The organism is Marinoscillum sp. HNIBRBA16962, assembly GCF_057801515.1.
The window spans coordinates 1580517-1638187 of record NZ_CM173603.1 but is presented as its reverse complement, the minus strand read 5'-3'; the positions used below and the strand labels follow the sequence as shown (position 1 = coordinate 1638187).

The following is a 57671-nucleotide window of genomic DNA, read 5'->3' as shown; positions in this document are numbered from 1 at the left end:
ACGTTAATAACAATCCGAATACCCCAGTCTATCCATTTTTTGGAAATATTTTTTCACTTATGTAGCTAACTACGTAAATTATTTTTACTTTTATGTAGTCAACTACGTATTATGAAAGATTTCGCTAAAGAATTGGGGTGTTTGGGCTTCACCATGCGATTAAAGCGCTTGAGTGATGTCCTCATACATGATGGCCGAAAGATGTATAAGTCACTGGGACTTGACATAGAGCCTAACTGGTATGTGATCTTCCGGCTCCTAAAGCAGGAAGGTGAGCTATCGGTTACTGAAATCGCTGAGCGAATAAAGCTGGCACACCCCTCGGTAATTGCCTTAACCAATAAAATGATCAAAGCCGGCTACCTCACCACCTCCCCTTGCGAGGTGGACAATCGCAGACGCGTCCTCAACTTAACCCAAAAAGCAAACGAAAAGCTACCTGAGTTTGAGCGCATCTGGAATGCCGGAGAGCGTGGTGTGATCCAGGCGCTGGAAGGGACCAATGCCATGGAAATACTGGAAACACTGGAAGCCCGATTTGGAGAAAAAGGATTTAAAGACCGAACGATCGAAGAACTAAATAAATAGCTATGAATGCAACACCTAAAACTGACCTTTCTGTAGCTATCGTAGACTTTGAGGAGCGATATGCCGCAGATTTTGCCAGACTCAACTACGAGTGGCTGGAGATGTATTTTGAAATAGAAGATCATGACCGGAAGATGCTCGATGACCCTATCAACTATATCATCAGGCCCGGGGGCAAAATATTTTTTGCCAGGGCAGGCCAGGAAATTGTGGGGACTGCGGCCTTGATAGTAGCTGATGGAGATACCTATGAGCTGGCCAAAATGGGAGTTACACCCAGGTATAAAGGGTTGAAGATTGGCAAAAAACTCATGGAACATGCTATCGACACAGCCAGGGAAGATGGGAAAAAGAGGCTATTCCTGGAATCCAACACCAAGCTAACCCCTGCTATCAATCTGTACATCAGCAGCGGTTTCAGGCCGGTACCCCAGGAGTGTTCGCCTTATGCCCGATGTAACATCCGTATGGAGCTCAGATTATGATCACAGAAGCAATCGGATATCTGGCACTTGGGTTTGGGATTATCGCTATGGGCATGAAAAAGCTCGTGATCCTCCGGATCATACATGCCTTTTCAGCTTTGACTTACATTATATATGGCAGTCTCATAGACGCTGTACCCATCATTATCGGAGGTTCACTTTTTTTACTGATCCATGCTTATCACCTGATTTTTATTTTTAAAAAAGCTCATGCCAATGAATAAACTTTTAGTCATCTTTTCCTTTATCGCCATCTACTTTATCTGGGGTACTACCTACCTGGCCATTGTTATTGGTTTGGAAGGGTTCCAGCCATTCTTTATGGCCTCACTGCGATTTGTAATTGCCGGAGTGATGCTGGTGGGCTTTTCTTTATTAAAAGGAGAGAAGTTTCCATCCGGATCTTCGCTACTAAAAAATACATTTATTGGCATTGTGGTGTTGTGCGGTGGCCAGGGACTGCTTATTTGGTCAGAGCAATACATCGCTTCAGGCTATGCCTCCGTACTGGTGGCCACTTTACCTATCTGGTTTGTGGTGATGGACCGTAAGCACTGGAAGACTTATTTCACAAATCCGTATATCATAGTGGGTGTGGTTTTGGGGTTCATTGGGATAATGATCCTTTTCAGCGATCAGTTAAATGCACCTCTACTTGATGAAAACATTCGGCTGCAATTACTGGCGTCTGTTCTTGTGCTGATCGGTGCTATGTGCTGGGTCGTAGGTACTCTTTACCACCGTTCCCGTCCCGCTCCAGGCAGTTTGTTTCATAACCTGGGCTGGCAGTTGCTGACAAGCTCAGGCGTTTGCTTATTGATCAGCTTATTCCTGGGCGAGTGGGATACTTCCCCCATTCGGGAAATTTCACTGAATGCGTGGTCAGCAGTAGTCTATTTATCAGTAGCCGGCTCCATCCTGGCATTTGCAACATACACCTGGCTGCTTAAGGAAATGCCCTCTGCCATTGTGGGGACCTATGCCTATGTGAATCCGGTAGTAGCCGTTTTTCTCGGCTGGCTCCTGGCGGAAGAGGTCATCACCACCACACAATTGATCGGTATGCTGATAATCCTGATCAGTGCTGTGCTGGTGAATTTGAACCGAAACAGAATATCCCTGAAACGAAAAATGTGATTTCTTTTTCGAAAGAAATCACATTTTTTCACAGTTTGGTAAATTGCAACATGACCTGTCCGGCTTTCAAACATATATTTTCTGGCATAAAGCTGATTATCACTCCTTTGATATTGAGTATTGTGCTCATTTCATGTAGTGATGACGAGGACATAAACCCGGGGATCAAAGCCGAAATATTGGATCATATCAACCGGTTAAGGACAGATGGCTGTAGGTGTGGTTCAGAGGACATGTCCCCTGTTCCGACCGTAACATGGAACACCTATCTGGAAGCAGCAGCCATAAGTCATGTAAACGACATGTATGACCGGGATTATCTCGATCACATATCGCCTGAAGGTGGCTCTCCTGCACAACGAGCAATGGAGGCTGGATATGAAGGGCTCGATGTGGGTGAAAATATCGCAAGGGGGTATCAGACAACCACAGACGTAATCAAAGCCTGGCAAGACAGTGAAGCCCACTGCAAAGCGATGATGAGCGGTCTTTACTCAGAAATAGGGGCCGCCAGGCAAGAAAGTTATTGGGTACTGGTGCTTGGAAATCCGGATTAGGCTGGTCGATTACCTTCCAGTGACCAGGCCTTGTATTCCACTTTTCATCTTGAGGTGGTCAGATATGCTGAAATTCTTCATAAGCATCCAGTAAAGGTCTGACCATAGGATCCTCTTGCAAATTATTTTTCTCAATGATCTGCAAGATAGTCCTGTAACAGTTTGCAGCCTCATCGTTTTTCTGCTGCGCTTTCAACGCACCTGCCAGGCCACCAAGCCGGGTCAGCAGGTCCGGATGACCTACGCCGCTGATGTCCTCAAAGATTGATAAAGACTTTTTGTAAGCCTCCTCAGCGCGGGTAAACTCACCACATGATGCATACACACCTCCCAGTATATCCAGTGTCAAGGCGACATCCAGCCGGATATCTTGCCTGACGTTGACTGAAGAATCACCCGCCGCCAGCTGGTATCGGAGATCCAGTGCCTCCTCAGACAAAGAGACGGCCTCCTCGCATTTGCCCCACGATCTGTAAAAATCAGCCGTAGTGAGCAAGTACTGGGCCAGGTCCGCTCGTCCTGTTTCTGTGTTTACACTGGCGTTTTCACGGGCATGTTTCAGCATGAGCTTGTAATATGGTTCTGCCTTCTCCCATTCCTTCATCACAAAATACACCTGCGCTACATTATTGGCCCGTATGGAAATGTCATCATGATTTTCAGGGTTGCTAAGCTTTACAATTTCCAAAATCCGATTATACAAGCTGGCCACTTGCTCATAATTCACCTTGCTGTAATAATAAAAATTCGCAAGGCTTTCAAGTGGAATCACCATGGCCGGATCCGTCAGTCCGTAAAATTGCTCACAGCTACTGACAGCAGAGACAAAAACCTCTTCCGCCTGATCATACTCCTTTTGCCATCTGTATATTTCAGCCAGAAGCATATATGTCTTCACCAGACGTATATCCTTGACCCTGTGACTATTAATCAATCGCATGGCGTCCATACAGCTTTGCATGGCCTCAGGTAACTCACCACGCTTCATCAGGATCACCGACGACCTGGTGTGGGACTCCCACTCTTCATCATCGAATGTAAGCGGTGAAAACCTCAGAATAAAGAAAGCCAGCGCTGCCATGATCACTAAAGCCATCGTGAGTACCCACAGGTAAACGTTTCTTTTGCTAGGCATAAAATTATTTATTCAGAAAGAATTTATTCGGTTTAATAAAATAAGGGGAAAAGGCTAGTTGCCCGATCCCCTTGAATTTTCAGGCAAAAAGTCTTATCCGTTCCAGTCAGACCGGCCATTACATACAAAACTCTGAGAAGTACCATTGGTATTGGTGATCTCAAAGCCAAACTGGATATTGTTAATTGTTGGGTTACCCCACCAACCTCTGCTCTGAAGCCAGCTCCAGATCGCCTTGTGGTTTACACTCCCTGAGTTGGTATTGCTGGTCCTTACAAACGAAAATACTTCGATGGAGCCATTCCATCCTCTGTAGACATCCCAACTATGTCCGCCGATCCACTGGCTGGAATACCTCCGTGAACCAATTGGTCCTATGGCACCCTGTTTGTTCATCCAAAGCATGATTTCGTACCGGTTGTTATTGGCCCACACATCAAAGGCACTTGTATAAGCCCCGGTGTAAGGACGACTCACCGAAAACCATGTACCACACCATGGCGTATTGTTCACCGATTTATTGAGCCATTTCTCACTGTTGGGATAGGATTTGATACCGCCGCCACTATGGTTGCAGCTCACTCCCCAGTTGTTGCCGTTGTTGGCCCATATGCATTGCCATCCGGCATTGGAGCCCCATACGTTGTTGTACAGTCTGTAGCCATTGTTCCACCAGGTGGCCCACCTGTTACAGCTTGACCAGGCTGCCTCCACTTCACCGGCGACTTCCTCGGTTTCAATTTGCGGTTCTACTTCATTTTGTTCGCAGGCAGCCAGTGCAAACATGACTGCTACCATAGCGAAAATTCGACTAGTGTTCTTCATCTTTTTGATAAGGTTGATTTTTAGAATATCGCATTCTAATGCATTAATTTGGTATTTAAAATGAAATATTTTCAATTAAGACATTACTTACCCACGATAATTACATTAATTACAGTATCTCAGGAAACGAATACGAATTTCACCCTTTGGAAAAAGGAACAAAAGGAGAGGTTTATACCCTGAACCACATGGAAACAAAATAGAGGAGAAACAGGGGATGCCAGATCCAGCGCCGCCAGGAAATAAGGAAATTGGGTTATAGCCCTTATCCCATATACCCGGAGCATTTGATCAATGGCTCCGGGCTCTCTATCAGACACCTCTATTCCTCTGCAATCTCCATGTCTGAAGTAGTGTAGGCTGAAAATATCCCATAGCCGCCTTCAATATTTGAATACATCGGTACGGGCTCTCCTGAAAAGAGATCTGGATACTGATTCCACTCATGAATATAATAAGTGGTCATGTATTCATAATATGATTCTGTAGCTGAGCGAACACCAATCAACAACTTTCTGCCAGAATCATCACTAAAATCAGGCCCAAAATAATAATCTGTCCACACCTCAAGTTCGATACTACTGTTTTCAAAAGAAGCATCGGTAAACGCCAATCCACGATCTGTATAGGTAAGAAAAGATATGGGCGATTCCAGGTAGCTGACTTCATACCTGTAAAAATGTATTTCTCCAGAGTCATCTTCCCAGACTTCTTCGATATACAAAAACACTTCATAATAGTTAGCTTCATTTGGTATATCCCGGAGCGTGAATTTGATGGCCTGATACTCCCATCCGTCCATATCGTATCGGGTTCCTGCAAAAGTCGCATTGGTAAGTAACACTTCTTTGGGGAGGTATGTAGCGCTCCTGGCAGCTGGCAGTCCCGGGGCTTCTACTTCTATTTCATAAGAATCTCCCGGCTGTGGCTGATACTCGCTTACGAAATAGTTGAGAGAAGTGTCATAGACTATATCGGATAAAGGGCTGCCATTTACTTGCAACACTACATCCGCATCTTTCAGAGCTACTCCTGATTCTTCACGAGAATCAATTGCTATGGACTTTGTAACAAGTATCCTTATCAAAGTATCATTTGGATTGATCATCGAGTTAATAACCACCTTGGGCTCATGCTCCGGTAGCTCCACAAATACATCCTGCTCAAAAAAACTCTCACAACCTGAAATAATAGTAAGTGTCGTTAAAAATATAATTAATCTTTGCATGCTTTCTTAAAATTTAAATTCGTAACTAAACGCAGGAATGATCGGGAAAAGAGCTATTTGTTTCAGTCTTCGTCCCTGGTAATTTCCATGCCAGTCATAACTATCAGACCAGTAATAATAAAAAGGATTAGCCCGGTTATAGACATTGTAAAACCCAAGGTTCCAGGTACGTTCTCCCCACTTTTTTTGTTTGGTAAAACGGATGCCAAAATCAGACCGGTGATAAGGTTTCATACGAAAACCATTGCGGCCATTATAGATCTCCACTTCTGAATAATAATGGTAACCCCAGGGATCTACAGTGTTTCCATCCATCAAAGTCGGGATGGAATAGGCCGTAGCTAAGTATCTCCCCTCTCCCAGAGTGATGGCATTACCTGTACCATATACCCAGGTTGCAGAAATATCAATCCGGTCATTGATCTTATACGTCAGGAGTACCCCTACATCATGACGCCTGTCAAAACGATAAGCAAATGATTTACCATCATTTATCTCCTCAAACTGTCTATCCGTTTTAGACAGGGTATAGCCTATCCAGCCGGTAAACCTTCCCTCTTTTTTATGAAGGAAAAGCTCGAGTCCTTTGGAAGTGCCTGTACCGCCTGTTTCTACTTTTTCCTGCCAGTCAGCCGATCCGTCAAGCCAGTTTTCACCCTCGGAATAGGCAATGAGGTTGCTCATCTCTTTGTAATAAATCTCCGCACTTGCTTCAAACCCACCCTTAAGGGTTTGCGAAAAAGCACCGGTCATCTGATAAGATTTTTGAGGTACTACATTTTCTGTGGCCGGGACCCACAGATCTGTCGGGAGACCAACACCGCTAGTTGACAACAAATGAACATTTTGCTGCATGGTGGCATACGAAAGCTTCACCGATGAGTATCTTCCTGTAAGTATTCTTAGTGTAGTTCTGGGCTGTGGAGTTACATAAAAGGCATTACCTACGTTGTAAGTATTTATATGAATCCCGGCATTTAATTTAACCCGATTGCTAATCTCCCACTGGTCTTCCAGGTACCAACTAAGTTCCCGGGCATTGATGTTGAATGAACCAAACGTAGTATCCGTCTTTTCATTTGCATCATTGGACTTGAAGGCATTGACTCCAGGCTTAAAAAAATGCTCGGTATATTGAAGCCCAGATAAGATGTCGTGTTGACTATTCAGGTAATATTCCGCTTCGTACCGGAGTCCGAGATCCTCTATTCCCGAGGTATACCTGTAAAACTGATTGATATCGTCCTGCTTGTCTTCCAGCTCATACCCCAGCAAAAAACGATAACGGGTATAGTTCAGCGTCAGGTTGGTAAATAATTTGTCTGAAAAGAGGTGATTCCATTTCGCAGTGCCTAGCAGGTTTCCCCATTGAAACTTACTTTTCCCATCAAAGTACGGGTCATGAAGCTTGAAGATCCCTTTATCGTCTCCTGAGTACACACTGAGAATGACTTTATCACGGTCTGTGAAATCATAATTAACTTTTCCATTCAGGTCATAAAAAAGATATCCAACAGAAAAATCTCCTCCGGAAGCCGCCAGAGAAATGGGTCGTGTAAACAGGTCTATATATGTTCGTCTCAAACCGACCATATAGGAACCTTCCCCTTTATTGATAGGTCCCTCGGTCATGAGACGTGCTGAAACAAGCCCTATAGCTCCTGCAGTGCTCCTCTTCTCGCGATTCCCATCCTTCACACGCACATTGATCACTGAAGAAAGGCGACCTCCGTACCTGGCAGGGAAACCTCCCTTGATCAGGTTGACATCCGAAACCACATCCGGATTAAAGACCGAGAACAAACCACCCAAATGTGAAACGCTGTAAAGCGGTACTCCATCCAAAAGAATGAGGTTCTGGTCAGGGCCTCCACCCCGCACATAGATCCCCGTAAGGCCTTCTTTGCCGCTTTGTACACCGGGCAAAAGCTGCAGAGCACGCAACAGGTCTATTTCTCCTGCTATAGCTGGTAACTGTAGTAACTGCTTGGAAGGTATGCTGATCGATGACACTTGTGGCTGTAGTTCAATAGCCTCTTCACGGGTAGACTCTACGGTTACAGCTTCCAGCTCTACCGAAGCCTTAAGCGAAATCACCACGCTGGTATCTCCACTGAGCTTAAAAGGGATCGTTTGTGACTGATAGCCAACAAAAGAAAAGGTGATATCCACATCCCTCTCATTCACCGGGAAACTAAAAAACCCGTAAAAATTACTGGTTGTGCCCGTGGTGGTACCCTCTAATAAAACGGTTGCACCAAAAAGCTTTTCGCGGGTAGATGCATCCTCAATATAGCCGCTGATCCTATACTGCGCATACGAAGACAAACTCAAAATAGTCAGGCATAGTGACAAAAGACGGTTATTCATGAAAAAAAACGGTTAGTTTAAGAAAAGTGAAAAGTAAAGTGAAATAACGGTTTTAGACCGGAAACATTTTCTTAGACTCCTAAAAAACTATTATGGTTTGAATACAACCTTTTTTTATTTGTACAAAAAGCCTTTTCCGTTCAATTTTCATATTTGTAGAACTTCTCTTTAATTTGTCCGTATAACTATTCTACAAAAGCGAAACAACTAACATGAAAGGATCTTACCTGGGCGAATTTGAAGAGCTGGTTTTACTATTGGTAGCGGTCATGGCTGAAGATGCTTATGGCCTGGCAATCAAAGAGCAATTTGAAGAACAAACCGGGCGGACAGCCGCTATTGGTGCGGTGCATGCAGCCCTCAACCGACTGGAAGAAAAGGGGTTTCTGGAATCTCAACTCGCTGCAGGGACAGCTGAACGCGGAGGACGCAGAAAGCGGATCTTTTCTGTGACTGCTGCCGGCAAAAAGGCGCTGGAAACCAGTCGTGAACTCAGAAATAATCTCTGGGAAAAAATACCGGAGCTAAGCTGGAAAGGACTCAGGGTTTCAGCGCTATGGATCTGAGCAACAAAAAACCAAAGTGGCCGGACCTGCTGATCAGCTGGTTATGCAAAGAACGATATGCTGAGGAGATACTGGGGGATCTGGAAGAATACTTTTATCACCTGCATGACAGCAAGAAGTCATTCAAGACCTTGCGCTACTGGTACCAATCCTTTCATTTTTTAAGACCATTTGCACTAAAAATACCTTTTAAAAACTCAACTACCGGGACTATGCTTAAAATGAATCTGAAAATTGCCTTTAGAAACCTGGCGCGTCACAAATTTTATTCATTTATTAACATCCTCGGGTTAGCGCTGGGAATAACCACCTGCCTGTTCATTGGGATTTTCATAAGTGATGAAATGAGCTATGACACTCATTGGGAAAATGCTGATCGTATATACAGGGTGGCAGGACACCTGAAATTTGAAGATAACGAATGGAATATGGCCACCTCTCCTGCTCCTATGGCCGCTGCTTTCAAGGAGGATTTCCCTGAGATCAAAAACGCAGGCCGAATGCGCAATACGGGATCAGCCATTTTTGAACTTGACAAACGAATGATCAAAGTAGACGAAACAGCCTATGTAGACCAGGAGATCTTTGATATTTTCTCTTTCAAAATCATAGACGGGCGGGCAGACCTTACCAATCCAAACACCTCTCTGATTTCCGCATCTACCAGTAAAATGCTTTTTGGAACCACAAGCGGAACTGGTAAAACCTTCAAACAAGGGAACACCACTTACGAGGTAGTAGGTGTATACCAGGATATACCAACCAACACCCACTTCCACTATGATGCTATGGCCTCCATGGAAAACTGGTCCAACGCTCAAAGCAAGGAGTGGATGAGCAACAACTTTAGAACATATTTTCTCCTGGAAGAAGGGAAATCGTATAAAGAGCTGGAAGGAAAATTCACATCAGTGTATGAAAAATACTATGGCCCCAGCATTCAGGCGCACGCCGGAGCTACCTGGGAACAATTTCTACAATCCGGATCTATTGTCGATTATTACCTTCAGCCCATTGAAAAGATCCACCTGTTTTCTGACTTATCCTATGAGATTGAGCAAAATGGCAGCTATCAATATATCGTCATCTTTGGAGCAGCCGGCCTCTTCATCCTGATCATCGCCTGCATCAACTTTATGAATATTTCCACCGCCAGATCCTCTGTCAGGGCCAAAGAAGTAGGCATGCGAAAAGTCATGGGCTCAAAAAGGGGCTACCTGATCAACCAGTTTATGCTTGAATCACTGATGAATGCATTCATTGCGGGAGTCATAGCTACCATTTTGATTTACACGCTGCTGCCGTTTTTCAACCACCTCACAGATAAGCATATTTCAAACCCTTATTTTGGCCGTTTGTTCCTTTTTCCATGGGTTTTGATCGGCACAGTTGCGGTAGGGCTGCTCGCAGGCACTTACCCCGCCCTGTATCTTTCCAGGTTTATTCCCATCAAAGTATTAAAAGGCGAGCTCAGATTGGGCCTGAAAAGCGGATGGATGCGTAATGTACTGGTTATCATACAGTTTAGCGCCTCCGTGATCCTCATCTTTGGAGCGATCGTGATCGGCTCGCAACTCGATTATATCCAAAGCAAATCCCTCGGTTTTGAAAAAGATCAGGTGCTGATCCTCCAAAACACATACATGATGGGGGATAAAATTGAAAGCTTCAAAGAGGAACTGTTAAATGATCCTACTATCAAAAACGTAACTGTGACCTCTTACCTTCCCACAGCAGACAGCCGGTCAGACTCGCCTCTTTTGCCATGGGATGCCACCAATATGGAAAATTTTGTGAGTCTCCAAATATGGAAGGTAGATGAGAAGTATATCCCAACTCTGGGTATGGAGCTTAGTGACGGGCGCAATTTCAAAAAAGACATGGCATCCGATTCAAATGCGGTCATACTAAATAAAGCTGCCGCAGATAAATTCGGGTTTCAGGAGCCTGTAGACCAGCGGCTGAAAACAGTTCACTCTTTTGATATCGGCGGAATGAAAGAATTTCACGTGATCGGAGTAGTAGAAAACTTCCATTTCGACAGCTTTAAAAGCAGCATTAGCCCGATGGTTTTGCTAAACATGCGTTCTACAGGAAATGTGGCCTTGAAATTTGAAGCCGGCAAGACCACCCAAGTTATTGAAAAGGTAGACCAGCTTTGGCGGGAGTTCAATCCTACCCTACCCTTCGAGTACACTTTTATGGATCAGCAGTTTGAGGCTAAGTACAGATCCGAACAAAAGTTGGGAACTTTACTGAATATTTTTTCAAGTCTCGCCATTTTTATTGCTTGTTTAGGGTTGTTTGGATTGGCTGCTTTCACTACTGACCAGCGTAAAAAAGAACTGGGTATCCGAAAAGTACTAGGCGCTTCCCTCCCACACCTGATGATCCGTCAGATGTCCGGCTACACGAAATTACTGCTGATTTCAGTGGCCTTATCACTCCCATTAGGTTTTTACCTGATGTCTCAGTGGCTGCAAAATTTTGTCTACCGTACAGAGATCGGGACAATGATGTTCGTGCTTCCTGTTATGATGGTTTTGCTCCTGGCATGGCTCACGGTGAGTATTATCTCCTACCGGGCTGCCACTCAAAATCCGGCCGAAAACCTGAAATACGAATAGAAAAGGCCGGATAAATTATTTTTTATCAAAAACAGAAACAAATAGATCTCCACTCCCGTATCTTATTTTATATTAAAAACAGAAAGATATAATTTTGTCATATGAAAGGATACTTGGGAGAATTTGAGGAGCTGGTACTCCTCACCATTGCCAACCTCAGCGATAGTGCGTACGGAGTAGCCATTTTAGAAGATATCTCAAACCGGGCTAACCGTAAATTAAGCCTTGGTGCTTTGCATTCTACACTTACTCGTTTGGAGGAAAAAGGGTTCATTACCTCTCACCTTGGAGAGCCTACTGCGGAGCGTGGCGGCCGAAGGAAAAGATACTTTGAGCTCACCAACTCAGCCATCGCTGCGCTTAATGACATGAAATCCCTCCGGGATGAGCTATGGACCAATGCCAAAGTAAATCTGTCACTGAAATGAAAAAGAACCAACCTCCCAAGCTGGCACAACGCCTCTTAAGCTGGTACGCCGGTCGTGCCGAAATGGAAGACCTGCAGGGCGATCTGGATGAGGTCTATTTACAACAGCTTGAATTGTCAGGAAAGCTCAAAGCAGACATTATGTACTGGAAACAGGTGCTTTCACTGATGCTTTCCTATGCACTCCAAAAACGAAAGAAAAACGCTTCTTACTCTTCATATTATCAAAAAAACTCAATGGGTATGATTAAAAACTACTTTAAGATCGCCATACGGAATTTTTCCAAACACAGGCTGTTTACCTCACTTAACATTCTCGGACTGGCCCTCGGGATGTCCATTTGCCTGTTGGCGCTTTCCATTGCAGTAGCCATCTACCGGTCAGACGAAGGGCACAAAAACAAGGATCGTATTTACCAGGTAAACACCTATTTCTCAAACGAAAATGAGAGCAAAACCTATGGCTCCACATTCCATGCGGTAGGCGATTATATGCAGGAAAAATATCCTTTCATTGAAGAAGTAGTCAAGATCAAATCCGGATTTAGCCCGGAAATTGATCATCATGGCAACCTGATGAATTTTCACGGGTATTTCGCAGATGAATCCTTCTTCGATGTGTTCAGTTTCAGGATGATCAGTGGGGATCCAGGGAGTGCCTTATCACAACCAAACACGGTTGTTTTGACTCAGAAAGTGGCTGAAACACTTTTCAAAGATGAAGACCCGATAGGACAGCTGCTGGAGACAGACTATGGTCCCCTCAAAGTCACCGGCGTGATGGAAAACCTGAAGCAAACCCATTTCTATTTTCAAATGCTCACCTCCTACTCCACCTATGAGAAATTGCAATCTGAGACTGGACTAAAAAACGACTGGGTCAATTTTCGGGACAATTATGTGTACCTCCTTTTAAAGCCCAACACCAAAAGGGAAGATCTTGCAGGCGCCCTGACACACGTCTCAGCCAGGGCCGGTGAATTCAACCCCAGGCACAAGGTCAAACTGGAGTCCATCAACCTTTCGGGTGTGGTCCCAAGGTGGAATATCAGCAACGCTCTGGGTATTGGATGGGATCAACCCTCGATGCTTTTCTTTTTCTCTGTTGGATTGCTGGTGCTGCTTCCGGCCGTTTTCAACTACACCAACCTCTCGATAGCCCGTGCATTAAAGCGGGCTAAAGAAATAGGCGTCCGAAAAGTGGTAGGAGCAGAAAAAGGCCAGATCCAGGCGCAGTTCATTGTGGAAACTGTTTTGCTGGCCGGGTTGGCACTGCTGGGCTCCATCCTCATCTTCATCCCGATCAAAAGAGAATTTCTCTCCATGGTCCGGGCTGCAGAGGTACTCGACACCTCTATGGGATTCTACCAGATTGCCGTGTTTGTAGTATTTACATTACTGGTCGGCCTATTCGCGGGTATCTTTCCGGCCCGTTTCTTCGCCCGCCTCAACCCCATTCATACGATGAAAGGGGAAGTGAAAAATGGCCGCAATACGGTATCCGGTTTCAAGAAAGGATTATTTGTTTTCCAGTTTTTCCTTTCACTGGTATTCATCATCGGTGTAGGAGCGATTGCGAAACAGTATAGCTACGTGCTCAACCACAATCATGGGTTTGAGTCGGACAATATCCTGGCGGTCCCGTTTCAAAGCATCAACAAACAATTAGCGCTCAATGAACTGGGCAATCATCCGGATGTAAAAGCCATCACTTCTTCGTCCAATTTGCCTGGAGTGATGCTCCCTGCCCCAACCAAAGTGACCCCTAATGACCTGGACACGATGGATGTGAACGAGGTATTTATCGGGGATAACTACATTGAGAACATGCAGATGAAGCTTGTATGGGGAGAAAGCAAGAGCCTGGATAAGTCCAATCAGAATGAAGAGCGGGTACTGGTCAACGAACAGTTTATACGCTCTTCCAAAGTTTTCAATGAACAACGGGACTCACTGACTTTCACCCTTACGGACGGGACCGGGTGCCGCATCGTGGGGATTATGGAAGATTTCAATTTTGAACCGCTCAGCCAACTGATCGCTCCCCTGGTGTTTCGGTACTCTGTGGATGAAAGCAACTACGCATTGCTGACCATTAACTCGACCGACATCAAAAAGACTATCAGTGAACTGGATGGAGTATGGACTGGCATTGATCAGGACATCAACTTCGAGGCGACATTTCTCAACGATGAAATAGAAAACGCTTATTATTTTCTATCCGTTCAGATCAAGTTTTTCAGCTTTTTGAGCGCCCTGGCTATTACCATATCCTGTCTGGGGCTTCTGGGTATGGTCTCTTATACCACGGAAAACCGTACCAAAGAGATCGCGATCAGAAAAATACTCGGTGCAAGTGATCAAAGTCTCTATTACCTGCTGACCAAAGACTTTGTGAAACTCATTATGATCTCGGCATTGATCGCCATCCCCTTCTCCTATTTGTTCTATGACAAGCTCTTTCTCTACTTTCTGATTCGCTATGGAAGTGGCCTTGGGGTGATTGAAGTGATAGCCAGTATCGTATTTCTGTTCCTTGTTGGATTTGTATCCATTTACTGGCAGACAGCAAAGGTCACCAAAGCTAATCCGGCGAGAAATTTAAGGTATGAGTAGCCTGGTAATGAAATGGAGAATTGAAAATGGAGAATTGAAAAAGTCAACGGTCAATGGCCAATGGTCAATAGATAACAAAAAAGGGTTGCTCCAGTGAAGCAACCCTTTTTGTTAAAATATATATGAGTAGTTATTGGATACTTCTTCTGGTTCGGACTTCTGCTTTAGCGTCAAGATCAGGTAAGCCCAAAGCTTCTTTTACGGCGTGGTAATCAGAAAGATCCACACGTCCGCTATCCCAAAAATCCCCGGGAACGATGACCACTCTTACCACCCAACCGTCTGTATCGATTGGCTCCAATAGATCAAATGAATAATCTGGCTGAAGGAAGAGCCGTACATCGTATTTTGAAAAATCAAAATTATAATTGATCATGCCTGAGGGGGTATTTACCAGCTGAGGCAACTGTCTCCATATCTCTACTATCTCTCCGTCATCTGTTTCATAATCACCCCATAAAAAGTACACTAATGCCACATCAGAAGCCAACCCTTCAAAATTGTCCGGATATGGGAGAATGACCTGAAGTTCGGTTTCAGCTTCATTAAATTCAGCAAAATCCACATTTTCCCATTCGAAAATATATCCACTCTCTCCTTGTTCACCTTGTGGACCTTGCTCTCCCTGAGGTCCCTGGTCACCTTCAGGACCACGTTGACCGATGGGACCGGGAGGGCCCTCTGCTGTACATGCTGCAAGTACAATTAAGGCTATGATCTGGAATACTGGTATAAGCTTTTTCATGATCCTTTTATTTGATTCATTAATGCTTAACCAAACATTGTTCCAATTTTTGTATTTGGAAAATTTATTTACGTACCTTTACTCCTATTATCAACAAATTATTTTATTAGTAATGAACACTGGAAAAGTAAAATTCTTTAATGATTCAAAAGGGTATGGATTTATTAAAGAGGATGAATCAGAAAAAGAATACTTCGTACACGTTTCCGGTTTGATTGATGAAATCAGACAGGATGATGCGGTTACCTTCGAGCTGAAAGAAGGTAAAAGAGGATTAAATGCAGTAAATGTGAAACTTTCATAAGTTTTAGTACATAGGAATTTGATCATTGTTGTCCCCCCGATTTGATCTGGGGGATTTTTTTGTCTGATCCTACTTTGTCTAGTTGCGATTAAGCAGTAGCGGAGTATGGGTCTGATGAATTTTCCATAACCCACATCAGCCCCCCTTTAATACTTTCAGGTTAATCCCTCTCTAAAGTCATTCCGCAGGAATCTATGTTCATTTAGTCTTAGAATCCTTTCAGGATAACTTTAAGGGAATGCTATGTCAATGCTGAACTTAATAGCAGCCCCCCTTCTGAAGTGAGATTCAAGGTATTTCTACCCGACTCAAAAATCTCTCATTTAGGCCTGATGATCTCAAAACTGTGGGTCATTTTGGTAGACTCATTGATGGTACCCGCCACTGAGCAATATTTTGTGGTCCCAAGATCAACAAATCGCTTCGCTTCATCTTCAGTAAGGTCGGGTGAAGTGAATGTGTACTTAATATTAATCTCAGTAAATTTCTTGGGGATTTCGTCCCGTCTGATCCCTTCTGCCTCCCCTGAAAAATCAACCAGCGTGCGTCTTCTTTTCTTCACCATCCCCACAATATCCACGGCCGCACATGCAACAAGAGCAGAGAGTAGCAGCTGCATCGGAGATTGCGCCTTCTTCTGATCAGCCGCGAGCATATCTATCTCCACACGGTTGCCCTGCTCATTTACTGCAAAATATTCTTCATCTGCTTTATAACCCAGACTTACTTTTGTTGCTTTCATAGTCCTATTGCTGTTTTGATCGTCGAATTTATGTTCTACCATTTGAAAATTTTAAAATCAGGAGGATTTTATTTCGAAATTTCCTAATCTCCCTTTACAAAACACATCTTTTTAGAAAAGATTCTTGGCTAGAATAATTAGTGGCGTACTTTTGTTGTTTCAATTTTTAATTTCGCAGAGTTATGATTATTCCGAAGGAGCCAAGGTTAACGAAAGAGCAGCTAGAAGAGGTAGTAGGTATAGTGGAGGAATACGGATGTAGAATTCAGCCAATTGAAGGACATCACCGGACAATATATGCTGTTTTAGGTGAGGAAAGGGAGACCATCATGGTCAACCGTATATTGGGACTGGACTATATAGACCGTTTTGATGCTGTTGATTCACCCTTTAAGCTCATGGACATTCATTCTGAGCTCGCACATCATAAAATTACCATAGGCGGCAAGATCGTCGGAGAAGATCCTTTTATCATTGCCGGTCATTGTACGATCGACCCCAAAAATCCTAATCTCTTTATAGAGTCTGCTCATGCAGTGAAGGAAGCGGGCGCCAGCGCTATCAGAGGTGGCGTTTGGAAACCACGTACCATGCCTTACTCATTTCAGGGAGATGACAGTTCGATGAAAATCCTCATTGAGGCAAAAGAGCAAACCGGATTGCCTGTAGACACTGAAGTAATGGACGAGCATCAGCTTTCCATCGCAGTAGAAGCAGGTGTGGACATTTTGCAGATTGGTGCACGAAATGCCCTGAACTATTCACTTTTGAAAAAAGTAGGTCAGGAAACAGCAGATAAAAAGATTGCCGTATTGCTTAAACGAAGTATGGGTATGGGGCCTATCAATGAATTCATTGCAGCCTCAGAGTACATCGCAGCTGGGGGTAATCCGGATGTGATGCTTTGTCCGAGAGGTACAGCACCTACGATGGATGGATACCGAAACTATCCCGATGAATCCATCACTCCCCTACTAAAGGAAAAAACCTGGGCACCCGTAATTGTAGACCCGTCTCACTCAGTAGGTCGTGCTAAATATGTACCATCCGCAGCTATGGCAGCTATGGCCTACGGGGCGGATGGAGTCATCATAGAAACACACAGCGACCCTAAAAAAGGAATCGGTGATGATCCGAAGCAATCAATCACACCGAGCGTATTAAAAAAATTGATCGAGGATATTAACCAGGTCTGGGAGATCCGTAAGCACTATAAGCAAAAGCTGCCACTGGCAGTTTAATAAAAGCGTTTCTAAATTCGGGTACTTGTTGTAGGAACCGTTTTTCGTATACAAAAAACCAGAGGCCGCTCAAAATATTTTTGGACGGCCTCTTTTTTATGCCTCTTAAATCAGAGTATAGGTCAGGCAGGTCCTGAAATTGTTTTGTCGAGTTATATCCAGGGTTCATCTTGAGGGTTTTTGACAGCAGCGATGAAGGTTCTTATATTCACTTCATCACTACCCATCAGACGATCTCAAATGAAAGAACCCTTCAAATTATCCAAAGTAGCTTATCTGCTGGTTACGTTGATCTGCGCTGTAGCCATCCTCAACTATTCCCAGGAGTACATCATTCCCTTTATCATTGCCCTTATTGTCTGGTTCATCATTCACGAGCTGAGAGAAAATCTGCAAATGGTCCCCTATATAAAACGAAAATTCCCCGTTTGGCTCCAAAGTGCCATTGCCTTTATTATTATCAATGCCGTAATGCTTATCATTCTGGAACTGCTCTTGATCAGCGTTTCAGACCTGTCTGAGTCAGCAGCCGTTTATGAAAAAAACCTGGATGTCACTTTGGCCAGGATCAATACACTGGCTGGTATGGATGTGACTTCACAGATCTATGACCTCATAGAAAAAGTAGATCTGACCCAGGTAGTGCCAATGGTGGTAGACTATATCTCGGTCATCCTTGGGGACGGATTTCTTATTCTGATCTATGTGCTTTTTCTGCTGATCGAAGAAAGCGTTTTTCCTCACAAACTAAAAGCCCTTTACCCCTCGGAAAAGAAGCAAAAGAAAACCAATGACCTGCTAAACAAAATGGATCATAACATCAGCAGGTACCTGACACTAAAAACATTTGTCAGTTTATTGACAGGACTCCTGAGTTATTTTGTTCTTCTGCTGTTTCAAATAGATGCCCCCATCTTTTGGGCATTACTGATTTTCGTCCTCAATTATATCCCTACCATCGGCTCACTGATTGCCACACTCTTTCCGGCAGCCTTTGCCATCTTACAGTTTGGAGCCTTTGCTCCATTCATTTACATCGTAGTATCCGTAGGGCTTATCCAGGTTGTGGTGGGTAACATTGTGGAACCGAAAATTATGGGAAACTCCCTCAACATCAGCTCCCTGGTAGTGATCCTGTCCTTAACGATCTGGGGAGCCATCTGGGGGATAGCCGGCATGATCCTCAGCGTACCGATCACGGTTATGATGATCGTAGTGTTTGAGGAGATCCCCAGCTTGCGATTTGTAGCAATCATGCTTTCCGAAAAAGGGCAGCTAAAACCCCTCGAAGAAGATTGATCGTGCGATCGAGCTCCGCTCGATCGCATTCAAACAACCATTTTATTTTTATATTATTTGACCTGCACCACCAGGTAGTTTGTGTTTTTCCAAAAAGCTTTTTTATCAACAATTATAAGTTGACTGGCACCTTCAGACTCAGTTATTTTAAATCCCGAGGTATCATGGTCGGTGATAAGTTTTATGGACTTACCCGCAAAGACCAGGGTATCCGTTTCGTCTTTTTTGATCTGAGAAAAGAGCTTTTGATCATTGTTGGCATTTAGTACTTTTACTCTTCCCAGTCCTATAAATCCTCCCTCTTTATCTATGATCTCATTTTGTGTGAGCGTTTTGGCCGTGCCTGAATAGTAATAGGCCCGATTTAAAATTTCTCCGAGATCCTTTGCCAACTGAAGTTGCTGATCATAAGCCAGCTCTAAATCACCGAAATTCTCCGTTAACTCGGCCAGTTCCAGTTCCTTTTCCAAAAGGTTCTTAGCCTGCAATTTAATCTCGTTATTCAATTTTAACACTTCTTCACTTTGCTCTCCGTATTTTTGCCGAAGTTCTTTCAGGTTCTTATCCATGGTTAAAATCTTGAGGCGAGAGTTGTCCAGTAAGGCTTTTATGGCTTCTACCCTTGCCATGATCTGATCGCGAAGATCGGGTTCTCCTTTCCCGTCTTTTCCCAGTTTTCCCATCATGGTTGTATTTACATCCACAGCCTTTAGGTTTTCGTTGATCTCAGCTAAAAGCTTTTTATAGTTTTCAATGGTGGCTTCCTGTTTTTTAGCCTTAGAACTAAGTGTCTCGTTTTCCTGTTTCAGTTGTACAGTTTGCTCGCGAAGTTTTTCATTCTCCTTTTTGGTTTTTGAATCACATCCGAGCAATCCAAAAAACATGATAATAACCAGATATTTAGTCTTCATTTTATTAAAGGTTGATGTTTATACGGTATAAAAATTAATTAGTTTGTAATCTGAAAAACACCATTATAGCGTATACCTGTAACTACTCTGACCACATTAATATCAAACAAGCACTCATAAGGTAATAAAAGTATAACTATTTAGAGCTCCCTTACCCAAATGTTTCTAAACCTTACCGGATTGCCATGATCCTGCAACTTTATTGGTAGTTTTTCAGGGTGGGCAATGTAATACGGTACTCCTATATAGCAGGTTGGCCCTAACAGCTCCACACCATTTTGCACCAAAACCCCATTGTGAAAGACGGTGACTTTGGCAGGAGAAACCAGGGTGCCTTTATCAGAAAACTTGGGAGCCATAAAAACAATATCGTACTTCTGCCATGTATCGGGCGGTAAAGAAGCATTGACTAATGGGATGTGCTGCTTATATATGGAAGAAGCTTGACCGTTATTATAAGTCTCATTGTCATAAGAGTTCAAAACCTGAACCTCGTAAAGCCCCATCAGAAAAACTCCACTATTGCTGTATCCCTGGCTGCTTTTACCTTCATCTTTAGGTGCCAGCCACTCTATGTGCAATTGAATATCTCCAAAAGCCTGTTTTGTAGCTATGTCTCCCGTTCCAGGCTTTACTTCAAGTTCACCACTTTTAATGCTCCATCCCGCTGGTTCTCCCGTATAGTTAGGATCATACTGTGGGATGACATCCTTCAGCCCCTTCATATTTGATGGGGATCCGAGTTGAGCTTTTTGCCACTGGTCCAGGTTACTCCCGTCAAAGAGGACAATCGCATCAGATGGCGGCTGACCTCCTTCTCCCGGAGTAACTTTTGCCAGGTCTTTATACAACTCGGTTTCTTCCTGGGAAAAGGCTGCCAGAGAAAGTCCGCATAACATGATCATTAAATACTTCTTCATAATGTTATTTTTGATTTTTAGCTAAAGCTAATAAATTGGAAAATATGCTTCCTTAATTATCTGCAAATTCTATGCTGGCATGTGTTTAAGAAATTACCACTCACCACAGAATTTTTGGTTTCACCTGTCCCGGCAGGAGATATTATGGCCTGCGCAAACCCTGCCGATAGTTATCGGCATCCCTAAAGGGAAGCTCACGTCCTATTTTAATATGAATTGCAGGTGTCGGCTGCCAGATTAAAGTCACGGAATTATTTTAAGGATTAGTTCGTTCGTATATTTGCGCTCACTTGTGATTCCTGCCCACTGGCAGAGATGTCTGGGGCCGACCGGAATCGACAGGAAGTGTAAATGATATGCTTGCATGCAGGGTGGTGAGTGTACACCCTCGATCAATTCGCTCAAACTATACTTGGCGAATCTAATTACGCCATGGCAGCCTAATCACTGATTAGTTTCAGTGACTAGATAGGGTTGAGGCCAAAGCCTCCCCCTGCCACATCCCACCAGGCTTCTGTCCTGTAAGCCGGATCATGGGGTGTCGACCTTCAGGACTAGTGTTGGTGATGCTATTAAGCCAATGCGAAACGCTAATAGCTGGCAGGTTCAGTAGGTTGTTATTCACCGGCTGGCCTGTGAGACCAAACGAATAACTAAGCATGTAGAGGGTATATGATTTCCTTTACTGGACGAGGGTTCGAATCCCTCCGGCTCCACAAAATGAAAAGCTCATCCTTTAGGGTGGGCTTTTTATTTTATAAAAGCTGGGTTCGAACCCGAGAAGAATGTCCTCCTTCACAAATTCCCAATACTTTCCTTTTAAACAAACTGGATCGAAATCCTCTTCCGCCTGAGAAAAGTCTATAAGGTTGTGAAGGATTAATTCCCTATCATGTCCATAAGGGTATCGCTGTTCATGCAATTGCAGCATTTGATCCAAATTGTATATATGCAGATCCCAAAAGTCTTTCTTGCGCCCCCCTCTTTGAACAACTCCTATTTTCATAGCCATGACTTCCTCTACTGTCGCCATCCTGATGTTGTCTTCAATGTGAACTGGCCGGATAAATGGATCTGTATAAAAAATATCGAGCTTTAAAGCGTTCTCTGCACTACTTCCAATGAAGTAGGATTTTCCCATTGCGGGAGCCATTTCAGAAAGGTGATCTACATATGGAAAGTTAGCTCCCAAATACTTTTCTATTACGTCGAAGTTGATACTCCCATAATTAGCATCGCTAAACAAATCAATATCAGCAGACTTGCGATGACCTATTTGAAGACTCAGTGCCGTTGCAACCAACTAACCTGAAAGTGTTGAACTCTTCAGCGAACATAAGCGTAAGCAAGCTTTTTCTAAGCAAGGATAATGCAGCATTGCTCGACTATAAAGTAGAAACAGTATATGGTTTTCTGCTTGTCGTGCTTGTAGCTGATTTCACTTTCCCAGCACCGTAAAAACGAAGCATTTCTTTTTTCTACGCTCCATTTCCCCGCTCAAAAATCCTCCTTATGACTGCTTTGTACTGTTTTTCCCAATCAATATCATCAATGTTTGTATCCCAAAACAAAGACTTTCTTAGAATGTAAAGATCCGGTGTTTTTGAGTGACGTTTCCGCCTTTCCATCTGAATGTCATAACAGGTCTTGCTATTCTGTTGATCTGAGTATTCTTCATGTGAGTTCTGCCTTCAAAAAATCCATGGCTATCTGACGCTCTCTGGCTTTACCCACTCTTAGCGCATCTATCATCGCCAGACACTGATACAGTTTGTGATCCAGCTGCACCGCATTGACCACAGATGGGTATAGCGGCACGATGCTCCTTCCCCTTACCGTACCCTTGCCTGATGGCCAGACAAACAGCTCATCAGACTCAATTTCCGTGATCAAAGGTGCTACAGAATGAGCTGTAGGAACACCTCTGACTAATGCCCCCGGTTGGGCAGGAAAAACATATTTAATCCCATATTGAAGGAAATCAAGAAGAGCCAGTGCCATCACCTGATAATCGCCGATGACCAGGCCGGCATTGCGAGATCTTCGCAATGATTTACTTATTTCGGATTGGCTGATGAATAGTCCTTGTGCCAGGGAAACCTGGGAAATTGGCTGCCCCCGATGGATAAGTAGCCGGAGTAGTACCACTATATCCAAAGGATTCATCGAGGGTTGTTTTTGACTAGTCATTGTTCTTTATATTCCATATTCGAATATACAATAATCAATAAAATCGTTCAGTTATTCAATCATTTAGGTAAAAATATTCCATATCGGAATATGGAATAATGTGTTTGATTACCCTACTATGCAGATTTTGGGAGAAAACTCACCTTCAGATTCGAATACCACTCCTTTCAATTCCGGAGAAAACTATAGAAGGTTGCGCTCAATTAGCAAAAGTAGCTGACACAGTCAAATACCCTGCCCTTCGAATTTAGTCCTGAGATAAAACTATTTTTCCTTTAACCGGAGCACCTGAAAATCATCGCTGTTCTTGGCCACAACGAGTCGATCGGCGACTGAATTATGGATCAATTTTACATCTCTGATGTCTCCACGAATCCATACCCCCAGGTCTTCCTGTTCCACAACATCATACCTTCCGTTGCCTTCCCCCTTTAGCAGGGTACCAACGGATGCATCGGACGGACCGTACTGTGCTCTAAATGAATAAAAATTACCGGAAAAGAGTATATCTTTTATCTCATCACCGGTAAAATCCTCAAACACAATTCCCTGGATAGTTGAAAACTGTACTTCCATAGGTAAAGCTTCAAGTGAAAACGAACCCTGTCCATTATTCAGCATCAGTACACTTTCCAGCGTATTGACAGTGTATACTTTGCTCCTTTCCAGCGTTTCCGGGGAAAATATGTCCTCAATAGTAGCTGTAGCATAATCTTCGTATTTGAGAAATTTCTTTTTCAGGATCGGCAGGGCATTCTGGAGCTCATCCAGGGAAGCTATGGGATAGCTTTTACCCTGAACATAACTACAGATGATCGGGGTTATCTCTCCATTGCCATAGTAGTCAATAGCATAGACGGTAAGCGGTTGTTCCGGAGATGCCCCAAACGGCTGATTGGTGCCGACATTACCTACTATAAAATCAATATCCCCATCACCGTCAATATCGGCTTCTTCTATCCTTTGCCACAGCCCGTTACTTTTGTCAGGAATCATTTCCTCAGTCATTTCTACCAGCGCCTTCCCCTGCTCATTGATGAATACACGTATTGGCATCCACTCACCAACCAGAATCAGATCCGGGTAGCCGTCATTGTTAATATCTACCCAGCGGGCATCATTCAGAATGCCTGGCTCTTTCAACTGATCGTTTAACATACTGGTACCCAATGTAAACCTGACTATGCCTTTGTCAGGGTCGCTATCATTAATCAGGATCCCTCCCGGGGAAATCAACGGGAAATTGCCGGGAATACTGCTACCCCCGATAAACAGATCCTCATCGCCATCCTGGTCAATATCACCGGCTGTAACACAGCTTCCATTGGAAAACTCTTCAGGAATTACTCCAGGCTCAGCTAATGAGAACTTTCCCTTTCCATCATTCAGGTATAGCCTGTCCTGAAACTCCCTGGAGTTTGGCGGAAAATCACTCCCTCCACTTACTGCATAGATATCCAGGTCTCCGTCATTGTCCGCATCAAAAAATACGGACCCGGTCGTCTCACAGGTTTTGTTTAATTCAAATGCTGGTTGATTACTTTTTTTATAACCTCCGTCGGCCAGTGAAAGAAATACCACATCAGGTTCACCGGATGCTCCACCAATAAAAAGATCATCAAAGCCATCTCCATTCAGATCACCAGCTGATAGCTGTGGACCTGACCTGGAATATTGCTTCAGCGTCAATCGATCCACCATAAAGTCCACAAAATCATTCTCTACATGGGTATATTGAATGCTACTGCTGGCTGTTACATCCTTCAGGAACCCACTAGAAGCCAGTACTTCACTTTCGCTTACAGAAGAAGGTTGGGCGTCCTTTTGATGATAATGCAGAAGTCTCCCTGATTCAGGGTTTTTATCTAAAGTAACAGTGCCGTCCGGCCATAAGATCTTTAAACGCCTTACAGCTGCGTTGCCCAGCCCAAAATGAAGAACCGGATCCACTGAAGATTGATACCCTCTTGCAGGATAATTTTCGAGCGATTGCGATGAGGAGTCCGTCTCTAACCAGACCCTGGCTCCGATAGCGAAAGTGTTTGGCTCTTTTCCGTGGAGCCTGATACGGACAAAATTATTTTGTGACGTTTGTCGGGATTCATTCCTGTAAATGGCCGCAGGTTCATTTGTAGTGTTTATGACCAGATCAAGGTCGCCATCCAGGTCCAGGTCAGCATAAGCTGCCCCGGTAGACACAGCCAGGTCATCCAGCCCCCACTGTTGAGATACATCTTTAAACTGAAGTTTCCCCTCATTTTTAAAAGCATAATTGCGAACCTTTGAAGACGGCATTTTATTGACAAGTTCAAAGATGGCTTTTTCATTGACCTTCTTGCCTTTTTCGTCAAAAAGTTCCTTTCCCTTTGCTCTTTCCTTTTCTATAGCTTCGTTGATATGGAACTTCACAAAATCCATGTTGGTATAATCGCGCAGATAGCCATTACTTACAAACAGGTCTTTTTTGCCATCATTGTCATAGTCTGCAAGCAAGACAGACCAGCTCCAGTCTGTGGCTGAGATCCCGGAAATCTGTCCGACTTCACTGAACACGGGATTCGATTGATCATCAACACCCTGGTTTAGCTGGAGCATATTTCTCATCTGCTGGTGATGGTAGCCATTTTCAAGCGCTAACTGGTAGCGATCAAATTCATCCGGTCCTTTGAGTAATTTCTGGCGGTAGTTATCTTCCGGCAGCATATCCAGGGTGACCACATCCGCCAGTCCATCATTGTTGATATCTGCAACATCATTTCCCATAGAGAATTTGGAAATATGACCCATTGATGCATGAGCGCGATCTTCAAACTTTCCATTTTTTAAATTGATGTATAAGAAATCCTGCTCATCGTAATCATTGGAAACATAGATGTCCGGATACCCGTCAGCATTGAGATCACCTATAGCTACTCCCAACCCAAAATTCATTCCACTGCCATGGATTCCCGCCTCCAGGCTAACATCCGTGAACACCCTCTTGTCTCCCTGAAGGGTATCATTTTTGTAGAGTCGGTTTCCAAAATAGGGGTGACGGGTGTTTCTCAGCTTTTCACTATTAAAAAATGGTGAGTAGAAGGTTTTGGAATGGTTCAATAAAAACATATCAAGATCGCCATCCAGGTCATAATCAAAGAAGGCGGCCTGGGTACTGAAAGATCCGAGAGCATCTAACCCGAATTCTTTAGCCTGATCGATGAATGTTGGTATGCCCTGTTCATTGTTTCCCTGGTTAATAAACAACTGGTTGGTCCTCACTTCATTACCCCCCGGTCCTGAATAGCACACATAGATGTCCAACAGACCATCGCCATTTACGTCGGCCATACTAACGCCGGTCTTCCAGCCGTCCTTACCTGCAACACCCGACTGGTCAGTAATATCAATGAACTCAAAATCACCTTGATTTAAGTAAAGCTTGTTTTTGACCATGTTGCCGGTAAAATACACATCCGGCAAATTGTCACCATTAAGGTCTCCTATACCTACACCTCCTCCATTGTAGAGGTATTCATACTGCATGACATTTAACTTCTCTGTCTCTACAACCTCGTTATTGAACGTAATCCCGGTATGGTGTTGATCCAGTTTGGTAAACAGCTGTTGGGACGACTCTTCACAGCTCCATAATCCCAATCCTGCAATAATGATAAATAGTCCTTTCCAGCGCATCATAAATTATTCCAACTAGTGATAAATTTCAAAAATGCAGTATACTAAAATGTTACCTAAATAACTGATTAACAGATCATTGTTTCGATGAATAATATTTTTACTATTGAGCACTTAAAAAGTAAGAACTACCCAGCGGTATTTTGCCGGGTAGTTCTTGTGTTTATCTGGTATATTTTATTGATTACCAGCCACTGATCTGCTCCAGGGCCGGACTTTTATCGATTTCACTTTGTTGAATCGGCATCACGTATAGTTTCTGTGGAAAAGTCCGTGTCTCAAATTCAAACCGAGTGTAACCCACACTATCCACTACTCCGTCATCTTCAAAATCGTATGAAGTCATTTGGATTCCCTCCATTGGTCCATTGACCACATTTTCCGCAATTCTCCATCTTCGAATATCATAATAACGATGCTCTTCAAAGACCAATTCTATTCTTCGCTCATTTCTGATACGAGTTCGCATTTCATCCTGGTTTAGCCCCACAGGTAAAGCAGGCATATCTACACTCGGACGGGCACGAATCTGATTGATGGCATCATAAACGGTTCCATCAGGGCCGGTTGCTTCATTTTGAGCTTCAGCATAATTCAACAGCACTTCCGCGTAACGGATAAATAACCAATCCTGATCACCAGCCAAGGTGTAAATTGGGACTTCTTCTCTATGGAATTTACGGGTGTAATACCCAGTAGGTGTGTTTGCACCAGGTAAATCGTGCTTACCACCCGGATACATCTCCATCATTTCGCCCCGAAATTCTGATCCATCATGCACCACCGTGGCATCAAAGCGAGGATCCAGATTATCAAAAGGATTTGCCGGGTCATACAGAGGAGAAACATCCTGTGCCTGACCATCGACCATTTCATAGGCATCCACGAAATTTTGAGTCGGGCAGTTTCCAACCCATCCGGCATCATTTGGTCCTACGAACGACCTGGGAGCATTGTACACATCCCATCCCGCACCGGCAGTACCACCAGCATTACTTTGGTGAGTCTTATCGGGCAATTCAAATTTTTTCAACCATACGACCTCTTCATTATTTTCATCCAGAAAGATATTTTGATAATCCGGATACAAAGCATACTCTCCACTATTGATCACCTCAAGAGATGCAGTTGCGGATTCATCATATCTTTCCGCATAAAGCAGGACCCTTCCTTTCAGCGCGTATGCAGCTCCTACTGTAGCTCTACCATAATCAGCTTCAGATTGTGTAGGTAAGTCAGGAATAGCTGCATCCAGATCACTCACGATAAAATCTACCACATCATCGTAGGTATTACGCTGTGTGAATTCTTCAGGATCATCGCCGGGTGTTAGTGTCCTATCCACAATTGGAACACCTGTTGGCCCTCCACCTGAAGTGTTCAGCCCGTAATATCGCAGGAGATCATGATATAGATACGCTCTTAGAAAACGTGTTTCTGCTTTCAACTGCGTTGCTAATTCTTGATCCTCCAGCTTATCGAGATTTTCCAACGCTTGATTCGCAGCCCGTATTAACCGATAGCAGTCAGGCCAAATGGTCCAAAAAGGGATGTTACCTGTGGGTAGAAAATCTCCCGTATTTAAGAGATCCGCAGAGGTCCAGTCAATCGCATTTTCAGCGTCATCAGATCCTGCATCCAATATATAAAGACCTTTTGCCCATGTTTGATACCTCCGGTCAAAACCGGATGGGACAGCTCCGTAAATCCCAAACACAAACTGACTGGCAGCATTCGGGTCTGACCAAATGATTTCTTCAGTCAACGAGTCTTTGGGTACTTTATCCAGTATATCCTGGCTACAACCTCCTAGCAGAACCAGGAATAATGATAGGTATCCGTATTGTAGTAAATTCTTCATGACATTGTTCATATTACAAGTTCTTAAAATCTTACATTAAACCCTGCATTCCATACCCTCAGTTGCGGATACGTCCAAGACCGGTCATCTGCGTATTCCGGATCCCAGTTTTCGATCCCCGTCCAGGTTGCTATGTTGTTTGCATTCACATACAGTCTTAGCGATTGGATGAATTCAATTCCCTGTACAGGTACATTGTAAGCTATCTCAATGTTTTTAAGTCTTAAATAAGAAGCATCCCTCATCCAAAAACTTGAGAATTCATGGTTCAGGTTATTTGTGGGGTGCGGCAAAATCCTGGGATTGGCTGCATCGGTGTTATCCGGAGTCCAGTAATCCAAATTGGATCTCACAGTAGATGCGTCTCCAAAAAATGGCCAGGTGCCTTCGCAACAGGTATACTGATTTACACTGGTAGCACCCTGAAACAAGAATGTAAATGAGAAGTTCTTGTAATTAATCTGTCCATTAAGACCAAAAATATAATTGGGAACGTTGGAAGACCCACTGGTTACTCCCACCGCTACACGGTCATCCGCATCAACAACACCATCATCGTTAACATCAGCCATTTTGATGTCTCCGGGAGCGGTAGTTCCAGGTTGTTCAGCCCAATTATCCACTTCCTCCTGAGACTGGAAAATGCCTACGGCTTTGTAACCGAAGGCCATTCCCAGAGGATGTCCTATTGCACTCAGGTTCGGATTGATATCCTCAGGTTCCGGGGTATCTACCACCTCATTTTTAGCATAGGTCATATTTCCATTTACTGAGAAAGAAAGATCCTGAGTCAGGTTGTCCTCATAGCCCAAACTGATCTCCACTCCCCGGTTATCTACACGGGTTACATTTTTGATACCCGGTACAATCCCATAAATGTCTGGGATGATAGCCACTTCATCTCCAAGGATGTCAGACCGCTTATCGTAGAAGTAGTCGAAGGTTATAGACAGCCTGCCATCCATAACAAAGGCATCAAACCCAACATCAAATTTTTCCACAGATTCCCAGGTAACATTAGGACTTGCAAGACGTCCTTCCCAGATAGTCGGGTACACATCCCCATCACCAAAAACAGCATTTGGATAACGTCCTTCTCCTACATTATAAGACTGTAAATACAGAAACCTATCATTGGGGTCATCGCTAATCCGATCATTACCCAGCACACCATAAGATGCTCTCAGTTTCAGGAAATCTAGGAAGGTAACATCACTCATAAAAGATTCTTCTGTAATGATATAGGCTCCGGAAACGGATGGGAAAACCCCCCATCGTTGATCAGGAGCAAACTGCTCTGATCCATCCACTCTTACTGAAGTTTCGAAGATATATTTGTTAGCCAACTTTACATTCAGTCGACCCACAACTCCTTGCCGTCCGAAACTTCTTGAATATCCGTTGTTATTTCGATTTTCAGATGCACCGTTAAATAGTTCATCAATTGCAACGGTAAACCCTTCCCGGTGAGCCGAGATGTAATCCAATTCCCTCTCAGTCTGCGTATACAAGATAAGACCCGAAATATCTACATTACCAAATGTTTTATCATAAATCATATGTGTCTGAAGAGTAGTAGAATGGTCATCCATTGAGTTTACGTCCAAGTAGTTGGCCGGAAGATCCTGGGCAATCAGATTACCTGTTCCATCAACTACATAAAAAGGTTCGACCGGATAGTACCAGTTCTTATTACTGGTGATTGTCTTATCATAAGAACCAATCAGCTTAACAGACAGTCCATCGATAAACGGAACTTGCTGATGGATTTCCATTCTGGTTCGAAGTGCTTCCTGTTCTCCGTTTCTGTATCCGTTTTCTGGCAATGCAATATAGGCCGGTCCACTGGCCACACCTCCATTAGAAAATTCTAGTGGTGCTTTATTAGGTTGTGTATTGACCCATCTGAATAATTCATCTGATTTACCCAGCGTTTTTGAACGCTGCTTCCTACCGGACAGGTCGAACGAGAAACGCGTGGTTTCGGTCACATTTGCATCAATGTTCGATCTGAAGTTAAACCGCTTAAAGTTATCAGACGGAGTAATTCCATCCTGAGATAAATAACTTAATGAAGTAGCGTACTGAACCTTCTCACTACCTCCGTTTGCTGAAATATTGTGTTGCTGAATGGGCGCTGTGTCATTCAGCAGATCCAGCCAATTGGTATCAGGGTGAGTATCCGGACTACTTCCATCTTGATACTTTTGGAGATCATCATCTGTATACTCAGCGGGCATTCCGGCGTTTGCCAAAGCTTCATTTCTAAGTGTTGCATATTCATATGAATTCAAAAAATCAGGCTCCCGGGTTCGCTCCTGGATGCCAAAATTGCCATTATATGAGATTTGCATTCTTCCTTCGCGACCTCTCTTAGTCGTAACCAGAATCACCCCATTTCCGGCCCGCATTCCAAAAACAGCTGCACTTGCCGCGTCTTTCAGGACCGAAACAGATTCAATTTCACTGGGGTTCAGTTGGAAAAAGTCGCTTGAAGAACGGACGATCCCGTCGATCACGTACAGGGGATCTGTAACACCAGTCGTTCCCACACCTCTGATTAATACCCTTGCTGCATCACTGCCTGGCGCCCCGGATGGCTGAGTAGCAATAATGCCTGGAGTATTACCAACTAACGAGTTACTCAGATTACCAGATGGATTTTGACTGATCCGCTCTACACTAACAGTGGACACAGAACCAGAGATCTCACTCTTTACCTGCTGTCCATACCCTACCACCACTACTTCAGCTAAACTGGAAAGATCCGGAACGAGCTGAATAGAAATATCACTTTGATCACGCACCGTGATAGTCTGGGAAGTATACCCTACGAAGGAAACCTGAAGAACGGCTCCTTCCTCAACATTCAAAGTGAAATTTCCGTCAACATCAGTAATGGTTCCATTGGTGGTGCCCTGTTCCAGAATCGTTGCTCCAGGCAGTGGTTCTCCATTTTCATCAGTGACCCGTCCAGATACACTAAATTGTAACAGGATCTCATCACTGATGTCCGGAAGCTTTTTATCATCAACCGAAATCAAGGTAATTGTTTCGTTAATCCTGTTAATGGAGAAATGACCCTGAACCGAAATTTCATTCAAAAGATCCTTTAAATTCCACTTACCTGAATTTATCCTGACGCTTTTGTCCTTAATCCCCTCTCTGGTAAAAGCAAAGCTAAATTCACTTACTGATTCAACATTGCTAATCAACTTTTTAAGTGCAATTTCTCCATCTCGAGAATTAAAATTGAGATCAATTTCAATCTCATCAAGATGCTTGCGTTGCGCCGTAGACTCATTTGCCATCACTATCAATAATGACTGACAAATAACCACCGCATATAAAGCCAGTTTGCCCACGCGAATTAGATTTTTTCGTAATTTTACTTTCATATGGTTTTGGATTATGCTAAAACTATGTATCAAAAGGGGGTCGAATGCTACCTGCCAAGTGCTTCTCGGCCCTCCTTTTTTATCTTAAATGTTCTCTATTATTATCTTATCATTGATTGTTTTAAAGTTTAATTTATAAGCTCTTGTAACACTGGACATTACTTCAGTTATTGTGGCGTTTTGAAATGAACCTGTAAACAATTCATCTGCAACCACCTCATCCCTGACAATGATATTTACATCATACCACTGCTTAACTTCCGAAATTACCTCCTCGAAAGAATTGTTCTTAAACACCAGCTTTTGATCAATCCAACCAAGAATGAGGTCAGCGTCGTAAGATGTGACTTTCAGTGATTCTCCATCGTTGTTGATTTGTGCCATTTGAGATGGGCTCAACTCAACCGAATTTCCGGACTTTCCCTTTACACTTACTCTTCCTGTCCTTACGGCAACATGTTTGGGTCCATCTTCAGGATAAGCACTGACACTAAAGGATGTTCCGAGTACCTTCACCTCAAAGTCATCAACCTTAATAAAAAATGGTTTTGACTCATCACGTGTCACTTCAAAAAATGCCTCGCCCACCAGCCGGACCTCACGTCTGTTCCCTTCAAACTTCTCCGGGACAGTTAGTTTTGATCCGCTATTTAGTTTCACACGAGTTCCATCAGGAAGCATCGTAGTTATCTTCTGTCCCGGGAGACTCCTTTTTTCTATGTAGGTCATCTCAGTGGATTCCTCCAATGACCCACCATGATCATTAATGAGCCACCAACTCAGACCAAACGCAAGTATTAACACCGCAGCCCATCTCACAAAATGAAACACAACCGGCCTTTTTCCTGTATCACTTAAGGGTGTATTGATCTGTCCCCAGATCTCATCACGATGGGTATCAAGCTTAGTCTGATCTTCTTGCGAAAAAGCCAATTTCAGTTGAAAGTATATTTTGCGGTTTTTGGGGTCAGATTCAAGCCATGCATCCAACACTTCCTGCTCCCGGCTGGTAATTTTTTGACCTGTAACCTTCTTTATAATCAATAAATCCATAAAATCATGCTTTTCTGTTATGAAACAGACATTCTCCTATAAGAGAAGAAAAGCAGGTCAAGTGGACTAGTAAAATTGAAAAAATTATGGAAACCAGTGCAATCTGGTTAATTTGATTATTAATATTTCAATAAAATATTCTGTTTAATAGAATATTTCCATATAAGAAAGCAGACTGATAATGATACTAAATCCTATGGAATGTTTGAACATCGGCTTATCAGAATAGAAATTGTCTAGCTCTCCCCGAAGTATTTTGGTAGCGTGTACCAGGTGATTACGGACAGTATTTACGGAAATGCCGAGTTCCTCTGCTACTTCTTCATATTTCTTATGTTTTAAACGCACCATCTCAAAGACAAGCTGACATTGCGGAGACAATTTCCCGATAGCTCTTTTTAAAAATTCTTCAAGTTCTTTACCAATCAACAGATGCTGCGGATTTATTTCCTCAGCTATTTGGTACTCTTTATCTTCCTGGAGATATTCCATTTGAACGGGGTTCTTCGACAGCTGTTTGATGCAACTGTTTTTAACCGACTTCAATAAGTATGCCCTCACATTCCTTACATAATTAAGATCCACTTTAGCACTAATAAGGTACAGGAAAACTTCTGAAACAGCATCTTTGGCCAGATCCCGTGAGTTGGTGATCCCTTTGGCATAATTAAACAAATCATCGAAATGCGTTTCGTAGAATTCCTTGAGTGACAAACGACCGATGTCTTCTGAAAGCTTCATCTAATGGCTCCAATGATTTATATCCTAAATGGAAATGTATTGAAAATTAAGGTAAAATCAAGTAAGTGAATTTAAAATATATTAAAAGAGGGGGTTGTTTTAGATAATTGATTATTTGATTTACAAAATCAAAGCGGTTTACATCATTTTACAATGCATCACTTTCAGTATACAAAATATCAGGACATGGAAAACACGGAAAAAATAGTTCAGCAGCTCTGGAAGGCCTCTACTGATAAGCATACCTGCCGGATCAGTCTGAAGGATGAACCCCTCCCCAGGCTGGTGCATCCGTATGGCGTAGGCATAACCACAGCAAAAAAGATCATCCTTGTGAGCTGGCAGGAAGGAGGATTTACCAAAGGTGGAGGAAAGGCGGGTTACCGCAATTTGATCCTTGATAGAATTCGCGAGGTTGAGATCCTGGAAAAGCGGTTTTACAGAAGAGACGATTTCGATCCCGATGACGGACAATACAAGGAGTGGATCTACCACATTTAACCCAAATTATGCATCAGAGCATAATTTGCCCAAAGGGCAGACGAAAGCTTTGCTTTGTCTGGACGGTCCGCCGCAGCGGTTACCTCATGACGTTTCAGTCAGAGTGTGACCGCTTGCGCGTCATCACCTGACAAAAATTTCCTGTTTTGGAAATTTTTTGTCCCGGCGTGGATTCGCATCATTCAATAGAATATTTTGTTTTGAATGTGAAAATATTCTATTGAATAATTCGGGTTTAATTTTAACCTGCTTTATTCAGGAAATATCGATTCGGATTGGCACAGAACAGAGTATAAATTTTATCTCTTATTTCTGAAAAAATCAAATAAAAGGAACTGCCGCAATACTTCTACAACAGTTCCCTTCATTTAACCTATTTCTTGACAAACTTGAGACGGCTTCTTCCCGATTGTGTGGCCACCTCCAGAAAGTAAACTCCCTCAGACAAACCACTCACATCAACCTGATTCTCAACACCCGCCAGATTGGTGTTTATCATTAGTTGACCTGAAATGGTGAAGATTTTTGCGTTGGCCGTTCCATCATTATCCTCCAACCGTATATTGAGTAACCTTTCAGCAGGATTGGGATAAGATAACAGGGATGCTGACTCTTGTTGTATGCTTTCTTCACTATGCTTATCCAATTCAGACGCAACCCTTGCTCCTGAAACACTGACCAGCTGCCATTGGGCATTTACGTGCGTGGTGTAGGCGTATTGTCCACAGACAGAACCATTGGTTGTGCGACCCATGCCGTCCAGATAGAGGCCGGTCCCTTTGTTCTGAAGCCGATAATAGTTCCCGCTGTATTGCTGCACTGACCAGTGGGAATTTTGATGGGTAGTATTAGCCCACATGCCTACATCTGACCCATTGGAGCTCCTCCCCATGCCGTCCAGATAAAGTCCGGTTCCTACATTTCTGAGCTGCGTATAGCCACTGCCCACATCAACAAATTCCCATTGTGAATTCCGATGGGTGGTGTTGGCATACTGACCACAAGGATTACCGTTTGTAGTACGGCCCATACCGTCAAGGAATAGTCCCGTGCCACGATTTCGCAACTGATAGACATCACTGATACTACCTCCACCACCAATGGTTCCCCTGAATGTGGTTATACTATGTCCGGCCAACGTATTGGTCAGGGAAAAGCCACCTGAGTAAGTACCTACTTCCGATACATTATGTCCGGTAGTACCAGTGGTCTCCCACTTTGTAATGTTGCTTACATTGTTTCCTGAGAAATCAAAAGTGACGCTTCTGGATGACGAGTTTTGATTGATCACAACCATCACCAAAGTGTTTCCATCTTTGTATGAACTAACGCTGACTCCTGATGTAGGCGTAGCATCAGCCCTTACTCGCACATATCCGGGACGAACAAATTTAGCATAGTGACTCATCACAAAACCTCTCTTGGAAACATTTCCGTTTTCTGTAATGAGACCGTAGCTCCTTCTGATGTACCACCAGATATAAGCGTTATACCCGTTGATCATAAAATCATGGATCTCCTTGCCGGCTTCTAGAGCTTCCGGCCAGTTGTTGGCGCTGTTGGCGTTACTATTGGGGGCATAGTGCTCGGTCATCCACTGTTCTTTACTTGAGTTGTAGCGTGTAGGACTTCCCCCATAAGCATGGTTGGCCAGGATGTCTACCTGTGACGAAGAGGCGATGGCACTCATGTAGGCTCCTTTGTAATGAACTGTTTCCGGGGCGATCACACGTGTTGGGATAACGGATGCATTATTATCAAGAAATGTCCTGATCTGCGAACCACTCCAACCGCATGATTCGTAATCCGGGACAAAGTCCGGTTCGTTTTGTACGGAAATGGCATAGAGCGAAACCCCATTGGAGGACATATAATTGGCGAAATCCCTCAAATGGTTGGCGTAAGCTCCATAGGATGAAGGGTTCAGGGAACCGCCCGTTGTACTTCCATTGGATTTCATGGATGCCGGTGGCGACCATGGCGTAGCGATTACGATTGCACCGTGACTTACAGCCCTCTGAGCAGTTGGCAACTCCCTGTTCCACTGAGAACTATTGGGAGATACGCTGATCCTTAAGATGGATAGGCCTATCTGTCCATATCCATTACCAAAGGCTTTATCAGCCTGACTCTCGGATAAATCAGCAATCCAGCGTGGAAAATTCATCCCGCCAAACCCTCTGATGGTTTGATCTGTACTGCCTATATAGATACCGGCAGTTTGTGCGCTTGTCACGTAAGAAGATAGGAATAGCGCCATTATCAGCAACTTCCCTATCAAATGAATAGAACATTTTTTCATAAGTATTTAGGTTTTGGTTTGAACTAATTGTAAAGCTGGTACGAGGAAGGATTATTCAGCAGGATGAATAAGTCATCTGCAAACGACGGGATCATGAGTTTGGGTGGATAGATATTATTATTCCTTAACTTCATATGGTTTACCTGATTTTATTAGAAAAAGTGCTTGTCATTGCCCAATTAAGTCAATTGTCAATGACAATGGTTGTAACACTAAGTGGCGCTAAGCTTAGTGCAATGGTGTTCTCCCCGATCCCTGTATCTACCTTTTCTCCATCCATGGTTAATGATGTAGTATAGGCGTTTGCCGAAGCGGGTGTAGCAGGCATCTGTAGCTTCACTTCGGGGAGTATATTGTTCTCCTCATTGATCAGGACAATTACTGTTTTATCATCACCTGTATAGGCAGTCAATTTTAAGCCGGCATTGGTGTCTGTTTCTGTAGCAATGCGAACGTACCCCGGACGAACATATTTAGAGAAATGAGAGAAGGCCAGTCCACGTTTAAGTACTTCTCCAGCTACTGTGCCACCATTCCCATCTCCGATAAATGAATAATAGCGTTTCATGTACCACCAGATGTAAGCATGCCAATTGGAGATCATGGACTCGTGAATACTTCCAAGCATTTCCATACTTTCATCCCAGATCTCACTATCGGGGACGTTTACCCAATCTTCCGGTTGGATAGCATTGTCACCCGATCCGGAGTTCAGCAGGTATTCCGTCATCCAGATTTCCTTTTCTTTCTCTTCAGCCAGGATGTAGCGGCTGGGGTGCGCGCCATAGAGATGCCCACCGACAATATCCAGGTTAGCCGCCGCAATTGGGTCATTTAAGATATCATCAGTATAATTTTTTGCGAATCGCAATGATTCCGCTGCCAGCACTTTAGCGCTTTCAATAGCAGCACCATGGTTCTTGATAAAGTTATACATCATTTGAGGTGTCCATTCACAAGACTCATAGGTGGCGGGCCAATCTGGTTCATTCTGAACGGAAACGACATCAATGACGATGTTTTGATCAGCCATGTATTGTACATAGTCATTCAGATAGATGGCATAGTCATCGTAATGTTCCTCCATCAGATAGCCATTTATAAGTGGATTCTCCTGTGTATCGTACTTCCATTCACCTGGTGGTGACCAGGGAGAGGCAATGATTTTCACTCCATAGGTTTCCATTTCCTGAAGCATACTGACCTGTGAAGACCATCGGCTTGAAACTGGCGAAATTCTTACCCGAACAATGGAAAGCCCCAGTTCATTGTCTCCAGTACCCAACAAAGTCCGGATATGGCTATCAGAAAGCGGAAGAGCATGCCAAATGGCAGCTCCCCCGAAACCTGAAATGGTCTGATAGGTTATGGTTGGGTCTACTGTAACTTCTATGGGTTCCACTGGCCTGGGACTTTGTACAATCTCAACATGGTGCCTTATATCGCTATTAAGTGACCGGAGGGTAAGTACCTGCTTATTCGTAGTGTAGGTTTCGTTTTCCTTAACCCGGATAGTAACTTTTGTGATGGTATGCCCCTCGTCAGTAGCACCTGCATAGGTTGGCGATATCTGCTCAATGAATTCAGTACCCTCTTTTACAGAGTCACCATTGATATTCCACTGAGTAAACGCCCATTCTACATCCAGAGAAAAGCTGCCACCAGCACTTGAAAGCGCTTCCATCGGGATCGTTTCCTGCACAAAAGAAAGCTCCGGGTCACCCTTTAAAGTATCGGGTTCCTTATTGCAGGATGATAGGACAAAGGCAATCGTAATAAGGTATAAAACCAATATATGTACTTTTAAAATACTATTCATAGATGGCTTTTTGTTGATTATATGTTTGATTCAATGTCATTAGTAAAGGATTTCAAAAAATATTTCGCATACACCTCAATGATGGGAAATGAGCGGACTTATTTTAGCATTAATGTTTGATTATTCATTTCGTGAAATTCTTCTTTGTCAAAATTTCTTTATTCTTTTTTGCAACAGCATTTGGCTCATAGAATTAGAGTCCTGACTTAATTATCTTAGTTGTTTTATAGCCGTCACTTGTCGTCACAACCAGTTGGTAAATGGCTGGGTTCAAGCCCCTTCCTATCTTTTGCCTTGAGCTATCGATCATTCCTTTCTCAACTTGCTTTCCCGATAAATCATAGATAGCATACTCAGCACTTCTATTGCCCATATCAACTGTTAACCCATGCTTGTAAGGATTGGGATATACCCTGAGCCATTCATTTTCACTCAAATCCAGAGGAGCGGTTTCTTCCACATAAGGGACAACATTCACGTCAGCCAGAAAACGAATGGATCGTATTGAAAATGCATTCGCTGAACCAACGAACCTTAAATAGACATCATGCTGTCCTCCTGACACATTTGTGATATCTGCTGAAAACTTCTGCCAGGTATCAGTACTACCAGTACTGGTAACAGGGATGGTTGCTATCAACTTCCCTTCATTTTCCAAATCATCCAACCATACTTCCAGACTACCACTCGTTTGACTGGCCACCATTACTTCTATTTTTTTGGATACGCGGCTAGCATCTTTACCGAGCTCTACACCTCCGAGCATCAGCCATCCTCCATTATCAGTGGCATTACTAAAGGCCACGCCGGCAGAGGTATTTGATTGATCAACTCCAAAATGGTTTTCACTACCAGCCAGAGCCAGTTCAGAAGCCCCATCGCGGTAGAAATACAGATCAAAATCCGACTTTGTGCCTTCTGCAAATAGTCCCTGACTATTCCCAACCCACCAATTGTCATTCTCCTGGTTTTTGTCCAGATCAACTGCACTGATGCTTTCGCCTACTTGTGTCCATGTCAGGCCATCTCCGCTGTAATACCCGGATAACTCGTGCTGATTTCTTTCCAATTTTAACCATAAGGTATTACCAATGGCATTGTCTGCAGAATAACTTATGGCATCAAAAGAGAAGAAGATTTTCTTCCCGTTGGAATACCCGCTATACAGTCTGATATTCACCGATTCGTTTCCGTTGGTCAGGTAAAGACCAGCCCCCTGCTCATCACTGGTGGCATCAATATGAACCCTTGTAACCAGCGAGTAGTAACGACCGGCATCCTTTTGTAAAACATGGCTCCTCCCCGACCCGGGGTTTATCCGGAGCCAGCCGGGCTGTTCTGTCAACGAATACCTGGAGGCTTCTTCCGGCCCCAGAAAATGCCAGAACACCCCCAGTAAACCATCATCAAAATAGTCTGACCTTGGCAGCTTCCATGAAATCCCGGATTTTGGCAGGTCGGGGCTGACTAAAGGAGATGTGGTGGGCGCCACGCCTGTAGGTTTACCATCCATATCCCAAATCACCTGGTGCAACAAACCCTGGCGACCTTTGCCTCCCCAACTGTCACCCGACAAATTTTCGTAGCTATGCGCCATGGTCCACCACGTCCCGTCCTCCATCTGAAATGGCTGGGACATGTGATTTGGCCCCCTGAAAGGGGTGGAAGGATCGGTAATTGGTTCAAAAAAGTCCCCCAATTCTTCCCAGCTGTTTTCATCCCCTGTAAGGCTTGGGGAACGAAGCACATACTGACCTCCGCCTACATTTCCGGCTATGAAGTAATAATACCAGCCGTCTCGTTTGCACATTACCGGGCCTTCTGCCCAGCTGTATTGATTCTCAGCATTTACCCAGTCCAGATTGATCACCGAACCAGTCAGGTGGCCGTCTGTTCCGATTTCCTGGATCCGGTTGGTATTCCGGCCTGGCTTAATGTGCAGGTAAGGGGTTCCATCATCATCAACGAATACTGAATTGTCATAACCACTGGCACCTGTATCATTCGTAGTGTTCATCTTCACCGGATCAGACCAGGGGCCCAAAGGTGTTTCCGCTTTGGAGAAATACTGGCCTCCGCCTGCCGTATTAGAAAAATAGATCCAGTAAGAATCATAAAAATAGGTGATGGCCCCCTGCCAGATACCTTGCTTCGGAGCAGTATTGATCAGTCCTGACCAGTCAGGAGCCACTACTCTGCTGATCTCTTTCCAATGCACTAAATCAGTAGAATGCGAAATGGCGAGGTAAGGAGTGAAATGAAAACTGGAATTACAGGTATAAAAATCATTCCCCACTTTGAGTAATGTTAGATCCGGATGGTCCCCCGGAAGAACAGGGTTCAGGTAGGTTTTTACTGTTTGATAGGCTCCTTCGGGATAGGCATCATCCTCTGGCAATATTTCTGAGCCTGCTTCGCCATTTTCCAGGTTTTGGACAGTATAGTAAAGATCAGATTTTCCAAAGGCGATCTTATCAAAATCCAGGCCATCTTCACGAGCTCCCAACTGGAATATAACTGCAGATTCGGTCGACTCAACATCAAAAACCACAGGAGTATCCCCTCCTAAAAACTCTGAAATATTTATCCATTTCCAGGTGAGGCTTCCAATACTGCCCTGCCCGTCAACGATATCCTGAGAACCATTATAGCCTACAGGAACGATTCCGTTGATGGTATGCCAATCAGAATCATTGTCTGAGGTCTTGCTGCCAAACCCATTACCAATATAAAAGCTGTCGTCTCCGTAGCTATCAGCTCCCACCCTGATTCGAGCATACAGGTCGTAACTACCAGTCTCGGTAAACGGAACAGACAAGGTGATCACTTTGGAATCATTACCAGGGTTGGAGGTTGAAGCAAAGTCTGTTTCAGGAGTAACATACGTAATATTATCATCCTGAAGGGTCTGAAAATCTGACCCTAAACTTCCCTGTTCCACTTCCAGAAGTAAAGCTTCATCCTGGGCTATTAAACTAAGCTGGACTAACACCGACGTAAAAATTGAAATAAGCCTTAGTCTCATAAGAGTAAGTTTTCTGTTCTGATCTTTATTTTGATATCGAGGTATATGTAATTATGATGCAAGCATTAAGTTCTACTTGCCACTTTTTACATATACATCTACTTAATCCATGTTATAGGGAGGGATTGCTCCCTCCCCTTACATAATTCTAGCTGTATGAATTAATCTACTGTTGGCTTTACGTACGGTACAATTCTGAAATTACCAATGAATACCTGAAAATTGTCGATAGACTTTGCTGTATACTCTGTTCCGTTCAAAGTATAATTGTTGTTGACAAACGTAAAGTTGCCATTGTCCGTGAGCGCATCTATAAAATGCTGCAACGTTTGCGACTGAAGAGCGGTAATGTTTCCTAATGGAAGGGTAGCTGTTTGCCAGCCACTCATCGTGATGTCCTCACCACCTCCTATTGTTGCCCATTGCGGTGCAAATTTCCCTGAATATGAATCATCGCCTGGCTTCAGGTTCACCTGAAAATAACCGGATCCCCAAGGAACAGACACATAAAAATCCATTTGCATAGCGAGATCTTTACAATTGGTAGAACCCGTAATCAGACCCCCTGTATTATTTATAAGGGCCTGTGCACCTGTAGACGGATTAAAGTTAAATCCAACTGCAATATCATCTGAAACAGGGAGTGTGGTAGTGGAAGGTGGTGGGGTGTTTGGACAGTGACGATATCCTGCCGCCGGGCTCGACGGATCACCACCGGACGGAACTTCTGTCGTAGTGGTGCCACTCAAAGGTGTGATGGAGCCAAAGCTGCCCCCATAGCCTTCACCCCATCCCCAATTTATGATCTTACACTCTTCGCAGAACATATAGTTATAAGAATACGCACTACCCGCACTACCTTCTACCATTATTGCCCCTGTGGTGACTCCATCAGGGACCACGCATGTAATTTGCGTCCCCGCCTCATTTACGGTAAAGTCAGTTGATTCTACATCCCCAGGAAAAACAATTCTGGTGACCTCCACGAAATCGACACCATAAATCACCAGGGTTTCCCCTACCTTCGGAAGGGTGTGGGATACTCCGGTAACGAGTGAAGAATTGCTTACATTAATCTCTACGGCACCATTCCCAGACGAGTTGATCATACCATCATTGGCATAATAAGTAAACCTGTCGGTACCGCTGAAACCAGCATCAGGCACGTAAGTAAAGCTACCATCTTCATTTAACGTAAGGTCGCCATTGGTGGTGGCTGTATCCAGAACTACCGTTAATGGGTCACCTTCCGCATCGGTATCATTGGCCAATACACCTTCCTCTGCTGTTACAGTCAAAGTTTTGTCCACACCTACCTTATAGAAATCATCGTTAGCAACCGGACGGGCGCTGTGAATGTCAAAAGTAAATGTGTGGTCATCAAAATCCGTAACGAGACGAATGGTATTACGGACTTCTCCATCAGCATTTACCCCGGCCGGAGCATCTGAAGGAATGCTGAAAAGAATGGAATTTTCGGTTACAAAAGTTGGATTAACCGAAGCCTCCACCCCATTACAATAGACAGCCCGGAGGGTGGAGAATCCTTTTCCTTCAATACGGATCAGCTGGCCTGCGCCCGCCAATGTAACAACACTATCAGGACTCTCAGCAGACTGAAGGAACACCTGATTTACCACAATCTTTTTAGATCCTTCCACATCTTCATCACAGGATACTACAAAACTCACGATGAGCAAAAGAGCAATCATCGACGTACTTATCTTTATATAATCTAGAATTTTCATTTGAATGCATTTTTAATTCAAAAAATTAATCACCAAAATCGAAGGGGACAGGCTCTTCTCTAAGCTGAGGATTGGCTGTCAGTTCTATACTTGGATAAGGTATCAGCAGCCTGTCAGCCGATGGAGGATTCATTTCCTGGCCTGGCAAAATATCACGCCAGACAAAACCATCAGGAGCTTCATTAGGATGTAAGTAATAGTAATATTCGTTTCGGTGCTGATTGCTCATATAATTCAGTACCCACTCCTGGTCCCAATAGGCTCTCCTTACCATATCAAACCACATTTGCCCTTCCAGTGCGAGTTCACAACGGCGTTCATTCCATATATCTTCAAGGGTAATGGTAGTCACAGGATCCAACCCCGCTCTTTCCCTGACCAAATTAAAATAGTTTAAGGCTTCAGCATCAGAAGTAGATGCATCCATACCGAGAACAGCTTCAACATATAATAGGTACACCTCTGCCAGGCGCAACATAGGAGCTGCTAAACCGGAATTACCGTTGATAGCCAATCCATCTGTATCATCCCGGCCACCAACTACGTGCTTTTTTATGAGTGGATATCTTATAGCACTGTTTCCTGGTTCGCTGGGAACACCTCCATCCGATTCATGGAATATGGCCCAATAGCCCTGCTCAGTATGCCCACCCAGGTAATCATAAACTGCTCCCGGATAAAAGAACGCGGCCTTTTTCCTCGCTTCCTCACCACGGTCGTGCATCAGTTGTACCAGGTCACCTGCAGCGAACATACTGCCACCCCAAGCATTTAGTCCGTTGGTCAACTCAGTACTGTATGCCAACCAGTCCTGGTTTCTATTTCCCACACCAAACTCAGACTGACCAGGCACAAACTGTAGCGCAAACAAAGATTCGGAATTGTTATTATTTTGAACCCTGAACAATTCTTCATAGTCATCCATAAGTTCGTATTGGCTTTCCTCTATTACCTCTTTGGCAGCCAGCCTGGCCATTTCGTAATATTCAGACGCAGTAGTAGTCCAACGTGCTGAAAATTTATTCCCGCGTGCATAGCATGCTGCTGTAACATACATGCGTGCCAGCATCCCCTTGGCGCTATACCTGGTCACACGTCCGGGAATGTCTGTCTCAGGTAGCCATTCTGCAGCATACTCCATATCCCTGATAGCAAACTGAAGTACATCCTCAAAAGGATTGCTATTTATGATGAAATTTCCCATTAAATCAGAAGGGTTTTCCACGATCGGCACATTACCCCAGGTTGAGCCCAGGTACCAATACGCCAGCCCCCTCATAAAGCGAGCCTCCCCTTTCAACTGATTGACCTGCTCTTCGGTCACTCCATACTCCAGGGATCTATCCAAATTGAGCACGGCATAATCAGCCTGGGTGACAACTATGAACAATGATTGCCACGCATTAAAAATCAAAGGAGTTTCGATGGTTTCCGTAAGGTTGATAAATGGCTGCCCTGATCCATACGGTGAAAACAGGTTATTTCCCCTGCCGTCTCCAAACTGGAAATAGAATTGGCTGGAGAAATCATACCATACTTTATTATACAAAGGTGCCGTGGCCATACGAGCCTCTTCATAGGACGTGAAGTAATTATCCAGAGTCAACTCACTGGCACTTTGAACTTCCAGATGATCCTCACATCCGGTAGTGAGCACAATAAAGACTGTGCTGATTATTGAATATATAATCTTTTTCATGTCTTGGTTAATTTTAAAATCCTACAAAAAGACCCAATGAAAAAATCCTTGGCGATGGGTATCTTCCCACATCAATTCCGTTTAGGAGGGCATCCTGAGAATAATTTGAATATTGATGGCGAACCATCCCTACTTCCGGATCATATCCGCTATACTTAGTGAACGTATAAAGGTTTTTTACACTGACAACCACACGAAGACTCTGCATCCCTATTTTAGAAGTCAGACTCGCTGGAGCATTGTAGGCCAGGGAAACATTTTGTATGCGCAAATATGAGCCGTCCTCTATTAACCTGGAAGAAAGCCTGGTAGCGTTAGCATTTACATCATTTACTGACATGCGTGGCAAATCAGGATCTCCGGAAGAAACATACACGTTATAGATATCATCTGCCGGGCCCTCAGGATCTACCTGGTCCAGTTTTGCATATCGAGTAGCTGCTCTCTTTGTTATCCCGGTATTGTTAGGGTTTTCTATGGTAAGCCCAAGGAAGTTCATCACCTTGTTTCCGTAAGAGCCGGTGAGGAAAATGTTTAAATCAAAATTTTTATAGGAAAAGGTATTACCAATACCATAAGTGAACTTCGGGAGCGGGCTGCCAAGGTACTGCCGGTCCTCCTCATTGATTACGGAATCCTGGTTATAGTCCTCCCATATAAAGTCACCTACCCATATTCCGTTATCTTCATCAATAATCTGATCTTCAGGTATCGGGATTTTTACATTGCCTTCACTATCGAGCAAATCGTCAGCCGAATTTATCCTGCCTACAATCTTGTAACCATAAAACTCACCAATACTGCGTCCAGCCTCGGTACGGGTTACAATGTGATCTGTCCCGCTGGTCTGATATCTCCTATCTATATAGGCAGACTCAGTATTTAGCTTCAACACTTTATTTCTGTTCAATGTGTAGACAAAATTGGAAGTCCACTGAAAGTCGTTTCTTTCCATATTTACTGTATTTAAGCTCAATTCTACTCCCTTGTTCTCCATGGAACCTACATTATCCCAAGGAGGAGCTGCCGAACCTTGCCCTCCCCCAGCGCCTGTGATGCCCGGCAATGTCAGTGCCAACAACAGATCATCCGTTCTCTTCTTATACACATCTGCGACCAATTGTATGCGATTACCAAATAATCCCAAATCCAATCCAAGGTTATATGAAATGGTTGTTTCCCAGGTAACTTCCTGATTTGGCACATTCGCCACCAAATGTCCTGTCCCCCAAATGGTAGGAACATTGGACAATAAAGCTGTATGACTAAAGGCTCTTATGTTAGAATTTCCTGTTTCGCCATACCCAAAACGAATTTTCATGTCATTTATCAGATTGTCTATGACAAAGAAAGGCTCTTCAGAAACCCTCCATGCTATGGAGGCGGATGGGAAAGTACCCCACTGATATCCTTCTGCAAAATTTGATGAACCATCCCGTCTGACTGTGGCAGTCAGCATATATCTATCGGCATATGAATAAAAGACTCTTCCAAAATAAGATGTAAAAGCCCTTCGATAGGTCGAACCGGAATTAACAGCAGTAGAAGCATCCCCGGCATCAAGATCGGGTAGCTGGTTACTTCCACCAAAGCGTCTTCCCATTAAATTGTTACCTGTGTTTTCATTCAGCTCATACCCGAGCATCATGGATACATCATGTCTATCGGCAAATTTATACTTCGCCGTAGCCCAGTTTCTCCAAACCAGGAACCTTCCGTAATTAATTGTCCTTGTATTTTCAATTTGGGAATTCTTCCTGTTGCCCAGCTCGTATGTTGGAACGAAGGTGCGCCCCTGATTAACATTGATATCCGCTGCAACTTCAGACCTCACTGTTAACCATTTAACCGGTTTGACCTCAAGATAGAGATTGCCTCTTCCCCCTGTCTTTTCCGAACCTCTGTCGATCAGCTCAGCCAAAGCCAAAGGATTTGATAATGCATCGTTGGCATCCTCCGGCCCTCCATAGGTGCCATCCAGATTTCTGGCCGGCACAGAAGGCGATTGTCTCAATGCGCTATTGATCAGGGACCAATCCGTGATGGTAATCACCTGGTCGGTATTGGTAAAGGTCAATGAAAGCCCGCCCTTTAACCAGGAACTGATCTCTGAATCCAGTGCAGTGGAAACGTACAATCGCTTAAAACCGGAACCTGCCGCTATTCCTTCCTGATCCAGGTAGCTCCCGGTAAACTTATAAGTGGTTTCAGCACTGCCACCCGAAATGGCAAAATTGTAATTTTCCATCGACGCAGGCTCAAATATTTCCTTTTGCCAGTTTGTGCCCTCTGAGAGTATTGAAGGGTTGGCAAACTCATCACTTATCCCCCATCCTCGCAGTGTATAAAGTTCATTTTGATGCGTAGCATACTCCCGAAGATTTGTCATCTCAATATACTTCGGTATATACTGATTGCTATACTGAGCGTCTAAAGTCACTCGCGGTTTTCCCTCTTTCCCCCGCTTGGTAGTGATGATGATAACGCCATTTGCTCCCTGTGCTCCATATATGGCAGCAGCGGAAGCATCCTTGAGCACATCTATTGATTCTATATCTGATGGACTAATGGATGCAAAAGCATTATCAGTATAACTGTTCGTACCAGAATTAATGATGACGCCATCAATAACAAAGATCGGTTCATTCGTAGAATTGATTGAATTCAATCCACGGATCTGAATGGAAGTTCCTCCACCAGGAGCGCCGGTATTTTGTGTCATCTGGACACCAGCTATGCGGCCTTGCAGTGCCTGGTCAATTGATATTGCCGCCGATTTTGAAATGTCAGCTGATCTGATTGAGCTTACCGCACCGGTTACATCTTTCTTTTGTTGGGTTCCATACCCAACCACTACAACCTCTTCGAGGGCAGAAACGTCTGGCTCCAACGACACATCAACCCTGGACTTCCCAGCCACGGGTACTTCCTGGATTTTAAAGCCAACAAATGAAATTAGAAGTGTCGCACCTTCATCCACATTGATTGAAAAATTTCCATCAATATCAGTGATCGTCCCATTGGTAGTTCCTTTTTCCAGAACCGTAGCTCCCGGGAGTGGCTCACCATTTTCGTCGGTGACTGTACCTTCGACAGACACCTGAATATCAACTTTTTCAGTCAGAGTAGGTAATTTTTGGGAAGGGACGGCAATAGAAACCCCAATTTGCTCATTGACCCTCCTGAAAGACACTTTAGCTTGCACTGAAATGGTCTTCAGTAACTCATCCATTCTCCAGGTCTTGTTTTCTAAGCTTATTGTTTTGTGCTTAATTTCGCTTTTTGAATAGGCAAAATTGAGATCGGTATAGATTTCTATTTCCTTGAGCACATCAATTAGTGCATTCCCTGATCCAGACCGCCTGAGTTCGATGGTGATTTCATCCAACATCTTTCGTTGAGCCCTTATATCATTGGCCATGACCATCGTTAAGGACTGCAGCGCGATCAACACATATATTCCATATTTGGACATGTGGACTACGAATTTGTGTAAATTTGTGTTCATACAGTTTTGGTTAAATTGACTAAAACTTTTGACAGAAGAGAGCTGCCGACTTTCCCCAAAGTATTTCAGCTCTCTTTCTTATTTTCAGTGTCACTATTTGATTACCAACATTTTCTCCTTTTCATTTAATTCATAATTAAAGTCATACACATACGATAACACCTCCATCATCTCTTTGATAGTCGGGTTGTCATAGTTAGCGGTGTACTTTTTATCCTTTGTTATATTTTTCTTTAAATCTATCTGCACACCATACCACCGCGAAACCCTCTTTAACACCTGATCGACTGACTCATCATTGAAGGCCAAACTCTGATTAGTCCAGGCAAAAGGCATATCATTCTCCACTATTGGTTTCTTTTTCAGATTAGTCCCCTCTAACCTGACCATCTGATCTGAAGTAAGCTTTACTTGTTCGTTGTTTTTGGTTTTAACTGCAACCCTGCCAGTCTTTACCGCCACTGAGGTCATCTCTCCACTGTAAGCATTGACATTAAAAGAAGTACCCAAAACCTGGATGTCGATATCGGTTGTTTTGATGATGAACGGGTGCTTCTCATCACGCGCCACTTCAAAGAATGCCTCACCAATCAAAGTGACCTCCCGGGCCTTACCATCAAACTGTGAAGGAACTATCAGTTTACTATCAGCATTAAGTTTTACTTTGGTGCCATCAGGGAGAAGCGTAGTTATTTTCTGTCCGGGGAGGCTTACTTTTTCAACGAGCCTCGTCGTAACTTGCTCACTACCAAACACAGACCCAGACTTGTACTGATAAAACATAAATACTAAGGAGCAAACAATAGCAATAGAGGCAGCAATCTTGTAAACCGTTTTCCAGATAGTCTTCTTACTTGCCTGCATTCCAGATGCCATTTCGGCTTGCATCATGCCGTGTAGCCTTGAACGAACCTCTTGTTCTTCTTTCTCAATGTTATCTTTGTGATAGTGCCAATATGCATGAATTTGCTGCAAGGTTTTGGCATTTCTCTCGTCACTTTGCAGCCACTTGGACAGCTCATGCTGTTCGTCTAATGTCAGGTCTCCCTGAAGATATTTCAAGATTAATTGCTCCACTGGTAGCGATTTCTATTTGACAGTAAGAGACATGAGAAGGAAAATGGTTGACAAATCTTAAAATAAATGAAAATCATTAACTAAAAGGTGCTTACAAATATGATAAAATTCAATAAATACCTAATAAAATTATTAAATTTTCAATAATACATCAGTTCAATACGGCTGAGATGATCAGAGCCAGGCTTCCTAGCTCCATATTCCTCCAGCGCTCACCTTTTTTACTATCATACTGCTCCTCAATAACTTCCCTGACCACAGCTACAGCCCTGGCAACCTGAGTTTTGATAGTGGATTGTGAAACCCCAAGCTCTGCGGCTATTTCCGCATAACCCAACTGCTGGTTTTTTGCCATCTGAAAGATCAAACGACACTGATCAGGAAGTTTCCCAACTGCTTGCTCAATAATAAGAACCAGCTCTTTTTCCAGCAGGACTTCTTCGGGAGTTACCTGCTCAATCTGCTTCACATAGTTTTCCGTATCAATGCTATCGAAGCTACGGGGGTCATTAGAAAGCGTCCTGATCACCTGATTTTTGACAGAGCGAAAGAGATAGGACTTGAGTTCTTTAATCTGCTTCAGGTCAGACCGTGACTTCCATAAATTGAAGAACACATCCGATACCACATCTTTTGCAATATCATCTGATTTTGCAATTGAACGTGCGTAGAGATAGAGCGGTTTAAAGAACTCTGCATAGACTGCCTCAAAATAACCTGCAAATGGTTGTGCACTTTGTAAGTGCCTTATCCTGGTTTCTTTGCCCATTGTCCAGAAAGATTGATATTAAAATCCACGAAATCGGTTGCGTTCGGAATATATTAAAAATAATACTAAAAACAGTCATTAAATTGATAATGTATCAAATTGTCTAAGTAATATTTGAGGATAGATTCCTACCTTCGCCTCATGCCAGACTTCAAAAAATATTTTACCATAAATGCCGAACCTGAGCAGGTTTACGCAGCTCTGACCTTCAAGCCCACCATTGAACTTTGGACCGGTTCGCCAGCGGTTTTCGAAGCTAAACCGGATACAGAGTTTTCGCTATGGGATGGAAGTATTGTGGGTAAGAACCTGGAGTTTGAAGAGGGGGAAATGATCCGCCAGGAATGGTTTTTCGGAGACCTGGAGCAACCTTCAATAGTCACTTTAAAAGTACACCCTCACAAAAAAGGCACCTCCCTGGAAGTGAGCCACACCAACATCCCGGAGGAGGCTTATGAGGAAATCACAGATGGGTGGCATGAGGTTTACATTAAGGCATTGGTCAATTTTTACAGTGAACACTGATAGCATATGAGATATCTGTTTCTAACCCTCCTGACTTTTTCAGCCTTTTTACTTGATGCTCAGCACCTCCTGGTCTTTTCCAAAACCAACGGCTACCGTCACGAGAGCATTTCTGCCGGTCAGCAGGCAATCACTAAACTGGCTATAGATAATAATATGACCGTTACTTTCTCTGAGGATTCCACGCTTTTGGAAACCGATATTCTGGAAAGAACAGATGTTTTGATCTTTCTAAGCACCAACGGAGATATCTTTAATGATCAACAGGAAAAAGCCATTGAAACCTACATCAAAAATGGTGGGGGTTTTGTGGGGATCCATTGTGCCACCTGCACCGAGTATAGCTGGAACTGGTACGGAAGCATGATCGGGACGTACTTTGATGATCACCCGGAAATACAGGAAGCAACTTTAAGGATACAAGACACTACACATCGCTCAACCAAAGAGTTGCCATTGACATGGGTCAAAACCGACGAATGGTACAACTTCAGGACCCCACTGCCCGACTGGTCAAATGTGCTGATCACCATAGATGAAACCTCCTACACCGGAGGCACTATGGGAGTTGATCATCCGATATCGTGGTATCACGAGTATGACGGAGGCCGGGTGTTTTACACTGCTCTGGGACATACTGATGAGACTTATAAGGACAGACTCTTTTTAAAGCACCTTTTGGGAGGGATAAAATGGGCTGTTGGTAAAGATTTTTAAACACAAACACACTTTATTTTTTAGTTAGGCTACTATGACTCGTTTAATTTTTTCATTTTTTCTGCTACCCTTGTCCATTACAGCTCTATCTCAGGAAAACCTTACCGGAGCAGTCCGGGATCAGAATACAAATGAGCCAATCCGCGGAGCTTTGATCATCTCCCCATCCGATTCAGCAATTACCGATGAAAATGGCAAATTCACCCTGGGTGCTTCTGCATCCATTACGGTGCAGGTGATGGGTTATGAAACCAAAACCATCAGAAATCCTGCTTCCGAAATAATCATACGTTTAGCCCCCTCCCCCATCTCCCTCAACGAAGTGACGATCAATGCCGGTCTCACTGAAGAGAAAATTAAAAATACGGCAGGAGCAGTAAGTGTAGTCAGCAAAAAGATGATCCAGCGAGATGCGCCATTTACTATCACCAATGCCATCAACAGGGTACCAGGGGTATATATGCATTCAGGAACTTACAATACCAACCGGATCACCATCCGTGGAATTGGTTCTCGGAATTTGTTTGGCACTAACAAAATCAAAGCCTACTACGATGATATCCCGCTTACCGACGGAAGCGGTAACTCCACAATCGAGGATATTGATCAGGGCCTGATCGACCGGGTAGAAGTACTCAAAGGTCCAAATTCCAGTACCTATGGAGCAGGGCTGGCAGGAGTGATTCGGCTGCATAGTTATGAACCTGAACCGGGAATAAGTGCAGCGGAAAGCAGTATTACTTACGGCTCTTTTAATACCATAAGGTGGCAAAACAGGTTGTCCCATAGCAATGATAACCAGTCAGTTAGTGTAGCCTACTCCAAAGTGAAAAGTAACGGATACCGCGAAAACAGCGCTTATGACCGAAACCAGGCAGGATTAACAGGGAAATGGAGCCTGGGGGAAAAGAGCACTTTGAGCTTTTTAGGAACCTACACAGACCTGAAAGGCTATATCCCCAGCGCTCTCAATGAAGACGATTATCAAAATGACCCTGAAAAAGCAGCATTTACCTGGGCTGCTGCAAAAGGTTTTGAATCATATGATAAGTTTTTAAGTGGTGTCTCTTTTACCCGGGATTTCAGCAAGAGCTGGAAACTAACCAGCGCTGTCTTTTACCATTTTAGAGATGCATACGAGCCGAGGCCCTTCGACATTTTGCAGGAAAAAACAGCCTCCCTGGGAACAAGAAATGTGATTAGTGGTCAGTTTGGGGAGATCGGTCTGAGTAGTGGTGTGGAATTATTCAAAGATACCTATGAGTGGGGAACCTTTGAAAACACTGCTCCAATGGACGGAAGCGCTAAGGGAAGTCCTCGTTCCGACTATAGAGAAGATCGTAAATATTACAATCTTTTTGCCGAAGCTGCTTACGACTTGAATACCCGCCTGAAACTGGTCGGTGGTGCGAACCTGAACGGCACCTTCTACGACCTGGATGATCAATTTAATACAGGTGATGCAAACGAGAGCGGCACTTATCAGTTTGACCCGGTGCTCTCCCCACGAATTGGCATTGTGTATCATATTCATCCTTTTCACCACCTCTTTGCCAATGTGAGCCACGGTTTTTCTCCTCCGAGCCTGGATGAGACCCTTCGCCCGGACGGACAGATCAACCCGGACATCCGGCCGGAAAAAGGATGGAACTATGAGATTGGCCTGAGAGGAAATTTCCAGAACCTGAGCTATGATCTGGTTGGTTATTACATGCAGATCAAAGACCTGCTCGTGGCACAGCGAACGGACAATGATCAGTATTATGGTGTTAATGCCGGGCTCAACAATCATTTGGGTCTTGACCTCTACCTCAATTACTTAATCAGCCTCAGTGAAAACTACCAGATAAATTTCTTCAACAGCACGTCATATATGCACTACCGGTTTGCTGAATTCATCAATGAAGGAGAAAACTACGATGGCAACCAGCTAACCGGTGTACCTGAGATGATCATAAACTCAGGCATTGAGTTGATCTCAAAAAATGGATTCTATGGAAATATCAACGGTCAGTATGTGGGAGAGATCCCCATTACTGATGCAAACTCAATTTATGCAGATCCTTATTTCATCCTTCGAACCAAAGTGGGGTATTCCGGAACCGTTTCAAACTGGCAAATTGACATCAATGCAGGAATTGACAACCTGCTGAATGAAAAGTATGCTGGCATGCTTTTGATAAACAATACCGGCTTTGGGGGAGCCAGTCCGAGATATTACTATCCAGGTAATCCGAGGAATTACTTTGCCGGGGTGAGCTTGAAATACTATATAAAAAAGAAGCCCTGAAACAAGACTTCTTTGCCAGACGGCAACTGTGAGGCGATACGCCTGAGCTATAATTTTCCGAAAAGGAATTTACTTTAAATTAAAGCTAGAGTAGGCTGATAAATATCTGAAAAAAGTTTTGTCAATAGACCCAGCACCTTTGCGCAACTACAAAATGCGTTTGCAAGCTTATTATGCTCAGATGGTTCGGATAGACCTTAAAAAATCCTCTTTATAAGATGCACTGATGGGGATATGGTGATCTCCTATATGTATCGTATTTCCTTCAAAAGCATCAACCGCATCAATATTTACCATATAAGACCGATGTACACGGATAAACTTCGGGTGTTTCAGCTTCTGGCTGAATTGTTTCAGGTTAATCGTGAGGGTAAGTTTTTTCTCCTTTGTATAGATATCGGTGTAGCTTCCTACTGCTTCTGCAAAAGTAATTGACTCGACCATTAGCTTATTGAACCTGGTGCCTTCCTTGATAAAGATCCGGTCCTGAACAAAATAAGCATCCTTATTTTCTACCTCCTCCTCCGTATTGCTTTCGAGTTTTTTAAAGGCCATGGTTATAGCCACTATCAGGTTTCGAGCCTCAAAAGGCTTTACAATATAAGCTGAGGGACTCACAGCAGAAGCTCTGTCAAGGTAGTGTTTTTCATCAAATGCCGTGAGGAAGATAATCGCAATATTCAACTCTGCCCTTAGTTTTTCTGCCAGCTGAATGCCATCCAGATCGCCATCAATATTGATATCAAGCAATGCAATATCAGGTGTGGTCTTCCGGGCTATCTCCAGTGCTTTATCTGCATTGGAAGCTTTACCCACAACATCAAAATCCTGTTTCTTCAGGGTTTCAAGTATCTCTTCCGCTACAATAAATTCATCCTCCACAACGAGAATTTTAACTTTACTCATCCTCTCTCCTATCTGTCTTGTTCTTAATCAAGATTAAAGTCCAATTCATATTTTAACCCATTCTGATAGCTTACCTGCAGGGTGCCTTTAAGCTGTTCCGTAAGGATATTTACCAGTCGCAAGCCAAACGACTTTGCTTCCTTGATATTGAAAGGTCCCTGAAATCCCTTCCCATTGTCAAGGATAGTCAGCTTTCCCTTCTTATCTTCAGTCACCAACTGAAGCTTTAACAGCGGCTCTTTAATATCGCTATAGGCATATTTAAACGAATTACTAATAAGTTCGTTGATAATTAACCCTAACGGCAATGTGCGGTCAACATCCAGGTTGACATCAGCAAGGTCCAGCTCTGTTTTGACCTTACCATTATACCCGTAGGTAGTGGTAAGCTCATCCAGCAAATTTTGAATGTACTCTTTCGCGTTGATACTGGTGGCATCTTCTTGCTTATAAAGCCGCTGATGGATCAGAGACATGGCTCTCACTCTGCTTTTTCCCTCTTCTACAGCCTTTTTGGCCGTCTCATCTTCCAGCCTCATTGACTGAAGCCCCAAAAGACTTGAAATCACCTGCAGGTTGTTTTTTACACGGTGATGCAACTCGCGCATTAAGGTATCTATTTTTCTATTCTTGTCTTCCAGTGTGGTGCTATACTTCTTCAACTTATAGAAAAAGAAAATTAACACACCCACGACCAATACAAACAATAAAATAACGGCTAAAAGCAGCTTGTTGATTAAGCTATTTTGCGCCAGCTGACTTTCTTTTACCTCCAGCTGATTTTGATAGTTGGACACAGCAAACTGGGTTTCAACTGCTGAAATGCGATTGTAAAAATCCCGGTTATTCAGGGAGTCTTTCGCTATGCTCATAGCTTCATAATGATCCAGCGCCTTTTCAAAGTCCCCTTTCTTTTTATAAAGATCTACAAGAAATACCAGAGCGTCCTGCTCAACATTGTAAAACTGGAGATCCCTCGCTTCCTTGATGACTTCTAACAAAACCTCCTCAGCCAACGGATCACCTTCCATTACATACAATCCTCCTAAATTAGAAAGCGTCTGCAGCCTTCCCTTCTTGTCTCCCACGGATTCTCTTATCTTCAGGGACTGACCAAAATGGCATCTCGCAGAATCATATTGATTATGATCTCGATAAAAATTTCCAAGGTTTTGATGTGCCAATGCTTTGTAGTACAAGTCATTGATCTCGTTGGAGATAGCCAGTGACTTGTGGTAAAAGAACTTGCTAGAGTCATTACCCAAGTCCTCCGCATAGTGATTTCCATAATTATTGTAAGCTATGGCCAATGTTCCAAACTCACCATGCTTATCAGCAATCTCCATCGCTTTGTCCAGGTAGTTTCTGAAAGAATTAAACTTCTTTATAGCCCTGTAAACATTAGAAATATTGAGATAGGTCCTACGTAAACCATCCTCCAATCCAAGCCTTTCTTCAATTTCCAGGGCATTGGTATGGGCCTTCAGAGCCTGCTCATACAAACCAAGATCATAGTAAATATTACCCTGGTTCTTGTAAACATTTGCCATTCCGGAAGCTACAGTCTCTTCGTTCTCCACTTTGGCAAAGGATTTGGCTGCATCATCATAATATACCAATGCTGAATCGAGATTCCCCTCTCTTTTATTAATTACGCCAAACAGGTTTTGTGATCTTCCGGCTTCCAGGTAATCATACTTGTACAGAGATTGTTTTAGCGCCTTCTGTAAATAATCTTTTGCTGTTCGGTAATCAGCTGAAATCATGTAGTTGATAGCAATATGTCGATTTACCCAATCAGAATTCTGTGAACTAAAATTCAAAGAGTATAAATAGACTGAGGTAGATGAATCATATAAGTGCTTTTTTGAGAGGGCAACAGCATACTTTTGTAAATTCTTAGCATATACCTCCTTGCAGGAGGTTTCTTCACACTCCCATGAAGTTATATATCGGGCGGCCTTCTCAAAATCAGCATTGAGAAGACTATCAAAATTATCAATCGGTTGACCCTGAGAAAAACTAACGGCTGTAGTACAAATCAGTACCCCAAAACACAGAACTCTACTTAAAATCATAGCCTAGTTGGTGTAGCCTAAAACTAAGCATTAAACACTATCAAATGATATGATTTTTAGATAAAGAACCAAAAAACCCGGATATTTGGTTAATGTATTTACTTACTGCTCAGGTTAGTTATTTCAATCCGGACAGGACCGGGACCCTGGTGAACGGTAGCAATTTTTGCTCCATCAATATTTGTCCAGCTTTCCCATGAAAATTTAAGCCCGCCTATAGGTAGTATTTTGACCCACATTTGCCAGGCTACAGGCATAAAGTTTTCGTCCAGATGCCATAGATATGAGTCTCCGGGAGTTACACCTCCTGACGAATAAGTCACGAGTAGTGCAGGGCCATCTTCTGTCTCCACAATAGTCCTCTCCGTGCCAGGATCCCTGATTTTATAGGGTGCAACCAGCCAGAAGGAATCATTAGCAAAAAAAGTCCAGGCCCGATCCACAGCCTCTTTCGTTTCTTCCCCTTTTAGCAACTCACCATTCTTTTTAGCCGTACCTTCCAAAGTCTTCGTATCAAAATCTACGTCATAGGAATCCCATCTAACATTTACATGGTTTTCCTGCTTGTTCCAAACATAATGATGCCCTCCTGGATAGGACCAGCGAATTATCTCCAGATCTTGATAGGCCTCATAATTTAACGCACTCAGCATACTGTCAGCAAGTGTTTCAGCAAGTAAATCAGGCTCGCCTTTTGGCCTGGGCTGATGAATAATTATGCCTGCAATTAGCAGCCCTATTAAAATGACCAAAACTACTGAAAGTACAATTTTTATAAATTTTCTCATGTTAGGCTATTTCACGAAAAAGTCGATGAGTTCATCCGTAATTCTTTTTGGGCGTCCGGTTTGCATATCGAGCAGACACCATTGGGTTTTGGCTTTAGCTAAAAGCTTATCCTGTCTGTATATCTCCACATGACGAAAACTCTTTGCTCCGTTTGTTTCACCAACACAGGTCTTTAAAGTGATCAGATCTCCCAAAAACGCAGGGCTTTTATATTCAATGAAATGACTCAGAACCACCCAAATTGAATTTTCCTGATCTGCCTTCGTGGCCCGGGTTTTCC

44 protein-coding genes and 1 other RNA gene (1 of these 45 only partly in view) are annotated in these 57671 nt (G+C 43.5%); 17 read left to right on the top strand and 28 right to left on the bottom strand.

What is annotated here, in order from left to right; genetic code table 11:
• Nucleotides 1–111 precede the first annotated feature (111 nt).
• The 5 genes from AC3E9V_RS06970 to AC3E9V_RS06950 all read left to right on the top strand — a co-directional run bounded on the left by AC3E9V_RS06970 (nucleotide 112) and on the right by AC3E9V_RS06950 (nucleotide 2767).
• Nucleotides 112–588, top strand: a complete 477-nt coding sequence (locus AC3E9V_RS06970) for a MarR family winged helix-turn-helix transcriptional regulator (protein ID WP_488752475.1) — start codon at nucleotides 112–114, stop codon at nucleotides 586–588.
• A gap of 2 nt (nucleotides 589–590) precedes the next feature.
• Nucleotides 591–1073, top strand: coding sequence for a GNAT family N-acetyltransferase (locus tag AC3E9V_RS06965; protein WP_488752474.1), 483 nt, complete (start codon nucleotides 591–593; stop codon nucleotides 1071–1073).
• Entirely contained in the window at nucleotides 1070–1297 is a 228-nt protein-coding gene (locus AC3E9V_RS06960; RefSeq protein ID WP_488752473.1) for a hypothetical protein, read from the top strand. The genes AC3E9V_RS06965 and AC3E9V_RS06960 overlap by 4 nt, the downstream gene beginning before the upstream one ends.
• Nucleotides 1290–2210, top strand: a complete 921-nt coding sequence (locus AC3E9V_RS06955) for an EamA family transporter (protein WP_488752472.1) — start codon at nucleotides 1290–1292, stop codon at nucleotides 2208–2210. Before AC3E9V_RS06960 ends, AC3E9V_RS06955 begins: the two co-directional genes overlap by 8 nt.
• Nucleotides 2211–2332: 122 nt before the next feature.
• A complete protein-coding gene (locus tag AC3E9V_RS06950; protein ID WP_488752471.1) occupies nucleotides 2333–2767 on the top strand; it encodes a CAP domain-containing protein in 435 nt (144 codons plus the stop codon).
• Between the two features lie 58 nt (nucleotides 2768–2825).
• On the opposite strand, the gene AC3E9V_RS06945 is transcribed toward AC3E9V_RS06950, so the two are convergent.
• The 4 genes from AC3E9V_RS06945 to AC3E9V_RS06930 all read right to left on the bottom strand — a co-directional run bounded on the left by AC3E9V_RS06945 (nucleotide 2826) and on the right by AC3E9V_RS06930 (nucleotide 8325).
• Nucleotides 2826–3902 (bottom strand): tetratricopeptide repeat protein, encoded by a 1077-nt coding sequence (locus AC3E9V_RS06945; RefSeq protein ID WP_488752470.1) that lies wholly within the window; start codon nucleotides 3900–3902, stop codon nucleotides 2826–2828.
• 93 nt (nucleotides 3903–3995) lie between these two features.
• Nucleotides 3996–4727 (bottom strand): GH12 family glycosyl hydrolase domain-containing protein, encoded by a 732-nt coding sequence (locus AC3E9V_RS06940; RefSeq protein WP_488752469.1) that lies wholly within the window; start codon nucleotides 4725–4727, stop codon nucleotides 3996–3998.
• Nucleotides 4728–5049: 322 nt separating this feature from the next.
• Nucleotides 5050–5955, bottom strand: coding sequence for a DUF4249 domain-containing protein (locus tag AC3E9V_RS06935; protein ID WP_488752468.1), 906 nt, complete (start codon nucleotides 5953–5955; stop codon nucleotides 5050–5052).
• A 6-nt stretch (nucleotides 5956–5961) separates the two neighbouring features.
• On the bottom strand, nucleotides 5962–8325 hold the full coding sequence (locus AC3E9V_RS06930) for a TonB-dependent receptor (RefSeq protein WP_488752467.1): 2364 nt from the start codon (nucleotides 8323–8325) through the stop codon (nucleotides 5962–5964).
• A gap of 212 nt (nucleotides 8326–8537) precedes the next feature.
• Between AC3E9V_RS06930 and AC3E9V_RS06925 the strand changes: the two genes are divergently transcribed.
• The 4 genes from AC3E9V_RS06925 (at nucleotide 8538) to AC3E9V_RS06910 (ending at nucleotide 14561) form a co-directional block, all read left to right on the top strand.
• Nucleotides 8538–8891, top strand: a complete 354-nt coding sequence (locus AC3E9V_RS06925) for a PadR family transcriptional regulator (RefSeq protein WP_488752466.1) — start codon at nucleotides 8538–8540, stop codon at nucleotides 8889–8891.
• Nucleotides 8882–11518 carry an ABC transporter permease gene (locus AC3E9V_RS06920; protein ID WP_488752465.1) on the top strand — a complete coding sequence of 879 codons (2637 nt, stop codon included), beginning with the start codon at nucleotides 8882–8884 and terminating at the stop codon, nucleotides 11516–11518. The genes AC3E9V_RS06925 and AC3E9V_RS06920 overlap by 10 nt, the downstream gene beginning before the upstream one ends.
• 101 nt (nucleotides 11519–11619) lie before the next feature.
• The gene (locus tag AC3E9V_RS06915; RefSeq protein ID WP_488752464.1) at nucleotides 11620–11946 is read left to right on the top strand and encodes a PadR family transcriptional regulator; all 327 of its coding nucleotides are present in this window, start codon (nucleotides 11620–11622) and stop codon (nucleotides 11944–11946) included.
• Nucleotides 11943–14561, top strand: a complete 2619-nt coding sequence (locus AC3E9V_RS06910; RefSeq protein WP_488752463.1) for an ABC transporter permease — start codon at nucleotides 11943–11945, stop codon at nucleotides 14559–14561. Before AC3E9V_RS06915 ends, AC3E9V_RS06910 begins: the two co-directional genes overlap by 4 nt.
• A gap of 130 nt (nucleotides 14562–14691) precedes the next feature.
• On the opposite strand, the gene AC3E9V_RS06905 is transcribed toward AC3E9V_RS06910, so the two are convergent.
• Nucleotides 14692–15306 carry a collagen-like triple helix repeat-containing protein gene (locus AC3E9V_RS06905; RefSeq protein ID WP_488752462.1) on the bottom strand — a complete coding sequence of 205 codons (615 nt, stop codon included), beginning with the start codon at nucleotides 15304–15306 and terminating at the stop codon, nucleotides 14692–14694.
• Between the two features lie 112 nt (nucleotides 15307–15418).
• On the opposite strand from AC3E9V_RS06905, the gene AC3E9V_RS06900 reads away from it, so the two are divergent.
• Entirely contained in the window at nucleotides 15419–15610 is a 192-nt protein-coding gene (locus AC3E9V_RS06900) for a cold-shock protein (protein ID WP_488752461.1), read from the top strand.
• A gap of 319 nt (nucleotides 15611–15929) precedes the next feature.
• Here the strand turns inward: AC3E9V_RS06900 and AC3E9V_RS06895 are convergent, their stop codons facing one another.
• The gene (locus tag AC3E9V_RS06895) at nucleotides 15930–16352 is read right to left on the bottom strand and encodes an OsmC family protein (protein ID WP_488752460.1); all 423 of its coding nucleotides are present in this window, start codon (nucleotides 16350–16352) and stop codon (nucleotides 15930–15932) included.
• 182 nt (nucleotides 16353–16534) lie between these two features.
• On the opposite strand from AC3E9V_RS06895, the gene AC3E9V_RS06890 reads away from it, so the two are divergent.
• Together AC3E9V_RS06890 and AC3E9V_RS06885 are read left to right on the top strand one after the other, a co-directional pair.
• Complete coding sequence (locus AC3E9V_RS06890; protein WP_488752459.1) at nucleotides 16535–17593, top strand: hypothetical protein; 1059 nt, start codon at nucleotides 16535–16537, stop codon at nucleotides 17591–17593.
• 240 nt (nucleotides 17594–17833) lie between these two features.
• Complete coding sequence (locus AC3E9V_RS06885) at nucleotides 17834–18892, top strand: AI-2E family transporter (RefSeq protein ID WP_488752458.1); 1059 nt, start codon at nucleotides 17834–17836, stop codon at nucleotides 18890–18892.
• A gap of 53 nt (nucleotides 18893–18945) precedes the next feature.
• Here the strand turns inward: AC3E9V_RS06885 and AC3E9V_RS06880 are convergent, their stop codons facing one another.
• Nucleotides 18946–19803: a Cbp1 family collagen-binding glycoprotein adhesin gene (locus AC3E9V_RS06880; RefSeq protein WP_488752457.1), complete on the bottom strand. Its 858-nt coding sequence runs from the start codon at nucleotides 19801–19803 to the stop codon at nucleotides 18946–18948.
• A gap of 140 nt (nucleotides 19804–19943) precedes the next feature.
• Nucleotides 19944–20723: a 3-keto-disaccharide hydrolase gene (locus tag AC3E9V_RS06875; RefSeq protein ID WP_488752456.1), complete on the bottom strand. Its 780-nt coding sequence runs from the start codon at nucleotides 20721–20723 to the stop codon at nucleotides 19944–19946.
• 321 nt (nucleotides 20724–21044) lie between these two features.
• Between AC3E9V_RS06875 and ssrA the strand changes: the two genes are divergently transcribed.
• Nucleotides 21045–21442, top strand: a transfer-messenger RNA (tmRNA) gene (gene ssrA / locus AC3E9V_RS06870).
• 17 nt (nucleotides 21443–21459) lie between these two features.
• Here the strand turns inward: ssrA and AC3E9V_RS06865 are convergent.
• From AC3E9V_RS06865 to AC3E9V_RS06830, 8 genes are all read right to left on the bottom strand, one after another.
• On the bottom strand, nucleotides 21460–22026 hold the full coding sequence (locus tag AC3E9V_RS06865) for a nucleotidyl transferase AbiEii/AbiGii toxin family protein (RefSeq protein ID WP_488752455.1): 567 nt from the start codon (nucleotides 22024–22026) through the stop codon (nucleotides 21460–21462).
• Between the two features lie 175 nt (nucleotides 22027–22201).
• Entirely contained in the window at nucleotides 22202–22351 is a 150-nt protein-coding gene (locus AC3E9V_RS06860; RefSeq protein ID WP_488752454.1) for a DUF6922 domain-containing protein, read from the bottom strand.
• Nucleotides 22352–22397: 46 nt separating this feature from the next.
• Entirely contained in the window at nucleotides 22398–22889 is a 492-nt protein-coding gene (locus AC3E9V_RS06855) for a hypothetical protein (protein ID WP_488752453.1), read from the bottom strand.
• 288 nt (nucleotides 22890–23177) lie between these two features.
• Complete coding sequence (locus tag AC3E9V_RS06850) at nucleotides 23178–26588, bottom strand: VCBS repeat-containing protein (protein ID WP_488752452.1); 3411 nt, start codon at nucleotides 26586–26588, stop codon at nucleotides 23178–23180.
• Between the two features lie 181 nt (nucleotides 26589–26769).
• Entirely contained in the window at nucleotides 26770–28446 is a 1677-nt protein-coding gene (locus tag AC3E9V_RS06845; protein ID WP_488752451.1) for a RagB/SusD family nutrient uptake outer membrane protein, read from the bottom strand.
• 23 nt (nucleotides 28447–28469) lie between these two features.
• Complete coding sequence (locus AC3E9V_RS06840) at nucleotides 28470–31844, bottom strand: SusC/RagA family TonB-linked outer membrane protein (protein ID WP_488752450.1); 3375 nt, start codon at nucleotides 31842–31844, stop codon at nucleotides 28470–28472.
• 84 nt (nucleotides 31845–31928) lie between these two features.
• Nucleotides 31929–32897 (bottom strand): FecR family protein, encoded by a 969-nt coding sequence (locus AC3E9V_RS06835; RefSeq protein WP_488752449.1) that lies wholly within the window; start codon nucleotides 32895–32897, stop codon nucleotides 31929–31931.
• Between the two features lie 144 nt (nucleotides 32898–33041).
• Entirely contained in the window at nucleotides 33042–33638 is a 597-nt protein-coding gene (locus tag AC3E9V_RS06830) for an RNA polymerase sigma-70 factor (RefSeq protein WP_488752448.1), read from the bottom strand.
• Between the two features lie 186 nt (nucleotides 33639–33824).
• Here AC3E9V_RS06830 and AC3E9V_RS06825 point away from each other — a divergent pair, with 186 nt between their 5' ends.
• Nucleotides 33825–34139, top strand: coding sequence for a hypothetical protein (locus AC3E9V_RS06825; RefSeq protein WP_488752447.1), 315 nt, complete (start codon nucleotides 33825–33827; stop codon nucleotides 34137–34139).
• 373 nt (nucleotides 34140–34512) lie between these two features.
• Here the strand turns inward: AC3E9V_RS06825 and AC3E9V_RS06820 are convergent, their stop codons facing one another.
• The 8 genes from AC3E9V_RS06820 to AC3E9V_RS06785 form a co-directional block, all read right to left on the bottom strand.
• A complete protein-coding gene (locus AC3E9V_RS06820) occupies nucleotides 34513–36441 on the bottom strand; it encodes an RICIN domain-containing protein (RefSeq protein WP_488752446.1) in 1929 nt (642 codons plus the stop codon).
• A 184-nt stretch (nucleotides 36442–36625) separates the two neighbouring features.
• On the bottom strand, nucleotides 36626–38260 hold the full coding sequence (locus AC3E9V_RS06815) for a glycoside hydrolase (protein ID WP_488752445.1): 1635 nt from the start codon (nucleotides 38258–38260) through the stop codon (nucleotides 36626–36628).
• 193 nt (nucleotides 38261–38453) lie between these two features.
• Nucleotides 38454–41285 carry a family 43 glycosylhydrolase gene (locus AC3E9V_RS06810; RefSeq protein ID WP_488752444.1) on the bottom strand — a complete coding sequence of 944 codons (2832 nt, stop codon included), beginning with the start codon at nucleotides 41283–41285 and terminating at the stop codon, nucleotides 38454–38456.
• Nucleotides 41286–41446: 161 nt separating this feature from the next.
• Nucleotides 41447–43033 (bottom strand): glycan-binding surface protein, encoded by a 1587-nt coding sequence (locus AC3E9V_RS06805; RefSeq protein WP_488752443.1) that lies wholly within the window; start codon nucleotides 43031–43033, stop codon nucleotides 41447–41449.
• A gap of 25 nt (nucleotides 43034–43058) precedes the next feature.
• Nucleotides 43059–44732 carry a RagB/SusD family nutrient uptake outer membrane protein gene (locus AC3E9V_RS06800; RefSeq protein ID WP_488752442.1) on the bottom strand — a complete coding sequence of 558 codons (1674 nt, stop codon included), beginning with the start codon at nucleotides 44730–44732 and terminating at the stop codon, nucleotides 43059–43061.
• Nucleotides 44733–44745: 13 nt separating this feature from the next.
• Nucleotides 44746–48240: a SusC/RagA family TonB-linked outer membrane protein gene (locus AC3E9V_RS06795; RefSeq protein ID WP_488752441.1), complete on the bottom strand. Its 3495-nt coding sequence runs from the start codon at nucleotides 48238–48240 to the stop codon at nucleotides 44746–44748.
• Between the two features lie 93 nt (nucleotides 48241–48333).
• Nucleotides 48334–49302: a FecR family protein gene (locus AC3E9V_RS06790; RefSeq protein ID WP_488752440.1), complete on the bottom strand. Its 969-nt coding sequence runs from the start codon at nucleotides 49300–49302 to the stop codon at nucleotides 48334–48336.
• A 166-nt stretch (nucleotides 49303–49468) separates the two neighbouring features.
• On the bottom strand, nucleotides 49469–50086 hold the full coding sequence (locus AC3E9V_RS06785) for an RNA polymerase sigma-70 factor (RefSeq protein WP_488752439.1): 618 nt from the start codon (nucleotides 50084–50086) through the stop codon (nucleotides 49469–49471).
• Between the two features lie 141 nt (nucleotides 50087–50227).
• Here AC3E9V_RS06785 and AC3E9V_RS06780 point away from each other — a divergent pair, with 141 nt between their 5' ends.
• Genes AC3E9V_RS06780 through AC3E9V_RS06770 form a run of 3 tightly spaced genes read left to right on the top strand, consistent with a single transcriptional unit; the run spans nucleotide 50228 to nucleotide 53618 of the window.
• Nucleotides 50228–50611 carry an SRPBCC domain-containing protein gene (locus tag AC3E9V_RS06780; protein ID WP_488752438.1) on the top strand — a complete coding sequence of 128 codons (384 nt, stop codon included), beginning with the start codon at nucleotides 50228–50230 and terminating at the stop codon, nucleotides 50609–50611.
• A gap of 6 nt (nucleotides 50612–50617) precedes the next feature.
• Nucleotides 50618–51328: a ThuA domain-containing protein gene (locus AC3E9V_RS06775; protein ID WP_488752437.1), complete on the top strand. Its 711-nt coding sequence runs from the start codon at nucleotides 50618–50620 to the stop codon at nucleotides 51326–51328.
• Nucleotides 51329–51362: 34 nt separating this feature from the next.
• Nucleotides 51363–53618, top strand: coding sequence for a TonB-dependent receptor domain-containing protein (locus tag AC3E9V_RS06770; RefSeq protein ID WP_488752436.1), 2256 nt, complete (start codon nucleotides 51363–51365; stop codon nucleotides 53616–53618).
• Between the two features lie 177 nt (nucleotides 53619–53795).
• On the opposite strand, the gene AC3E9V_RS06765 is transcribed toward AC3E9V_RS06770, so the two are convergent.
• The 4 genes from AC3E9V_RS06765 to AC3E9V_RS06750 form a co-directional block, all read right to left on the bottom strand.
• Nucleotides 53796–54524, bottom strand: coding sequence for a LytR/AlgR family response regulator transcription factor (locus AC3E9V_RS06765; protein WP_488752435.1), 729 nt, complete (start codon nucleotides 54522–54524; stop codon nucleotides 53796–53798).
• Nucleotides 54525–54547: 23 nt separating this feature from the next.
• Nucleotides 54548–56602, bottom strand: a complete 2055-nt coding sequence (locus tag AC3E9V_RS06760) for a histidine kinase dimerization/phosphoacceptor domain -containing protein (RefSeq protein ID WP_488752434.1) — start codon at nucleotides 56600–56602, stop codon at nucleotides 54548–54550.
• Nucleotides 56603–56700: 98 nt separating this feature from the next.
• The gene (locus AC3E9V_RS06755; RefSeq protein WP_488752433.1) at nucleotides 56701–57390 is read right to left on the bottom strand and encodes a hypothetical protein; all 690 of its coding nucleotides are present in this window, start codon (nucleotides 57388–57390) and stop codon (nucleotides 56701–56703) included.
• A 6-nt stretch (nucleotides 57391–57396) separates the two neighbouring features.
• Nucleotides 57397–57671 carry the 3' portion of an acyl-CoA thioesterase gene (locus AC3E9V_RS06750; protein WP_488752432.1) on the bottom strand. The gene runs 130 nt beyond the window's last position, so the window shows 275 of its 405 coding nt (coding positions 131–405); the start codon falls outside the window, past its right edge; its stop codon occupies nucleotides 57397–57399.

Coding starts and splice junctions, on each gene's coding strand:
- AC3E9V_RS06970 (WP_488752475.1), top strand. CDS start 112: ATGAAAGATTTCGCTAAAGAATTGGGGTGTTTGGGCTTCACCATGCGA.
- AC3E9V_RS06965 (WP_488752474.1), top strand. CDS start 591: ATGAATGCAACACCTAAAACTGACCTTTCTGTAGCTATCGTAGACTTT.
- AC3E9V_RS06960 (WP_488752473.1), top strand. CDS start 1,070: ATGATCACAGAAGCAATCGGATATCTGGCACTTGGGTTTGGGATTATC.
- AC3E9V_RS06955 (WP_488752472.1), top strand. CDS start 1,290: ATGAATAAACTTTTAGTCATCTTTTCCTTTATCGCCATCTACTTTATC.
- AC3E9V_RS06945 (WP_488752470.1), bottom strand. CDS start 3,902: ATGCCTAGCAAAAGAAACGTTTACCTGTGGGTACTCACGATGGCTTTA.
- AC3E9V_RS06940 (WP_488752469.1), bottom strand. CDS start 4,727: ATGAAGAACACTAGTCGAATTTTCGCTATGGTAGCAGTCATGTTTGCA.
- AC3E9V_RS06935 (WP_488752468.1), bottom strand. CDS start 5,955: ATGCAAAGATTAATTATATTTTTAACGACACTTACTATTATTTCAGGT.
- AC3E9V_RS06930 (WP_488752467.1), bottom strand. CDS start 8,325: ATGAATAACCGTCTTTTGTCACTATGCCTGACTATTTTGAGTTTGTCT.
- AC3E9V_RS06925 (WP_488752466.1), top strand. CDS start 8,538: ATGAAAGGATCTTACCTGGGCGAATTTGAAGAGCTGGTTTTACTATTG.
- AC3E9V_RS06920 (WP_488752465.1), top strand. CDS start 8,882: ATGGATCTGAGCAACAAAAAACCAAAGTGGCCGGACCTGCTGATCAGC.
- AC3E9V_RS06915 (WP_488752464.1), top strand. CDS start 11,620: ATGAAAGGATACTTGGGAGAATTTGAGGAGCTGGTACTCCTCACCATT.
- AC3E9V_RS06910 (WP_488752463.1), top strand. CDS start 11,943: ATGAAAAAGAACCAACCTCCCAAGCTGGCACAACGCCTCTTAAGCTGG.
- AC3E9V_RS06905 (WP_488752462.1), bottom strand. CDS start 15,306: ATGAAAAAGCTTATACCAGTATTCCAGATCATAGCCTTAATTGTACTT.
- AC3E9V_RS06900 (WP_488752461.1), top strand. CDS start 15,419: ATGAACACTGGAAAAGTAAAATTCTTTAATGATTCAAAAGGGTATGGA.
- AC3E9V_RS06895 (WP_488752460.1), bottom strand. CDS start 16,352: ATGAAAGCAACAAAAGTAAGTCTGGGTTATAAAGCAGATGAAGAATAT.
- AC3E9V_RS06890 (WP_488752459.1), top strand. CDS start 16,535: ATGATTATTCCGAAGGAGCCAAGGTTAACGAAAGAGCAGCTAGAAGAG.
- AC3E9V_RS06885 (WP_488752458.1), top strand. CDS start 17,834: ATGAAAGAACCCTTCAAATTATCCAAAGTAGCTTATCTGCTGGTTACG.
- AC3E9V_RS06880 (WP_488752457.1), bottom strand. CDS start 19,803: ATGAAGACTAAATATCTGGTTATTATCATGTTTTTTGGATTGCTCGGA.
- AC3E9V_RS06875 (WP_488752456.1), bottom strand. CDS start 20,723: ATGAAGAAGTATTTAATGATCATGTTATGCGGACTTTCTCTGGCAGCC.
- AC3E9V_RS06860 (WP_488752454.1), bottom strand. CDS start 22,351: ATGGAAAGGCGGAAACGTCACTCAAAAACACCGGATCTTTACATTCTA.
- AC3E9V_RS06855 (WP_488752453.1), bottom strand. CDS start 22,889: ATGAATCCTTTGGATATAGTGGTACTACTCCGGCTACTTATCCATCGG.
- AC3E9V_RS06850 (WP_488752452.1), bottom strand. CDS start 26,588: ATGATGCGCTGGAAAGGACTATTTATCATTATTGCAGGATTGGGATTA.
- AC3E9V_RS06845 (WP_488752451.1), bottom strand. CDS start 28,446: ATGAAGAATTTACTACAATACGGATACCTATCATTATTCCTGGTTCTG.
- AC3E9V_RS06840 (WP_488752450.1), bottom strand. CDS start 31,844: ATGAAAGTAAAATTACGAAAAAATCTAATTCGCGTGGGCAAACTGGCT.
- AC3E9V_RS06835 (WP_488752449.1), bottom strand. CDS start 32,897: ATGGATTTATTGATTATAAAGAAGGTTACAGGTCAAAAAATTACCAGC.
- AC3E9V_RS06830 (WP_488752448.1), bottom strand. CDS start 33,638: ATGAAGCTTTCAGAAGACATCGGTCGTTTGTCACTCAAGGAATTCTAC.
- AC3E9V_RS06825 (WP_488752447.1), top strand. CDS start 33,825: ATGGAAAACACGGAAAAAATAGTTCAGCAGCTCTGGAAGGCCTCTACT.
- AC3E9V_RS06820 (WP_488752446.1), bottom strand. CDS start 36,441: ATGAAAAAATGTTCTATTCATTTGATAGGGAAGTTGCTGATAATGGCG.
- AC3E9V_RS06815 (WP_488752445.1), bottom strand. CDS start 38,260: ATGAATAGTATTTTAAAAGTACATATATTGGTTTTATACCTTATTACG.
- AC3E9V_RS06810 (WP_488752444.1), bottom strand. CDS start 41,285: ATGAGACTAAGGCTTATTTCAATTTTTACGTCGGTGTTAGTCCAGCTT.
- AC3E9V_RS06805 (WP_488752443.1), bottom strand. CDS start 43,033: ATGAAAATTCTAGATTATATAAAGATAAGTACGTCGATGATTGCTCTT.
- AC3E9V_RS06800 (WP_488752442.1), bottom strand. CDS start 44,732: ATGAAAAAGATTATATATTCAATAATCAGCACAGTCTTTATTGTGCTC.
- AC3E9V_RS06795 (WP_488752441.1), bottom strand. CDS start 48,240: ATGAACACAAATTTACACAAATTCGTAGTCCACATGTCCAAATATGGA.
- AC3E9V_RS06785 (WP_488752439.1), bottom strand. CDS start 50,086: ATGGGCAAAGAAACCAGGATAAGGCACTTACAAAGTGCACAACCATTT.
- AC3E9V_RS06780 (WP_488752438.1), top strand. CDS start 50,228: ATGCCAGACTTCAAAAAATATTTTACCATAAATGCCGAACCTGAGCAG.
- AC3E9V_RS06775 (WP_488752437.1), top strand. CDS start 50,618: ATGAGATATCTGTTTCTAACCCTCCTGACTTTTTCAGCCTTTTTACTT.
- AC3E9V_RS06770 (WP_488752436.1), top strand. CDS start 51,363: ATGACTCGTTTAATTTTTTCATTTTTTCTGCTACCCTTGTCCATTACA.
- AC3E9V_RS06765 (WP_488752435.1), bottom strand. CDS start 54,524: ATGAGTAAAGTTAAAATTCTCGTTGTGGAGGATGAATTTATTGTAGCG.
- AC3E9V_RS06760 (WP_488752434.1), bottom strand. CDS start 56,602: ATGATTTTAAGTAGAGTTCTGTGTTTTGGGGTACTGATTTGTACTACA.
- AC3E9V_RS06755 (WP_488752433.1), bottom strand. CDS start 57,390: ATGAGAAAATTTATAAAAATTGTACTTTCAGTAGTTTTGGTCATTTTA.